48 protein-coding genes are annotated in these 56749 nt (G+C 47.1%); 25 read left to right on the top strand and 23 right to left on the bottom strand.

Features of this window, described 5'->3' with window-relative positions:
* Positions 1–124 precede the first annotated feature (124 nt).
* Complete coding sequence (locus WH95_RS16690) at positions 125–2920, bottom strand: ATP-dependent DNA helicase (RefSeq protein WP_052742107.1); 2796 nt, start codon at positions 2918–2920, stop codon at positions 125–127.
* A gap of 356 nt (positions 2921–3276) precedes the next feature.
* Here WH95_RS16690 and WH95_RS16695 point away from each other — a divergent pair, with 356 nt between their 5' ends.
* Positions 3277–4860, top strand: a complete 1584-nt coding sequence (locus WH95_RS16695; RefSeq protein WP_046509436.1) for a lysine--tRNA ligase — start codon at positions 3277–3279, stop codon at positions 4858–4860.
* A 93-nt stretch (positions 4861–4953) separates the two neighbouring features.
* On the opposite strand, the gene WH95_RS20750 is transcribed toward WH95_RS16695, so the two are convergent.
* Together WH95_RS20750 and WH95_RS16705 are read right to left on the bottom strand one after the other, a co-directional pair.
* Complete coding sequence (locus WH95_RS20750; protein WP_052742108.1) at positions 4954–5382, bottom strand: hypothetical protein; 429 nt, start codon at positions 5380–5382, stop codon at positions 4954–4956.
* A 176-nt stretch (positions 5383–5558) separates the two neighbouring features.
* A complete protein-coding gene (locus tag WH95_RS16705; protein ID WP_046509438.1) occupies positions 5559–6191 on the bottom strand; it encodes a S24 family peptidase in 633 nt (210 codons plus the stop codon).
* A 223-nt stretch (positions 6192–6414) separates the two neighbouring features.
* Between WH95_RS16705 and WH95_RS16710 the strand changes: the two genes are divergently transcribed.
* Positions 6415–7083 carry a pseudouridine synthase gene (locus tag WH95_RS16710; protein ID WP_082114206.1) on the top strand — a complete coding sequence of 223 codons (669 nt, stop codon included), beginning with the start codon at positions 6415–6417 and terminating at the stop codon, positions 7081–7083.
* Positions 7084–7223: 140 nt separating this feature from the next.
* Here the strand turns inward: WH95_RS16710 and WH95_RS16715 are convergent, their stop codons facing one another.
* Positions 7224–7433 carry a hypothetical protein gene (locus WH95_RS16715; protein ID WP_046509441.1) on the bottom strand — a complete coding sequence of 70 codons (210 nt, stop codon included), beginning with the start codon at positions 7431–7433 and terminating at the stop codon, positions 7224–7226.
* Between the two features lie 399 nt (positions 7434–7832).
* On the opposite strand from WH95_RS16715, the gene WH95_RS16720 reads away from it, so the two are divergent.
* Together WH95_RS16720 and WH95_RS16725 are read left to right on the top strand one after the other, a co-directional pair.
* Positions 7833–8183, top strand: coding sequence for a DUF952 domain-containing protein (locus WH95_RS16720; protein ID WP_046509444.1), 351 nt, complete (start codon positions 7833–7835; stop codon positions 8181–8183).
* Between the two features lie 164 nt (positions 8184–8347).
* The gene (locus WH95_RS16725; protein WP_046509446.1) at positions 8348–9412 is read left to right on the top strand and encodes a quinone-dependent dihydroorotate dehydrogenase; all 1065 of its coding nucleotides are present in this window, start codon (positions 8348–8350) and stop codon (positions 9410–9412) included.
* Positions 9413–9422: 10 nt separating this feature from the next.
* On the opposite strand, the gene arsC is transcribed toward WH95_RS16725, so the two are convergent.
* Complete coding sequence (gene arsC / locus WH95_RS16730) at positions 9423–9770, bottom strand: arsenate reductase (glutaredoxin) (RefSeq protein ID WP_046509448.1); 348 nt, start codon at positions 9768–9770, stop codon at positions 9423–9425.
* Between the two features lie 133 nt (positions 9771–9903).
* Here arsC and WH95_RS20755 point away from each other — a divergent pair, with 133 nt between their 5' ends.
* Both WH95_RS20755 and WH95_RS16740 read left to right on the top strand, forming a co-directional pair.
* Entirely contained in the window at positions 9904–11214 is a 1311-nt protein-coding gene (locus tag WH95_RS20755) for an EAL domain-containing protein (RefSeq protein WP_052742109.1), read from the top strand.
* A gap of 171 nt (positions 11215–11385) precedes the next feature.
* A complete protein-coding gene (locus WH95_RS16740; protein WP_046509450.1) occupies positions 11386–12270 on the top strand; it encodes a TIGR01459 family HAD-type hydrolase in 885 nt (294 codons plus the stop codon).
* Between the two features lie 20 nt (positions 12271–12290).
* On the opposite strand, the gene WH95_RS16745 is transcribed toward WH95_RS16740, so the two are convergent.
* Positions 12291–13241 carry a YHYH protein gene (locus WH95_RS16745; protein ID WP_082114207.1) on the bottom strand — a complete coding sequence of 317 codons (951 nt, stop codon included), beginning with the start codon at positions 13239–13241 and terminating at the stop codon, positions 12291–12293.
* Positions 13242–13537: 296 nt separating this feature from the next.
* Here WH95_RS16745 and scpA point away from each other — a divergent pair, with 296 nt between their 5' ends.
* The 5 genes from scpA (at position 13538) to rpmB (ending at position 21516) form a co-directional block, all read left to right on the top strand.
* Positions 13538–15682, top strand: a complete 2145-nt coding sequence (scpA, locus tag WH95_RS16750; RefSeq protein WP_046509452.1) for a methylmalonyl-CoA mutase — start codon at positions 13538–13540, stop codon at positions 15680–15682.
* Positions 15683–15814: 132 nt separating this feature from the next.
* The gene (locus WH95_RS16755; RefSeq protein ID WP_046509454.1) at positions 15815–18178 is read left to right on the top strand and encodes a hypothetical protein; all 2364 of its coding nucleotides are present in this window, start codon (positions 15815–15817) and stop codon (positions 18176–18178) included.
* Positions 18179–18184: 6 nt separating this feature from the next.
* The gene (locus WH95_RS16760; protein WP_046509456.1) at positions 18185–20047 is read left to right on the top strand and encodes an ABCB family ABC transporter ATP-binding protein/permease; all 1863 of its coding nucleotides are present in this window, start codon (positions 18185–18187) and stop codon (positions 20045–20047) included.
* Between the two features lie 13 nt (positions 20048–20060).
* A complete protein-coding gene (gene meaB, locus WH95_RS16765; RefSeq protein WP_046509458.1) occupies positions 20061–21050 on the top strand; it encodes a methylmalonyl Co-A mutase-associated GTPase MeaB in 990 nt (329 codons plus the stop codon).
* 169 nt (positions 21051–21219) lie between these two features.
* Positions 21220–21516, top strand: a complete 297-nt coding sequence (rpmB, locus tag WH95_RS16770; RefSeq protein ID WP_046509460.1) for a 50S ribosomal protein L28 — start codon at positions 21220–21222, stop codon at positions 21514–21516.
* Here the strand turns inward: rpmB and WH95_RS16775 are convergent.
* From WH95_RS16775 to WH95_RS16820, 10 genes are all read right to left on the bottom strand, one after another.
* Complete coding sequence (locus WH95_RS16775; protein WP_082114208.1) at positions 21483–22613, bottom strand: esterase-like activity of phytase family protein; 1131 nt, start codon at positions 22611–22613, stop codon at positions 21483–21485. The genes rpmB and WH95_RS16775 overlap by 34 nt on opposite strands.
* A gap of 177 nt (positions 22614–22790) precedes the next feature.
* Positions 22791–23582, bottom strand: coding sequence for a heme ABC transporter ATP-binding protein (locus tag WH95_RS16780; protein ID WP_046509465.1), 792 nt, complete (start codon positions 23580–23582; stop codon positions 22791–22793).
* Positions 23579–24718, bottom strand: a complete 1140-nt coding sequence (locus WH95_RS16785; protein ID WP_245622991.1) for a FecCD family ABC transporter permease — start codon at positions 24716–24718, stop codon at positions 23579–23581. The genes WH95_RS16780 and WH95_RS16785 overlap by 4 nt, the downstream gene beginning before the upstream one ends.
* Positions 24672–25553, bottom strand: a complete 882-nt coding sequence (locus tag WH95_RS16790) for a heme/hemin ABC transporter substrate-binding protein (RefSeq protein ID WP_157845993.1) — start codon at positions 25551–25553, stop codon at positions 24672–24674. The genes WH95_RS16785 and WH95_RS16790 overlap by 47 nt, the downstream gene beginning before the upstream one ends.
* A 38-nt stretch (positions 25554–25591) precedes the next feature.
* Positions 25592–26668 carry a hemin-degrading factor gene (locus WH95_RS16795; RefSeq protein ID WP_046509470.1) on the bottom strand — a complete coding sequence of 359 codons (1077 nt, stop codon included), beginning with the start codon at positions 26666–26668 and terminating at the stop codon, positions 25592–25594.
* Positions 26669–26819: 151 nt separating this feature from the next.
* Positions 26820–28889 carry a TonB-dependent hemoglobin/transferrin/lactoferrin family receptor gene (locus tag WH95_RS16800; RefSeq protein WP_046509471.1) on the bottom strand — a complete coding sequence of 690 codons (2070 nt, stop codon included), beginning with the start codon at positions 28887–28889 and terminating at the stop codon, positions 26820–26822.
* A gap of 130 nt (positions 28890–29019) precedes the next feature.
* Complete coding sequence (gene hemP, locus WH95_RS21540; RefSeq protein WP_113772044.1) at positions 29020–29205, bottom strand: hemin uptake protein HemP; 186 nt, start codon at positions 29203–29205, stop codon at positions 29020–29022.
* A 157-nt stretch (positions 29206–29362) separates the two neighbouring features.
* Positions 29363–31213, bottom strand: a complete 1851-nt coding sequence (gene cobT, locus WH95_RS16810) for a cobaltochelatase subunit CobT (protein WP_046509473.1) — start codon at positions 31211–31213, stop codon at positions 29363–29365.
* Between the two features lie 31 nt (positions 31214–31244).
* Positions 31245–32240 carry a cobaltochelatase subunit CobS gene (cobS, locus tag WH95_RS16815; protein WP_046509475.1) on the bottom strand — a complete coding sequence of 332 codons (996 nt, stop codon included), beginning with the start codon at positions 32238–32240 and terminating at the stop codon, positions 31245–31247.
* Positions 32241–32290: 50 nt separating this feature from the next.
* Positions 32291–32896 (bottom strand): J domain-containing protein, encoded by a 606-nt coding sequence (locus WH95_RS16820; RefSeq protein ID WP_046509477.1) that lies wholly within the window; start codon positions 32894–32896, stop codon positions 32291–32293.
* A gap of 271 nt (positions 32897–33167) precedes the next feature.
* On the opposite strand from WH95_RS16820, the gene WH95_RS16825 reads away from it, so the two are divergent.
* Complete coding sequence (locus WH95_RS16825) at positions 33168–33461, top strand: BolA family protein (protein WP_046509479.1); 294 nt, start codon at positions 33168–33170, stop codon at positions 33459–33461.
* Positions 33462–33821 (top strand): ribbon-helix-helix domain-containing protein, encoded by a 360-nt coding sequence (locus WH95_RS20760; RefSeq protein WP_052742111.1) that lies wholly within the window; start codon positions 33462–33464, stop codon positions 33819–33821. It abuts the gene before it with no gap.
* 21 nt (positions 33822–33842) lie between these two features.
* On the opposite strand, the gene WH95_RS16835 is transcribed toward WH95_RS20760, so the two are convergent.
* The 5 genes from WH95_RS16835 to WH95_RS16855 all read right to left on the bottom strand — a co-directional run bounded on the left by WH95_RS16835 (position 33843) and on the right by WH95_RS16855 (position 38899).
* A complete protein-coding gene (locus WH95_RS16835) occupies positions 33843–34430 on the bottom strand; it encodes a DUF2889 domain-containing protein (protein ID WP_046509481.1) in 588 nt (195 codons plus the stop codon).
* Between the two features lie 46 nt (positions 34431–34476).
* Complete coding sequence (locus tag WH95_RS16840) at positions 34477–35757, bottom strand: HlyC/CorC family transporter (protein WP_046509483.1); 1281 nt, start codon at positions 35755–35757, stop codon at positions 34477–34479.
* 38 nt (positions 35758–35795) lie between these two features.
* Positions 35796–36950, bottom strand: coding sequence for a 3-dehydroquinate synthase (gene aroB / locus WH95_RS16845; RefSeq protein WP_046509485.1), 1155 nt, complete (start codon positions 36948–36950; stop codon positions 35796–35798).
* Positions 36951–36964: 14 nt separating this feature from the next.
* Positions 36965–37510: a shikimate kinase gene (locus WH95_RS16850; RefSeq protein ID WP_046509487.1), complete on the bottom strand. Its 546-nt coding sequence runs from the start codon at positions 37508–37510 to the stop codon at positions 36965–36967.
* A 147-nt stretch (positions 37511–37657) separates the two neighbouring features.
* Positions 37658–38899 (bottom strand): ROK family transcriptional regulator, encoded by a 1242-nt coding sequence (locus WH95_RS16855; RefSeq protein ID WP_046509489.1) that lies wholly within the window; start codon positions 38897–38899, stop codon positions 37658–37660.
* Between the two features lie 181 nt (positions 38900–39080).
* Between WH95_RS16855 and WH95_RS16860 the strand changes: the two genes are divergently transcribed.
* The 10 genes from WH95_RS16860 to WH95_RS16900 all read left to right on the top strand — a co-directional run bounded on the left by WH95_RS16860 (position 39081) and on the right by WH95_RS16900 (position 50292).
* Positions 39081–40190, top strand: a complete 1110-nt coding sequence (locus WH95_RS16860) for a substrate-binding domain-containing protein (RefSeq protein WP_218044520.1) — start codon at positions 39081–39083, stop codon at positions 40188–40190.
* A gap of 164 nt (positions 40191–40354) precedes the next feature.
* Positions 40355–41320 carry an ABC transporter permease gene (locus WH95_RS16865; protein ID WP_046509526.1) on the top strand — a complete coding sequence of 322 codons (966 nt, stop codon included), beginning with the start codon at positions 40355–40357 and terminating at the stop codon, positions 41318–41320.
* Complete coding sequence (locus tag WH95_RS16870) at positions 41317–42093, top strand: ATP-binding cassette domain-containing protein (protein WP_046509492.1); 777 nt, start codon at positions 41317–41319, stop codon at positions 42091–42093. The genes WH95_RS16865 and WH95_RS16870 overlap by 4 nt, the downstream gene beginning before the upstream one ends.
* 86 nt (positions 42094–42179) lie before the next feature.
* A complete protein-coding gene (locus tag WH95_RS16875; RefSeq protein ID WP_046509494.1) occupies positions 42180–43865 on the top strand; it encodes a glycoside hydrolase family 3 protein in 1686 nt (561 codons plus the stop codon).
* Between the two features lie 165 nt (positions 43866–44030).
* Positions 44031–44828, top strand: coding sequence for an SDR family oxidoreductase (locus WH95_RS16880; protein WP_046509495.1), 798 nt, complete (start codon positions 44031–44033; stop codon positions 44826–44828).
* A 150-nt stretch (positions 44829–44978) separates the two neighbouring features.
* A complete protein-coding gene (locus WH95_RS21545) occupies positions 44979–45119 on the top strand; it encodes a hypothetical protein (protein WP_204247820.1) in 141 nt (46 codons plus the stop codon).
* Positions 45100–46929: a hypothetical protein gene (locus WH95_RS16885; RefSeq protein ID WP_157845994.1), complete on the top strand. Its 1830-nt coding sequence runs from the start codon at positions 45100–45102 to the stop codon at positions 46927–46929. The genes WH95_RS21545 and WH95_RS16885 overlap by 20 nt, the downstream gene beginning before the upstream one ends.
* 17 nt (positions 46930–46946) lie before the next feature.
* Positions 46947–47888 carry a site-specific tyrosine recombinase XerD gene (gene xerD / locus WH95_RS16890; protein WP_046509499.1) on the top strand — a complete coding sequence of 314 codons (942 nt, stop codon included), beginning with the start codon at positions 46947–46949 and terminating at the stop codon, positions 47886–47888.
* Between the two features lie 248 nt (positions 47889–48136).
* Positions 48137–49132, top strand: coding sequence for an HpcH/HpaI aldolase/citrate lyase family protein (locus WH95_RS16895; protein ID WP_046509502.1), 996 nt, complete (start codon positions 48137–48139; stop codon positions 49130–49132).
* Between the two features lie 203 nt (positions 49133–49335).
* On the top strand, positions 49336–50292 hold the full coding sequence (locus WH95_RS16900) for an acetyl-CoA carboxylase carboxyltransferase subunit alpha (protein ID WP_046509504.1): 957 nt from the start codon (positions 49336–49338) through the stop codon (positions 50290–50292).
* Positions 50293–50395: 103 nt separating this feature from the next.
* Here WH95_RS16900 and WH95_RS16905 read toward each other — a convergent pair whose 3' ends face one another.
* Together WH95_RS16905 and WH95_RS16910 are read right to left on the bottom strand one after the other, a co-directional pair.
* Positions 50396–52456, bottom strand: a complete 2061-nt coding sequence (locus tag WH95_RS16905; protein ID WP_046509507.1) for a molybdopterin-containing oxidoreductase family protein — start codon at positions 52454–52456, stop codon at positions 50396–50398.
* A gap of 149 nt (positions 52457–52605) precedes the next feature.
* On the bottom strand, positions 52606–53493 hold the full coding sequence (locus WH95_RS16910; RefSeq protein WP_046509509.1) for a LysR family transcriptional regulator: 888 nt from the start codon (positions 53491–53493) through the stop codon (positions 52606–52608).
* Positions 53494–53635: 142 nt separating this feature from the next.
* On the opposite strand from WH95_RS16910, the gene acdA reads away from it, so the two are divergent.
* On the top strand, positions 53636–54931 hold the full coding sequence (acdA, locus tag WH95_RS16915) for a 3-sulfinopropanoyl-CoA desulfinase (RefSeq protein WP_082114210.1): 1296 nt from the start codon (positions 53636–53638) through the stop codon (positions 54929–54931).
* Positions 54932–55034: 103 nt separating this feature from the next.
* Positions 55035–56648, top strand: coding sequence for a thiamine pyrophosphate-binding protein (locus WH95_RS16920; protein ID WP_046509511.1), 1614 nt, complete (start codon positions 55035–55037; stop codon positions 56646–56648).
* The last annotated feature ends 101 nt before the right edge of the window (positions 56649–56749 follow it).

Below are 56749 nucleotides of genomic sequence, written 5' to 3' on the forward strand. Positions count from 1 at the left end.
ATCCGGAGTGAGGTTTATTCTTCCTCTTTTGCTTTTGCAAGTAAAAAAAACAGAAATTTCCATACAGGAATAAAATGAAAGGCTTGGTCTCAATCTTTATAGGTCAAGATCGCATGTTTTCTGGTTATTTAGAGGTTGTATCGAAGAATTCCCGGACTTGAGCAACAGTATCTGCCAAACCCGTTTTTTGTATGGATACACCTTCGGGAAAGGCATTTTGGAGTCTCGTTGGCATCATGGGATCCAGAAGGACAAATATGCCTCGATCATTTTCACGTCTGATGAGGCGTCCATATGCCTGCTTCAGCTTTAGCCTTGTCTGGCTGTCATTGTATCGATTACCGCCAAAATGCTCTTTACGGGCACGGTGTTGAATGGTTGGCCGTGGCCAGGGAACGCGGTCAAACACAATCAGACGCAGGGAATCGCCGGGAACATCCACGCCATCACGGACAGCATCGGTTCCCAGCAGTGACGAATTTCTCTCAGCCCTGAAAATATCGATGAGGGTAGAGGTGTCGAGGTTATCGACATGTTGGCTGTAAAGGGTCAAGCCCGCACGATCAAGTTCTGGTCCCATTTTCTGATGAACAGCTTTGAGACGTGATATGGCAGTAAAAAGGCCCAAGGCCCCGCCTTGTGATGCCAGAAAAAGTTCTCGGTAGGCGGCTGAAACCTGATCCATATCGTCTTTACGGACGTCGTTGACGATAAAAACACGCGTCTGGCTTACGTAATCATAGGGTGATTTGAACCGCGCGCGTGTTGGTATGCCGGGGACAAAGGATGCACCGCTTCGTCGTTCTGCCCCAATCCAGTCCCCTTCTTCATTACCACTCCCCTCTGTGAGTGTCGCGGATGTGATGACTGTACCGTGGGCTTGAGACAACAGAGTGTTTGCCAGTGGTTTTGTTGGATCTATCCAATGTCTGTGAAGACCGACATCAAGATCTTTGCCCCCCGCACGTTCAACGGAAAACCAGTCGGTGAAATCTTCCGGGATTTCTTCTTCCAGAGCACTTAGCATGGCAATCCAGGCTTGCACCTGATTACTACCACGCTGTTCCAAACTTTTACAGGCGGCCTCAATCCGCCGTCGAGTGTCGCTGTCTAGTTCGTCCGCTTCATTATCAAGCCGTTGTTCCAGACGGCGGCGTAAGTTTTTAATGGGTTCCAGAAGTTCTTCTAGTGCAGAGCGCAGTTCAGCCGCAGATTCTATGAGACCGGGAATAGCTGGTTTGGTTTCAGCTTCCAGACTGTAGGGAGAATTTTCATGGTCAGTGCGTGCATAAACCTGTTCTCGCAGATGACAAAGAAAAGTTTCCATCGGACCTGTGGGCTGGTTGTCTTCCATGCGATTTACCCAGCCGTCTCCGGTAAGGTGTCTTGCGGCTTGCACGGTTTCATTGACCAGATCACGGGTTCTGTCATCCGTTGCAATCAAATCGTCTAGTCGTTTTTTTAGGCCTCTAGCACGACTGGCAGAACGGGTTGAGCCCGTTTCCACCCCGGAAATCCACCGGCGTAATTCCTGGCTTTCCTGTGCAGTCAGATGGGCAGAGAAGGCACTGTCTGCAGCATCAAACAGGTGATGGCCTTCGTCGAATACATAATGGCTGGGGAGAGAGCCTTCATCGCGTCCACCACCCATCGCAGCTTGGATCATGACCAGCGCATGGTTTGCGACAACGATATTGGCTCGTTTGGCTTTGCGGATATTGCGTTCGATATAACAGCGGCTGTAATGGGGGCAGCCGGAATAGATGCATTCTCCGCGCCTGTCTGTAAGGCCGAGGGTTCTATTTTTTCCAACTAGATCTGCCAACCAGCCTGGGAAGTCTCCACCGACCATATCCCCGTTTCTACTTCGTGAGGCCCATCTGGCCATCAAGCCGATGGCAACGGCATCATGGGGTTTGGTCATCAGAGCCTGAGTGGCTTCTTCAAGGTTTAGAAGGCAAAGATAATTTTCACGGCCTTTGCGTATAACCACGCGTTTCGATTTTTCACGCCGTTCCGGGAAAAGCCTGTTGAGTTCGCTATCTATTTGAGTTTGCAGGTTTCGGGTAAAGGTTGATATCCAGATCGGTGCGCCATTTTTTTCGGACCAAATACTTGCGGGTGCAATGTAACCCAGGGTTTTGCCGACACCGGTCCCGGCTTCAGCCAGGACAATATTGGGTTCTCCTGATACATCTCTGGGGGCAAAGGCACTGGAAACGGCGGCTGAATAATCAACTTGCTGTGGTCGAACTTCGGCATCGTCACCAAGCAACTCAGAGAGACGGCGTCTTGCCTCTTCTGGTTTAACAGACTGATGCCTTGGCGGGTCCTCGGGGGCGTGATCACTCCATTCTTCTAGACGTTCCCAAATACGCATCCCTCGGCCGGGTTTCAGGGTCGGTGAATGGAGGTTTTCTTCCTGCATGGCAGATAGAATCGCCGGCCCCCAAAGCCAGCCTGCCATCATCATTGTTCTGGCTATGTCAGCGGCGTACGGATCGTATTGTCTGCCTTTGGAGGCCTGTTCACGCAACAGGAGTTCGGATGTTTGATGAAGAAGTATTGCTGCTGCTTCGATAGATGTGGGCTCTGGTGCACCAATAAAAGCGGCAAGCCCCCGTGGTGTTGGGGTACAGGCAGCTGCGGGGCGTACAAAAGCGATTAGCTCAAGAACATCATAGGACTGAAAAGGATCTATTCCCAGTCTTTGTGCTGTGGATTTGGCATGGCAAACCATTGGCGGTTCAAGAGTAACACGGCGAGCTGCTTCACTATTTGGCAATCTTTCGACTTCGCCGTCGGGGCTAATCCATACGGAAAAACGTAATCCAGACAATAGCAGAGGGGCCTTGGGCATCATAATCGCATTGCCCTGGTCGTTTGTGGCCTGTTCTGCTGTTGGAAGTTCCGGTGTCATATCTTGGGTGTCATATACTCTAGTGTTTTATCTCGTCTTTTGTATTTCGTTAGATTTATAGGTCTTATAAATCGTTTGAGCCAAACACATGGCTTAGTTCTAGGCTCGCTTAGTCTTCTTATAAAAGCGGGCGTCGATTATGGCTATTGAAAAAGAACAAGCGGCGAACATTTGTTGTTATTTATAAAATATCGGTAGCTTCAATGCGTCTTCGCGCATTGAGTAGAAATTAAGTTAAGCGACTATAGTTGACGCGGGGCTTTCCTGCGCCTAATTTCCACATCACTGGCGTGTTATTGAAGAGCGTCAGAAAGACTTTCATTAAATCAACATTACACCCTTGAGGGATTAAAACGATGTCTAACCACCAGGAACTCGCTATGCAGGCAAAAGCATGGCCGTTTGAAGAAGCGCGCAAAGTATTGGCTCGTATCGGTGGGAAGACGCCCGAGAAGGGCTATGTTCTTTTCCAGACGGGCTATGGTCCATCAGGATTGCCACACATTGGAACTTTTGGTGAAGTTGCCCGTACAACAATGGTGCGGAATGCTTTTGAACAGCTAAGCGATATTCCAACCAAGCTTTTTTGCTTTTCTGATGACCTAGATGGTTTCCGTAAAGTACCAGATAATCTACCAAACAAAGAGATGTTAGCTGCAAACATCGGACAGCCGCTGTCAAAAGTCCCGGATCCTTTTGGGGAATACGAGAGCTTGGGGCACCATAATAATGCCCGTCTTAGACAGTTTTTGGACAGTTTTGGTTTTCAGTATGATTTTCTGTCCGCCACAGAAGTTTACCAGTCAGGCCAGTTTGATAAGGCGCTTTTGGAAATTCTGGCTAACTACGACAAGATCATGAATGTGATGTTGCCGACGCTGGGTAAAGAGCGTCAGGCGACTTATAGCCCTTTCATGCCCATTTGTCCGAAAACTGGAAAAGTTCTTCAGGTGCCTGTTGAGGAAACGAATGTTGATGCAGGGACAATCTCTTTCCGGGATGAAGATGGTGATCTTGTCGAAGTTCCCGTAACGGGCGGGCACTGCAAGCTTCAGTGGAAGCCAGACTGGGCAATGCGTCAGTACGCATTGGATGTCGATTATGAGATGTCGGGAAAAGACCTGATTGATTCTGTTAAGTTGGGTAAAAAGATTCAGAAAGTTTTGGGATGCAAAGGACCTGAGACTTTTACCTACGAGCTTTTCCTGGATGAGCAGGGGCAAAAAATCTCTAAATCAAAAGGTAACGGCCTTTCCATGGAAGAGTGGCTGACCTATGCGCCGCAGGAAAGTTTGGCTTTGTTTATGTATAACAAGCCACGGACGGCGAAGAAGCTCTACTTTGATGTTATTCCACGTACTGTTGATGATTATATTACATTTAAAGGAAAAGTGGGTGAGCAGGACGAAAGCAAGCTTTTTGAAAACCCTGCCTGGCATATCCACACTGGAAATGTGCCGTCTGAACAGACGTCTTTGTCGTTTGGTATTCTCTTGAATTTGGCAAGCGTTTGTAATGCGAATGACGCGGATCGCTTGTGGGGCTTTATCAAGCAGTATGCCCCTGAAGCATCACCTGAAAGTGCACCATTCCTTGATAAGTTGGTTGGTTTTGCGGTTCGCTATTATCAGGATTTTGTAAAACCAAAGCTTCAGTATCGTGCGCCGGAAGGTAAAGAAGTTGAAGCCTTGAAAGACCTTTTGTCTGTTCTTAAGGGTCTGCCAGACGGAACAAGTGCAGAAGATATTCAAACGGAAGTTTATACCATTGGTAAGAAACACGAGTTTGATAATCTGCGCGATTGGTTCAAATGTTTATACGAAGTTCTACTTGGTCAGTCCCAAGGACCTAGGATGGGGACGTTCTTTGCCCTTTATGGTTTGGGTGAAAGTATCAAGTTGATTGAAAAAGCTTTGGCCGGCGAAGATCTCTCTGCTTAACGTCTAATTGACGAAAATGGCGATAACAAGTGTGCAGATTAAAGAAAACCCCGGACATTGACCGGGGTTTTTTTTATTGGTTGTTATTAAAAGCTAGCCAGCTTTGATTTTGAAGTTGGCTGACAATTCTTCAGTGCATTTGTTGCACGCCCAGTCAGAACCTTTGGGCGGCGCAGGATGATTTTTGTTGTTTAGCTTTTTTGAGCCGCCAAAGTCGTGGAAATTTTTACATGTCTTCTGAAAGCAGGCTTCAAGTGAGTTCGCATAGCTGTATTTAAAGGCATTGATTTGGTTTTTGCCTGTTAGCTTGTCCATTAAACCGCCTTGTCCAACACGTTTTTTCAGGCAGTAGAGCAGAGTTTCCTGAACGGTTTTTTCGGCATACCCAACATACAAGACTTCAAAGCTTCGATCTGAACCAAGGTGTCCGAGCGCAAATGAACCAGGCATAGGTTGGATTATTTCCTTGAGAATAACCTTCTCTTCCAGCTTAAGGGGACCATCCATGTCCAGTTTAGCCATGCGTCAGTGCCTCTTTAATTAAATTTAATTTATGTCTTAGACGACAGGTTAGTGTGTCGTTTGTTACTTAAATATGACGCTAAAGCCTTTAAAAAGAGTAAAAATTATGATTTACACATGGTTAAGATGGGTTGTTTTGTTTGTGTGTTTCCGCAACCACGTTCTGTTAGGCAGCTTTATTGGCTGGCCCATAACACACGGGCAATCCAGATGATATCCTGTGTTTGTATCGCTATATCTTGATGCGATGGGGCCAAGCCTTTCAGTTCGGCTTTCAATGGACTGTTTCTGATGAGCTCTTTGATAATGATTTCATAATTGGTTGTCATTAAAGCAATGCGATCCCCCCTTCTCAAATCCGCATTGGGGGAGATAATTAACAGGTGCCCATCGCTGTAAACGGGTTCATAGTCATTACCCGTTATTTCTAAACCGAAGGCATTCGTATCATTTACTCGGGCAAAAAGTGCTTCATCCCAGCTATCGCCTATGGGGTGACCATTATGATCGAATTGACCAAAAGATGATGCTTGGCCGAGATCTTGAACGGGAATTCGTTTTGCCAACAAGCCAGCACTTTCTTCCCCAACAAGATTAACAAATTCGGCGAGTGTTGAATTTGTTGCGTCGAGTATTTTGGAAATTGACTCTGTGCTTGGCCATCTAGGTTTATTTTTCTGGGTTATGCGCTTGCTTTTATTAAAGGTAGTAGGATCCAGCCCGGCTTTTTTGGCTAGACCAGACGGGGATAGAGAATTTTGCGCGGCTAAACTATCTATGGCGTTCCATATATCTGCATGTTTAAGCATTGTACGGTCACCTATTCAGTTGTTGTTATGCAACGTGACACGAGTACTCTTTGGGAATGATACCTCAATTTGATAAAAAATAGGACCAAAAACTTATTGTATGTAGAAGTTGTCCATTGCATGAACGTCCCGCCAGGCGGGATAGGTCGGTAATTAGAGGGTATTTGTACGTAGCATACAGTTGAAACGTGACTGTAAGCCATTGTTGCAGTAGAAAACTGTAATGATTGAAAGAAAAGATAAAAAACCAATTAGAAAGAGGCAGGCCAACAAAACTGTCGCTAAAACCAAGGTGAAAGCGGCTGTAAGGAAGCGCGGTTTTGCTAGTGCGCCATCTCGATTATTATATGTTGCATTGTATAAGCCTTACGATGTCTTGAGCCAGTTTACGGGTGAGGCGGGGCAGCGTACCCTGGCCGAGATAGATTTACCGCTGGGCGTTTATGCTGCAGGCCGTTTAGATAAGGATAGCGAAGGGTTGTTGTTGTTAAGTAACGACGGGCCTTTTATTGATCGGTTGATACACCCTAAAAATGGGCATCCAAGAAGCTATCTTGTTCAAGTGGAAAGAGTCCCTGACGATGGTGCTTTAGATCAGCTTAGGTCGGGAGTAATAATCAAAGGGTATCAGACGAAACCATGTACTGTAGAGCTCTTGACGTCAGAGCCTGACCTTCCATCCAGGACACCGCCTATACGAGAGAGAAAAAATATCCCTACGGCATGGTTAAAGATTACCTTAAGTGAAGGGAAAAATCGCCAGGTCCGAAGGATGACGGCTGCCGTAGGCTTTCCCACTTTGCGTTTGGTGCGGGAATCAATTGGTAATTTAAAATTGGATGGTTTGCAGCCCGGTGAATGGAAAATTGTGTCCACAGACGATATTTTGTGAATCGGTTTTGTGGGAAAAGCGATATCATTGACTGCGGAGTTGAAAAAGAAATGGCGGGAAGTTACCTTCCCGCCATTAGGCTGTCTTTCACAGGCTAAAGACAGTCTTTAGCGACTTAGATGGCCGAGAACGTGAGGGGGTTACTGTTCTGTCTCAGCCATAGAAACGAAGAGTTGCCGAATATTTTCTTCGCCTAAGTCGTTTTGTGGCGATTCTACATTGAAAATCGCTGTTTCTGGAGAAGCCGATATCATTGACTGATTCGATTGACCCATGGCTGATACGGCGTCAAGAGCAGTTGCCAATGCTCTGCTGCCGATGGTGCTCGCTGTCATGTTTTGATGTGCCATGGTGTTCTCCTTTGTATTAGGTCGTCTAGCTCGCAATAGACTTCCTGAAAGGGTACTTTGCAGGGAGTGTGCCAGTTTTTATTATTTTTGTAATCATTTGCATTAAGCGACTGATATAAAACAAAAATAAAAATTGTTCCAACTCTGAAATAATTGATATTTTTGTGGAAATTTAAATAAAACTGAGTGTTTCTGCCAGTTCGCGTTCTTTTTGGTGGTGTTTCTTGTTTTGTTTGCGACTTAAGATTGATGTCAATCCCTTTGAAACTGCGGACTTGCGGCGGAGGGGAATGAAATTATAAGTTGTTATTGTTGAATGGGTGTTGCATTTTGCATCACAATAAAATGATGAATATTTGCAAATTGCAACGCATTTTGCGATTTAAGGAGTGTTTTGGGATGGCAAGTCGATTTATATACCATGTCTGTAAGCGACAAGAGTGGAACTTTGCAAAAGAAAAGGGAAGCTATGCTGGGTCCTCACAAGACCAGGCTGATGGCTTTATACATTTTTCTGGATCTGATCAGGTTCGTGGTTCGGTTGCAAAACATCGTGCTGGTCAAGATAACCTTATTTTAATCGAAGTTGATGCTGAACTCCTTGGGGACGATTTGAAATGGGAACCTTCAAAGGGGGGAGCCTTGTTTCCTCATCTATATGCTGATTTATCTCTGGCTACAGTTGTGCGAACTGCTGATTTAAATCTTGGTGAGGGTGGTAAGCACCAGTTTCCAGACTGGCTTGATTAGATTTTCACTGGTTTCGTTGCAAACTACGGAATTAAAAGAAATCCGAGGTTATGTGTTAAATTGTATCTGGATTAGCTTAGGGGTGGTGATGGGGGTATGCCTATGGTAAGTCCATCTTGATTTGCCTTTAATACCGCCTTGCTCTGACCCTCAGGAGAGTTTTTGTGAACAGTTTTGATATTATCGGCCCGTGCATCCGGCTTTTACCGGCTGAGACGGCACACAATTTTACCTTGTGGTGTCTTAAACATGGTCTTGCCACATCACAAAAAACGATTGCTGATCCTGCTCTGAAGACATCTGTTTGGGGGCTAGATTTTCCTAATCCTTTGGGGCTGGCCGCAGGTTTTGATAAGAATGCAGAAGCTGTGGAGCCGATGCTTGAGTTCGGTCTGGGTTTTACCGAGGTCGGCTCTATTACGCCTCTGGCTCAGCCGGGAAATCCTAAACCCAGAGTGTTCCGCTTAACTGATGATAAGGCTGTTATTAACCGAATGGGTTTTAATAATGGCGGAATGGAAGCTGCTGAGGACAAGCTGATCCGACTTCGTCAGAAAAAGCTTTCAGGTTTGCTTGGTGTTAATCTGGGGAAAAATAAAAACACCGAGACTGCTCTTGAGGATTACCAGAAGGGTGCAAGAAAACTCGCACGCTATGCAGACTATATGGTGATCAATGTATCGTCGCCAAATACTCCGGGCTTGCGAGCTCTACAGGGGCGTGAAGAGCTGGAGATATTGATTTCTGGCGTACAGGATGTATTGGCCACGACATTGGGCGATAAAGCACCGCCATTGGTGTTAAAGATCGCCCCGGACCTGACCGAAGAAGACAAGCGAGACATCGCAGGGGTCGCGTTGGATCTTTCGCTAGATGGTTTAACGGTAACAAACACAACAATTGAACGCCCTGAAAGCCTCAAAAGTTTACATCGTACCGAAGTTGGCGGCTTGAGTGGTGCGCCTCTTTTTGAAGCCTCAACAGAAGTTTTGAGGGATATGTACCAATTAACAGGCGGCAAAATTCCATTGATTGGTGTTGGCGGTGTCGCCAATGGTCGTCAAGCCTATGCAAAAATAAGAGCAGGAGCTTCATTGGTGCAGCTATATTCTGCGCTTGTTTATGGTGGACCGCCTCTTATTCCCCAGATTCTCAAAGAACTGATTACCTTGCTTCAGCAGGATGGTTTTAGTTCAGTTGCCGAAGCCGTGGGGGCGGATCACAAATAAATTTCCCGCCTTATAGGATTTCCAATACTGATTCTGGTGGTCTGCCAATTCTAGCACCCTTGGAGCTGATGACAATCGGACGTTCGATTAGGATCGGATGTTCTATCATGGCCTTGATAAGGTTTTCATCATTTAAGCCGGTGTCCGAGAGGTTGAGTTCTTTATAAATTTTTTCCCCTTTTCTCAGCAGATCGCGTGGGGCCATTTCTAACTGCTGTAGAATATCTTTGAGCTGGCTTTCAGTGATTGCGCCTTTTAGGTATTCTATAATTGTTACTTCGCAGCCTTGATCTTCGAGAATGTTAAGAGTTTGACGAGATTTACTACAACGAGAATTGTGAAGAATTTTAACCATCATGTCAGGCCGGCCATCTTATATAGTTGGAAAAGATAATTGAAATCTGTCAGATTATGAGTGTTTTGTTAAGTCTCTCTCAAGAACCTTGTGTCATTGATTATCTTATTCGTTAGATTTAGTCGAAATAAAATTTATGCCTCTGTTACATCATCTATTCTTTATTACAATCTATTGTGGCCTTGCGCTTATTGCCGTCCTTTTTGGGCCTAGCTACATTCCCGATCTACAGACAGGTGGTGCCATGTTGCTGGGATTGTGGATATTTCTGGCAGGTGTTGTGCTCCATGAAATTATAACGCGTCGGGCAAATGATGAAGAAACAACAGCAAAGCTTGAAACGCTTCACCATAATCAGGCTGTTTTACGCGATCGTATTTCCTGGACCCGTCGAGAGATAAAAGGGATGGCCGAAGCTTTTGAGGCGGCAGGTCAATCCAGCAAATTGAGTGAAGAACAGAATATCATTAATGATGCCTTGTCCGAGGTTAACCTGCTCAAGACACTTATGCCCAGATTGACAGACCCTTATCTTGGGTTATTCGATGATGAAGAAAGCTCTCAGTTTAAAGAACCTGAGAGACCAGAAGTTGTTGGGCAAAAGAGACAGGCGACCAAAAGTGATTTTCTGGACGATTTCAGAAATGAACGATCGTTGAGGGCCAGACAAAAGACAGTAGCTACAAACGCGACAAAAGAAGAAGTTTCGGTATTAAGTGACCTGAGCGAGACAGAAGTCCTTTCAATTGTAAGGCGTTCATTACGCGATGATCGCATTGATATGTTTTTACAGCCGGTTGTTGCTTTGCCTCAGCGTAAAAGAAAGTTTTATGAGTGCTTTTCCCGCTTGAGAACGACAAACGGACAGGTCATTGAGCCCGGACAGTATGTATCTATCGCCACACGAGCAGGATTAATAACAGCAATAGATAATATGTTGTTATTCCGTTGTGTGCAGATTATCCGAAAGATTCTCCGTTCTGGGGAAGATGTCTCTTTCTTTGTAAACTTGTCATCTCATACCTTGAAGGATCAGGACTTTTTTGATGATTTTGTCGATTTTGTCCGGGGGAATATCGAAATTGCACCCCATCTGATCATTGAAGTTGGGCAAGATGAATTTTTGGATTTAAAAGCCAGTGAACTATTAAGCCTTGAAAGGCTGATAGGTCATGGTTGTCGCTTGTCCCTTGATCGAATGAAAACCCTGGATATGGATCTGAAGGCCTTGGCAGCTGGCCGTATTAGATTTCTAAAAATAGAAGGCTGGCTCTTTTCGCAGGATAGAAACAAGACAAAGAAATTTTTACACGATGTGAGAAGTCTGCCTATAGAATTGGTCGTTGAAAAAATTGAAACAGAAGATGCCCTTGTTCAGGTTCTCGATCAGGATGTCGCCTATGGTCAAGGATACCTTTTTGGAGAACCACGACCTGCAAAGCCATAAATTGATTAAACCGTAATCAAGAGATGCCTATCTGTAAAAGATGCCTGCGTATAAAATGTGATGATATATAAGACCATTTTGACGAAGCGGTGACTAATGCTTTGCAAGTCATAGAGCTTGTGGCACAAGAAGTCTCTCTTTTTTTATCCGTTACATTTGCAGGAACTTCTTATGTCAGCCACACCTCGTACAATCCCGCTTTTATCAGGGGTTTCCGAAATCATTGATAATTACGATGGATTTGTTGTCGATTTGTGGGGGGTGATGCATGACGGGTTAGAAGCTTTTCCCGATGCAGTGACTGCACTTCAGAAAATAAGAAAAGCTGGAAAAAGGATCGTTATTCTGTCCAATGCACCCAGACGTGCTGAATCCGTCACTGTTAGAAATGAAGAGTTGGGGATTGCCCGTGATCTTGCGGATGCGGTTCTTTCATCTGGTGAAGTCACATGGCGTAATCTGAAAGAACGGACACTTCCTTTTTACCAAAAGCTTGGAAAGAATGCCTTTCTGATTGGCCCCGAAAGAGATCTTGGCATGAAAGAAGGCTTGGATTTTAATTTTGTTGATGACATTGGTGGCGCTGATTTCATTATGCTGACCGGTATTTGGGATCCCGAGGATAAGGTCGAGCGTTATGATTACTTGTTAAAGCCCGCGCTCGAACGCAAGTTACCAATGGTTTGCGCCAATCCTGATCTGGAAGTTATCCGGGGGGGCAAGCGCGAACTTTGTGCCGGTGCTGTGGCTCATCATTACGAAGATATGGGTGGGGAAGTACAGTATCACGGCAAACCCTATCAGGATATTTACAAGGAATGCATGAAGCTGGTTGGCATCAAGGACGGCTCACGTGTTCTTGCTGTGGGGGATTCATTGCGTACAGATATTACAGGTGCAAATGCGGCAGGTATCCATGGTTTGTTCATCGCCGGCGGGATTCATTCGGATGACCTCAATGGTCTAAACTCTCCGACAGATATGTTAAAGCTTGTTAGCTTATGCAATCGTTATGATCAGTACCCGGTTGCTGCCATGCCTATTTTCAAATGGTAAGATGACGAATTAATTCTTGTTCAGGGTCTGGGTGGTCTTTCGCCCGGCTTTGGTCTCGAATGATTTTTTTGGTGGTGGTTTCTGGGACCACTACCCCTTCTTTTCTGGAAGCTTTTATCGGGAATGCCGCGGAACTTGCGTGGTATAAAGGGGTATTCACTGGTGAGGAAGTATGCATATGTGCCTTCGGGGTATTCCGGTGTCACACAAAAGCGCCCGTTGCATTCGTCAAGATCTCCAAAGCCCCGTCGGTATTCATAGTCTTGAATAAAACTGCCATCATGTCGTCCACCGGGGCCTCCGTTCCGTGTGCCAGTTTTCAGTTTGTAACTGGATGCCAGTGGCATAATGGGACTCTGAGTTTGAGTCGGATCTTTGTAACCGTACAGGACATATATGGGAAAGCCATCCGCAGCATATCCGATCACAGATGAATGCTGATTGTCTGACCAGTTACGTATCAAGCCAGTGGGCAAGCCGTGATAATGATAGGCACCATTTGGCTGGACATGAGCATTATTTTTATCCAGCCCCAAATCTATTTTCCCAGACATCGCTTCATATTGCCATCCAGAGTGCCGGTCCCGTTGCCAAAACTCATTTGCAGCTGGATCGAAAGGGATACCATTTATGGCGACGCCGAAACTGTTAAACCCAACATCTGTTATGTGTGAAGCTTCTTTGGGGTGCATTGGAACCCGAAACAGATGGTTCTGTGATTGAATGGTGTTGGGATTCCTGCGATTGGGGAAGTTACCTGTACGATGATCAGGAATGCCATTTGCTGAAATGTAACGATATTTCCCGCGTATGTTAATGTCGACCTGATTGTGAACGGCCCAAGCACTTTGTGTCCTTAATCCTATAAAACCCGCGGCAGGTAAAACGCCCATCAATGTCATAAATCGTCGTCGTTCTTGCCTTTTATCTTCGGAAATATTTGTGGCAGAGCTTTTTGGGCTTTTGTACATTTTATTGTTCCTGGGGTTCGGGGCCCGTAATTACCTGTGGGTGCAAGTATAACGTTACAACACGTGATTTCTGTCGAAAATTCTTTGTAAAAAAATTCACATCTGCAATTTTGCTGAATTGGCTCTGCTTTATTAGGCTTTTCACAGAGCATAGACTCGTTTCGAAAAAGCTGGTTATATTGCGCTGCAAAAATATTCTGTTTTAGGATCGTCCATTATTTCGGGGATATCCGATAACAAGAACAGTTATAATAATAAAGCCGGGGCGAGATCCTGAAAGCTAGGAGGGACGTTGAATGTCTGATTTTCCCAAAAAAACAATCGCGGACTGGGAAGGGCTTGTTGAAAAAGAACTTCGTGGGAAGAAAAGCGATAGCCTGAATTGGGAAACTCCCGAAGGTATTGTGGTAAAGCCGATCTATACAGAAGAAGATCTTGAAGATCTGGATACCATGGGAACCTTGCCGGGCTTTGCACCGTTTTTGCGTGGTCCTCGGGGCAGTATGTATGCTGCGCGCCCCTGGACCGTACGCCAATACGCAGGTTTTTCAACAGCTGAAGAATCCAATGCTTTCTATCGCCGGAACCTTGCCGCAGGGCAAAAGGGGCTTTCAGTCGCTTTCGATCTTGCAACGCACAGAGGATATGATTCTGATCACCCGCGTGTGGTTGGGGATGTGGGTAAAGCGGGGGTTGCGATCGACTCTGTCGAGGATATGAAAGTTCTTTTTGATGGCATTCCGCTGGATCAAATGTCTGTTTCCATGACAATGAACGGTGCTGTGTTGCCTGTGCTTGCTGGCTATATTGTTGCCGCTGAAGAACAGGGGGTGAAACCAGAACAACTGTCTGGAACAATCCAGAATGATGTGCTCAAGGAGTTCATGGTGCGGAATACCTATATTTTCCCGCCAACCCCTTCGATGCGGATTGTGTCTGATATTATCGGTTATACAGCCAAAAATATGCCGCGCTTTAACTCTATTTCGATTTCGGGTTACCATATGCAGGAAGCTGGCTCTACCTGTGTGCAAGAGCTTGCATTTACCATTGCTGACGGCCTTGAATATGTACGCACCGCGATTTCTAAAGGTCTGGACGTAGATGCGTTTGCGCCACGGCTTAGTTTCTTCTTCGCAATCGGCATGAACTTTTTTATGGAAGCATCAAAGCTTCGGGCTGCACGTTTTCTGTGGTCTCATTATATGAAAAAGATGTTTGACCCGAAAGATACGAAGTCCTTGATGCTTCGGACCCATTGCCAGACATCTGGTGTTTCTTTGACCGAGCAGGACCCCTATAACAATGTCATTCGGACAACTGTAGAGGCAATGGCTGCAGCTTTGGGAGGGACCCAGTCTCTGCATACCAATGCCTTGGATGAGGCTGTGGCTTTGCCAACGGATTTTTCCGCCCGGATAGCACGGAATACACAGCTGATCTTGCAAGAAGAAACAGGTATTACAAAGGTCGTTGATCCGCTCGCCGGAAGTTATTATGTGGAAAGTCTGACCGCGAGCTTGATTGAAGAAGCGCGGAAAATAATCGATGAAGTCGAAGAAATGGGCGGCATGACCAAGGCTGTTGAATCCGGCATGCCAAAACTTAGAATTGAAGAGTCTGCGGCGAAAAAGCAGGCACGTATTGATCGCGGTGAAGAAACTGTGGTTGGCGTTAATAAATATCGTCTCGAAAAAGAAGACGACATCGAGATCCTTGATATTGATAATACTGTCGTTAGAGAACAGCAGATTGCGCGATTGAATGAAATTCGCAAGACCCGTGATAGCAAAGCCTGTGACGAAGCTCTTGCTGCTTTAACAAAGGCGGCAGAAGACGGTTCAGGTAATTTGCTTGATCTTGCTGTTCAGGCGACGCGGTTACGCGCTACGGTTGGTGAAATTTCGGATGCGCTGGAAAAGGTGTATGGTCGTCACCGTGCTGTAAACAGGAGTATTTCCGGCGTGTATGGATCTGCATATGATGGCGATGATGATTTCGCTCGCATTCAGGGAGAAGTCGAAGCTTTTGCTGAACAAGAAGGTCGCCGTCCAAGAATGCTTGTGGTGAAGTTAGGGCAGGACGGTCATGACCGCGGCGCGAAAGTCATTGCAACGGCCTTTGCTGACATCGGTTTTGATGTTGATGTCGGCCCGCTGTTCCAAACGCCGGAAGAGGGGGCGCAGCAGGCGATTGAAAATGATGTTCATGTTGTTGGCATTTCAACACAAGCCGCCGGTCACAAGACGCTGGTTCCACAGCTGATTGCAGAGCTTAAGCGTCAGAAGGCTGATGATATTCTTGTCATTTGCGGGGGGGTGATACCTGCGCAGGATTATGATGCTCTTAAAAAAGCAGGCGTTTCTGCTGTGTACGGGCCAGGGAGTAATATTCCCTTGGCGGCACAGGAAATAATCGGCCTGTTGAACAAAAGAAGCTGATTCGTAAAAAATATCTCAAAAAAATGTCCAAGAAGGCCCTGATCTTAATGGTCTTTCTTGGACTATGGGACTTTCCTGCCCTATTATCTCTCTCAGGCGATCGTAAATCGTGATTAAACAGGGAGTGAGGGGATGTCAGGTCATACCTGGATCACAAGAATTTTGGCGCTGTTCGGGGTGGCAGCATCAGGGGCATGGCTGTGGGTTTGTTACCAGTATTTAAAAAATCAGGTCGGTCTGGATGTCATTGAAAGTATGGTCCCTCAGGAACAGGGGCAATTGCTTGCCGGAATTACACTGCCGCTTGTTCTTTTGTGGGCCATATTGCTTTTCATTCTAAGAGGTGCAGCGCTTTCCAATGAAACGCGCAGGCTGCTTGTGAAACTGGACAAGCTTACCTACCCCGATGATGAAGAGAATACCCGCGTCAAAGATATTACGCGCCAGCTACAGGAACAGGCCGAAAGTCTGAATAGTGCGTCGGGTGAAGTTGAAAAGCGTCTGACGGGACTGATTAACGCCTTCAAAGAACAAACAAAGCAGCTCACCGGTGCTGCTATTCGGGCATCTTCGCAAACAGAACAGATTCAGGAAACACTGGCCACCCAACAAAGTTCACTCGAAGACGTTCATAATTCAATCCATTCCAGTCTGGAAAACGCACGTGAAGCGGTTAAGGAGCAGGTGACGGCGCTTGAAAGCTCTGGCGTGCGCAGTGAGGTTATGGCCGAGACGATTAGCAAGACATTGCGAGATTCTGTCGATGTTCTGGACGAGGCCGTGGAACGCACAATTGGGCGAACCGAAGATGCCAGCGAAATGTTGAAGCAGCAGGCCGAGGACATGGCTGCGGCTGGTACGACAGCAGAAGTGTGCAGTGAAACCATGCGCGAGAGTCTCAAGCAAGACCTCGAAACTTTGAAGTTGGTTCAGGATACGATTGATGCCGAGGGCGAAAAATTCAAGGGCTTGATAAAAGATCGTATCGGGGATGTAGAACAGCTTCTTGAAGGGGCGGGTGCTAAGGTTTCAGAACTTGGCGAAAGACTGTCCGGCGAAAATCAGGCGATGGAGCAACTGGTTGCTGAAATAGGGTACAAAGCCGTTTCACTGTCTGATGCGATGCGGAAAGATGCGGAAGAAGTTCGAGAGCTTTTTGCCGATGTGGCCTTGCGTGCGGGGGAAATGAACGAACGTTTCCGAGTACAGGCGGGTGAGTTGGATAAAAGCGGCAAGGAAGTTGCTGATAATCTGGCACAGGTAACCAAAGATCTGGGCGAAGCTGTTTCAATGGCTGGCCGGGAAGAAGCGTCTCGATTGACGGAAGCGACGGCACAGGCACAGGATACTTTGATTGCAGCCGCAGAAAAAATTCGTCCGGGGATTACCAGTCTGGAAGAATCATCTGAACGGCTCAGCGATCTTGCCGATGTTGTTATGGGCGGCTTGAGCGAGCATACCCGGGAGATTGGGCAAGTCAGCAAAAGTGCTCAGGAGAATGTCGAAGAGGCATCCAGAGCACTTAAAGACCAAACACGGCTTATGGAACTTGCCGCAGATAAGGCCGTGCGCCACACAACAGAAGTCGCCAAGGTGTTCCAGCTTCAGACACTGGCACTTGCTGATGGATCAAGTGCCGCTAATCAGGCTGTGCAGGACCTTCGCCACGGTGTACACGAAGAATTGGATGCCTTTAAAACACTTTCTGATGATTTTAGTACTCTTTTGGAAGACGTTCGGACATCACTTGATGCCCGTACCGAAGCATTGAGCAAGGCATCGGATGAATCCCGTCAAACAGCTGATACCTTGAAGGATCATGTTGATCAGCAAAGGGAGAAGCTTGCTGCTCTGGCAGAAGAATCCCTGAAACAGGTTGAGGATATTGGTGCTCGTGCCGAAAAGGCTGCATCAAGCTTGAAAGGTTCAGCGGACGGTGCTCTTAGAAGTGCGGAAAAACTGAGTGAGACCTTTGCGAAAGATAGCAATAAAGTCACGGAATTGCATGGCAAGGTATCATCCCTTGCGGATGCCTTTGGGCAACAGGCACGTGATTTGGCCCATGCGTCAGAGGAAGCCACACGCCAGGCCTTGAAATTAAGGGAAGACCGCTCGGCAAATAAACGCGATGCTTTCTTGCGCGGGGCAACGATACTTATTGATGATCTCAATTCTTCGGCCATTGATTTAAATAAAATTTTGGACGAGGACTTGCCTGAAGAATATTGGAAACGATATCACAAGGGGGACCGCTCGATTTTTGCGCGGTCCATTCTAAAGAAAAAAGACCTTTACGATACACGTGAAGTGAAACGTTATTTTGAGACAAATCAGACCTTCAGAAATCAGGTGAACCGTTATCTTGATCAGTTTGATAACCTGATGTCTCAGGCCCGTGAATGTGATAGCGAAGATGTTCTTTCTGCAACCTTTATGACTGCAGATGTTGGAAAGCTCTATGTCTTGCTCGCACGTTCTATTGGCCGCATGGAGTGATGATATATGCGCCGGATGCGTGAAGATGTGCCCAAACCAGAAGGCGAAAATAGCCAGCTGGATACTTTAAAGACACTGCTCCCTTATTTCTGGCCAGAAGGTCGCTTTGATCTAAAGGCGCGGATTATCTTTTGTTTTGCTCTTCTTATTTTTGCAAAGCTCACAAACGTATCCGTGCCTTATATTCTAAAGGGGGCGGTTGATGCCCTGAGTATCGACGATCCAACGTTGTTGGTTGTTCCGCTTGGCCTATTGATTGCCTATGGAGTGGCCAGAGTTGGGGCGATTGCCTTTGATAACATTCGCGAGGGTCTGTTTGCCAAGGTTGTGCAGAATGCCATTCGAAGTGTGGCGCTGGTTACCTTCCGACATTTACATTCGCTTTCGCTGCGGTTTCATATCGAACGAAGAACGGGGGGCGTAACCCGCGCCATTGATCGGGGAACCAAGGGGATTGAGTTTATGCTCACCTTCTTGATGTTCAATGTCATCCCGACCCTTATTGAGATCACAGTCGTCTGTATTTTGTTGTGGGTTTTGTTTGATTGGCGCTTTGCGGTTGTCCCGCTTGTGACAATCCTTGCCTATATTTTCCTGACGCTTCGAATTACTGAATGGCGCATAACACTGCGCCGCGATATGAATGCGGCTGATAATGATGCCAACACCAAAGCTGTTGATAGTCTCTTGAATTTTGAAACAGTGAAATATTTTGGCAATGAAGAACACGAAGCCAAGCGATATGACCGTGGTCTGGCCGCCTATGAACAGGCCGCCATTCGCAGTCGGACAAGCCTTTCAAGCCTGAATATTGTTCAGTCCGGGGTTATTTCCCTTGGGGCCAGCTTGATGATGATTATGTCTGCCTACGGTGTTGTTGAGGGAACAATGACCGTCGGTGACTTTGTCATGGTGAACGCTTATCTGCTTCAGCTTGCAATGCCGTTGAACTTTCTGGGATTTGTCTATCGGGAAATTCGTCAGGCACTTATTGATATGCACACCATGTTCGAATTGCTCCATAAGGATCTGGAAATCAAAGATGAACCAGGAGCCAAAGATCTAACCGTCAGTGGCGCAAAAATTGAATTTAAGGATTGTCAGTTTGGCTACGACGAACGACGTCCTATTCTCAAAGGTGTCAGCTTTACAGTTCCTGCGGGTAAGAAGCTTGCCATTGTGGGAGCAAGTGGTGCAGGCAAATCAACAATTAGCCGACTGCTTTTCCGTTTTTACGATCTGGATGCAGGCGAAGTCCTGATCGATGGACAAAATATCGCCAAGGTCAAACAGGGATCTCTTCGTCAGGCCATTGGTATTGTTCCGCAAGACACGGTGCTATTTAACGATACAATTCTCTACAATATTGCCTATGGTCGGCCTGATGCGACACGTGAAGAGGTCGAAGCAGCGGCCAAGTTGGCCAAAATTCATGACTTTGTTCTGTCCTTGCCGGATGGGTACGATTCCGTCGTGGGCGAGCGTGGATTGAAACTGTCTGGTGGTGAAAAACAGCGCGTTGCCATTGCCAGAACAGTTCTCAAAAATCCGTCAATTATGCTGTTTGATGAGGCAACATCTGCATTGGACAGTCGTACAGAGCAGGAAATTCAGGCAAGCCTCAATGATGTATCGAAAGATAGAACCACGTTGGTTATTGCCCACCGTCTTTCGACGGTTGTTGATGCCGACGAGATCATCGTCCTTGAACAGGGTCGGATTGAAGAGCGTGGCACGCATCGTGAGCTGCTCGAAAAAGAAGGTCACTATGCTGAAATGTGGCGACGTCAATTGGAAGTCGCCCAGAAGGTTGCCGAGGTTGAAAAGGCAGCTGGGCAAGATGATATCGTTGGCGAGAGAGACGAGTAGGTAAAACGGCATTATGACGAAAGATAAGGGTAAGATCGATAAGCTGGTTGAGGGTATCGCTGATGGACAACGGCGTGCTTTGGCACAGGCAATCACCCTTATTGAATCAACACGGTCAGATCATCGGGAAGACGCTGATCGTTTGCTGGAACAAATCCTGCCGATGAGCGGAAAATCTATCCGGATTGGTATTTCCGGTGTTCCGGGGGTTGGTAAATCGACCTTTATTGAATCTTTTGGCATGCATCTGATCGGTAAAGGTTTTCGGGTTGCTGTCTTGGCTATTGATCCGTCGTCACAGCGGACTGGTGGTTCGATCCTTGGTGATAAGACCCGGATGGAGATCCTGTCCAGGCAAGAGGCCGCTTTTATACGCCCTTCTCCGGCCGGAACAACGCTTGGCGGGGTTGCCCGGCGAACCCGGGAAGCGATGCTGCTATGCGAAGCATCGGGTTTTGATGTCATTCTGATTGAGACCGTGGGGGTTGGCCAGTCGGAAACGGCTGTTGCAGAGATGGTCGATATGTTCTTGCTCTTATTACTGCCAAGCGGCGGTGACGAGCTGCAAGGGATTAAAAAAGGGATCATGGAACTGGCGGATATGGTCGTGGTGAATAAGGCCGATGGCGACCTTGCGCCAGCAGCAAATCGTGCTGCTGCTGAATATCATGCGGCTTTGGGGTTGATGCGACCTTCTAGCCCCAATTGGAAGCCCAGGGTTAAAAAGTGCTCTGCCCTGAACAATGAAGGCATTGATGAGATCTGGTCTGCAATAGAAGAATTCAGAACCAAGCTTTGGGAAAGTAACGAAATACCAGACAAGCGGGTGAAACAGGCCGTCTCATGGATGTGGAGTGAGATTAAAGAATCTCTTCTGCTTGCTTTTAAAGATAAGCCAGAGATTGATAAGGCGCTTGAAAAGGTGGAATCCGAAGTGATTTCTGGTAAGATTGCACCCGCGACGGCGGCGAGAAAGCTGCTGAACATCTTTCTCAAGCCCTGAGGTGGGGTAATAAATCGCTGTAAACGCGGCGTTTTTACAGATTCGTTACGAATCTTTGAATGAATCGTGCTTTTATCTTGACCCTTGGGCCACTGTGTCCTAAAACTCGCGCCGAGCCGACGTATCGGCATTAGATTTTTATTTTCATCGAGTTTACGGGATTAAAACCATGGCACGCCGTTGTGACTTTACCGGCAAAGAGGTACAGACTGGCAACAATGTGAGCCACGCTAAGAATAGAACACGGCGTCGCTTCCTGCCAAATCTTCAGAAGACTTCGATGTTGAGCGATGCTCTAGGTCAGACTGTTCAGTTCCGTCTGAGCACTGCAGCTATCCGCACCATCGAAAAGCGCGGTGGTCTTGACGCATTCTTGCTGTCAACACCATCTGAAAAACTGGGCAAAAAAGCTCGGGAAATGAAAAAGCGCGTTCAGAAAGCTTTGGTTTCCAAAGCAGCTGAATAAGCAGTCTTATTCTTAGAACAGCCCGCTGTGCTTTGGCCAGCGGGCTTTCTTTGTTTCTGTAATTCAAACATCAATAACAATGTATCTTGCGCGAAGCTAAGATTGTCATCTGATAAAAGATAGATCAGGGTTTCGCCGTTTTCGCCGATCCGGCTACTGATCCCTTCCATATTATCAATGGATTCTGCGCCTTCAAACGTGGCGAGTACATCCCCCCGCATTACATAGCCCTGTAGGGATAGAGCAGTTTGAATTTCAGATGCAGGAAAGAACCGCAAGCTGGTCTTGAAGCCTTCCAGAAAAGAAAACTCTCTCTCCAGAAGTAATAAATCACCTTGAGGGGTACTGCTTAACCCTGTGGGGAGGTAGTTTTTATGAGACTCAAGATAAAGTTTATCCCAATTTTGTTGGTGCCATAGATAAGCTTCTATGACGCTCTCTTGTTTAGATGTTTTCGCCGAAACTGTGGTGCGTTCCGGGATGGCGAGAAGGCAGTTACCGGAAAGCCAGGTCAGGGCCTCTATGCCGCGATTGTTTGATGCAATATCTGTGAAGTCCTGTGGTAAAGCAATTGCACCTGTGGTCATTGTCAGAGGCGCTGCATATTCAAGAATACGATGGTCGCGTTCAAAGCTGACATAGACAGCTCCATTATCTGCCAGCGCAATTGACTCACTGTCCCGGTCTTTTTTACGGACCAAATTCTGGCCTTTGGATCCCTGCATTGTGGACAGTAAACCGTTTGTAAGGGATAGAAGGTTGCCGTTTAAACCGTAATTCAAGCGTCCGGTAAGCCAGAGGCCTTTGTCACCGATAGCCAAAAGAGAACGCCCATCGGAAGAAACCTCCAATCCGGACAAGCCACCGAAGCGTTTATGAGGTGAAGTGATCTTGATGCCCCCGCGCCAAAGAAGAGTGGGGGCTTGATTAAGCTCTGTGGTTTTGTTGACGAACTCTTGGCTTGGCGCAGGAACTGCCTTGATGGTGAGGGGGATTTTAGCGGCTTCTATGACTTCGAGATTTCTGTCCAGATAGGCAGTATAGCCCATTAAACTGGTAGCTATAACGGCTATAGTGCATAGGACTCTGGTGATCATGTTTGCCTCTGCCCCATTTATTTTCGGTACGCCTACTTATTCTTGGATAGTTATTATGAGGCATTCTTTATGAACTTATGGTGAATAGGCTGTGACTTTTGTAAGGCAAATTATTTTGGTCACTCTGAAACAAGCTTTGTAAAACTGCTAGAACAGATCCAAAGACGTTCTCTAGGTTCAGATTGAAGAAAGAAAGACAGGCGTTTCAGATGCAACGTTCAAAGACCTTGATATGGTGCAACTGAAAATATCAGACAACAGTTCCGGTTTCATAACCTCTAGGGTTGGCCCGTTGGATATTAATGTGCCATTTGAAATAATGGCAATTGAATCACAATATTGAGCCGCCTGATTGAGGTCGTGGAGAATGGCAAGACCCGCGGTATTTCGTTCTTTACACTGCTTCCTTGCTGCGGCCAGAACAGCATGTTGATGTGCAATATCCAGCCCTGCGGTTGGTTCATCCAGTAACAGACATTTTGTTTCTGTATCGTCTGTCAGACCGATGCTCTGGGTTAAGGCCCTGGCAAGTTGTACGCGTTGTTTTTCCCCGCCTGACAGGACGGGGTAGAGGCGATCAGCAAGGTGTTTGACATCAGCAAGGATCATGGCTTTTTCTACCGCGAGTCTGTTGATGAAGGGCGAACACAGTTTTTCGTAGGGCCATCGTCCCATGGAAACGACATCACGTGCAGAAAAAGGAAAAGCCAGCTGCGATGCTTGGGGCATGACGGCACGTCGTTTGGCGAGATCTATGCTTTGCCAATTGTGAAGAGGAATATCGTCAAGAGTAACTGTTCCCCCTGATGGGGCCAGATCACCAGATAGTACTTTTAGAAGCGTTGATTTGCCAGCACCGTTGGGCCCCAAGACCCCTAGAAGTTTGCCCGGGGTAAGCTCTAGGGAAACATTGTGTAGTAATTTTGCAGAATTAATCTCTACATCAATTGCGGTTGCTTTGAGAGTCACATGCGCCTCTTTTTGAATTCACGGAACAGAAGGGCGAAGAAGAAGGGACCGCCGATAAAGCTTGTGACCAGCCCGATAGGGAGTTCGGCAGGCAACACAATTATCCGAGAAATCGTATCGGCAATAACAATAAGGTTCGCCCCAATAAGGGCTGCGGCGGGCAGAACAAAGCGGTTATCAGCACCACCAATCAAGCGGGAAAGGTGCGGGGCGATCAATCCAATAAAGCCAATCATGCCCGCTGCGGCAACGGCAGCACCTGTCGCGCAAGCAGCTGCAATTGCGGCCTGTTGCTTGACGCGTTCTGTTGGAATGCCAAGATGATGGGCTTCGGCTTCACCAAGAAGGAATAGGTTGAGAGGACTTGAAAGCTTTAGGAGAAAGAGTGACGCGATAACCATAATAGCTATAGAAGGCCATGCCGTTTGGCCCGCGCCTGCAAGGCTTCCCATCGACCAAAAGGTTAGGGATCTTAGTTCTGTATCATCGGCCAGGTAAGTCAGTAGACCGATAAGAGAGCCAACAATCGCATTCACCGCAATGCCCATCAGGACCATCATGGCGACATCTGTCAGGCCGTCACGTCTGGATAGGTGATAAATTAGGGCAGTTGTTAGCAAGCTGCCTGCAAAGGCGGCAACGGGAAGTGCAAAACTGCGGGTTAATTCTAAAAAGGCGGTAAAGTAAGTGTCGCCCAGTACGATTATACAAACTACGGCCAAGGCTGCACCCGAGGAAACACCAATGAGTCCAGGATCGGCCAAGGGATTTCGGAAAAGGCTTTGCAAAACGGCCCCGGAAAGCCCCAGGGATGCACCAATAACAAGCCCCAGAACAATTCGGGGAAGACGAATTGATTCGATAACCAGTTGCTGATGCAATTCCAACGTACTTTCGCTAAGGCCTAGGTAGGAAGCGAAATGTTCAATGTTGGACAGGGGCGAAATTGCGACCCCTCCAATCCCCAATGATATGACCGACGATAGAACAAGAAGCAAAAAAAGCCCCCCCAAAATGTAGTAAGGCTTTTTCAGGTGAGCTTGTTGGCGACGTGTTGAGGTCGCGGTCAGGGTCTGGGTCATGGCTGCTTCAAGGCTTTTGTTTTTTAATTTGGGAAGACAAGGTCTCGACGGCATCAATAGTTCGCGGCCCCAACCCAAATAAAAGCGTGCCATCCAAAGTTACAATGCGTCCATTCTGTACAGCTGACAGTTTTCCCAACAACGGGTCTTTGGCCAAAGCTTTCAACCCTCCGCTATTTGCGAGAAACCGATCAGACATCAAGATATAATCCGGGTTATTGCCGAGAATGTATTCACTGGCTAAGGGTTTGAAACTTTCCAAATCCGAGGCAATATTTTTACCTCCTGAATAGGTAATAATTGTATCTATTGCGGTGTTTTTTCCTGCCGTCATGGGACCTCCGTGACCTGTATTGAGAAGGAAAAGAACAGACGGTTTTTCGGGCAGGTCCTTGATTTTTGTATGCTGCTTCTGAAGCTGTGTTGATATGGCTGTGCTGAGGGATTTACCCAAGGCCTGTTTGTTCGTTTGGGCTGCGATCAGATCAATGCCTGTAACAATTGACTTGGTATTGACCAGCTCCGGTATCTCAACAACCTTAATGCCTGCGGCCTGAATGGTTTCCAGAACATGTGAGGGCCCTGATCCTTCTAATGCAAGAATCAAGTCAGGTTTTAGACTCAAGAGACCTTCTGCGGAAAGTTGCCTCATATAACCCACTTTAGGCAAGCCAAGTACTTCTGCGGGATACTTACTTGTGGTGTCTGTGGCGACAATTTTATCACCTGCCTCAAGTGCATAGACAATTTCTGTTACCGGACCTCCAAGCGTAATGATTCGCTTTGCATCTGCGTTTGCTTGTTTACTGATCATGGCGATCAAAAGACAGGCTACAAATGCGACAATCGCTTTATAGAATTTTGGTAGATGGGCTGGGTTGAAGGACATGGGGGTATCTTTATCCATTTTGTTACGTTTTCTGGCAACTATTCTGCGGCTTCTGAAGCAGCTGCATGTCGTTCAAGATTTTCCACCATGTTTTGCCAGGCAGTGTTTTCTGGTTGACCCATTTCGCGTTCCCCGCACAGCAGGGCGAAATTTTCCTGTTTGTCATTGAAAATTTCGAGGGTCGTGATAACGCCATCTTTGGTAGGTTTTCTAACCAACCAGATCTCGGCAATGTGATCTTGTCTGAGGTGTAGATTGAATCCGGGGTCAAGAATGTTGATCCAAGGCCCCATTTCTTTAACTTTTTCAATATGACCTGTGTGAATTTGAATGCAGCCTTTGTTGCCAACAAAAACCATAATGGAAATATTGTCGGTGACGGATTGTTCCAAGACGTTCTTTAAGGCTGTCGGTGTTAGCTTCTCGGCAAATTCTTTGCCAATAAGTCTGAAACTTTGGTGGCGATCACAATTATGTTTTCTTAAAAGTCCGTGGAACTGATGAACATCCTTGAGTGCCGCCCATTCACTTTTCAGGGCTTCAAGATCAATCGTGTTATCAGCAACAGGAGCGCTGGCAGGATCATAACTTTCCATCAGAAGTTCTGAAGACTGTTCAGTTGCTTTATAGCGATCAATAAGTGTCTGATAAGCATCTTCGTGAGAGTCTTCAGTCAGGAAGATTTTGTGAATAGCAGTGCCTTCGTGGTCAAAAAACTGAAAGCTTTTTCTTGTTCCATTGTTTGTTTTTGTTGTGACGGCAAAGCCAAACGCCCATTTTGTGAGGAATAGCCTTAGGTCAATCTCGCGGTTAAGGACGATCCCCATGGGGCCTTTTGCACTGATTTTATCAAAGAGACCGACCTTTTCATGAACAGCATGTTCGTTACGTGTAATGATTTTAACATTACCAAGAGAACCAAGTTCCTGTACAAGCTGCCCCCAGTCAGCCTCTAGACGGATGACGTTATCACCCACACCCGCTGCAACAAGCTGCGCCTCTGTGATATTCATCGCCCGGGCGATATCACGCGCATAACCTTTTGCTGTTCCAGCGCTTAGATCGGTCCAGGCATTTGATGGCGATTTGTATTCAACAGAGAGTGTGGTGTTCATGATAAAGCTCCTGATTGCTTACCCTTTAAGGGGTGAATTTTGTTGTGCCTGTTATTTTGTCGTTTCAGGCCTGACAGCTTTTTTCTTGGCTGGATTAAGGGTGATCATTGTGATTTATGGTCCGGGTGTTTCATGGTTAGGGATTCCAAGCTTAGAATTTTAAACTGGCTGTTACTTTGAAGTTACGCCCGGGTTCATCCAGAACAGCCGCGCCACGTCTGTAATTTTTATCGAGAATATTATCGATACCGGCGTTGATTTTCAGGCCGGGAACGTAATCATCGGCATCCCAAGAGGTGAAGACATCAAATGTGGCGTAGCCGTCGATTTCGTCATTACCGTTTGGAACGCGCTTTTGTTCCCGCACAGCAAGGGCACGCCCACCGACATCAAGGTTGATGCTTTGAAAGTGGTAGCCCAACATTAAGGCTGCTTTGTCCCCTGCTATCCCTGATAGAGCTTCAGAGGTATCTGTGTTTTTACCACGAATTCTTGAACCACTTAGAGAGCCATAAACGGTAGGCGTGTCATAATGAATTTCAGCTTCGAAGCCTTGAATTCGGGCTTTTGTGACATTGCTGCTTGTCGTTGTGCCGCCAGATACATCTACGTCCAGTTCAATGAAATCATCGACGTTGTTTCTGAAGTATGAAACCTTTGCACGCAGCGAGTCATCTTCCATAAACAGGCCATCTTGTTTGATGTTTGTACCTATTTCCCATGTTTTGGCCGTTTCCGGTTTCAAATCAGGGTTCGCGACAAAGAAGTTATTTGGGATGGGGCCGCCGCCGGGAAAATGAAGGCCGGATGCGTATGTTTCACCGAGTGATGGTGCTCTGAAAGCTTCTGCATAACTTACATAGGGTTGCAAGAACGGCAGTACTTGATAGCTGACGGCAAAACGGGGAGAGGTTGATGTCTCTTCAGAATCTTCCTGTCCATCAGCTTCTAGTGAATAGGAATCATAGCGAATACCAGCTGTGAGTTCCAAGTCTTCAAAAAGCGTCAAAGTGTTATCTAGGTAAACACCATAGATGTTACGTTCTGCATCTGGATAACCGCCAATTGGGGCACCATTACTTTCCCCTTCTTGGGTGTCCTGGAAAATTTCACCGCCGATGGTTACGGCAAGTTCGGCATTTTCATGCAGGCTCAGATAAGATGTGTTGAAGCCTTCCAGGCCCAACGTTTCCAATGTTCTTTCCTGATGACGACGATCAGAAATTCTCACTTCATCGATATCTGTCGTGTCATAATAGGCTTTGATTGATGTATCAAACCACTGATTGTCGGGGTTGTCATAGCTATAATCGAAAACAAAGCTATCTTCTTTGCTTTTGCGTTCAACTATAGACGATGTGCTTAACCCGTCGGGCGTGGCTGGCAGGTTATGGTCATCGCGATATAGTCTATAGGAAAGCCCTATACGGTGGAAATCGGCGATGTCGATGCCGCCTTTTATAAGACCAGAAACGAGATCGTCGTCGGTGTAGGCTCTTTTTTTGCCGTCTCCTGCATTGTAATCATCGGTTTTGCGGCGTGTAACACTTGCCATCAAATCAATGTTATCCATGGGGCGGGCATAGCCAGTGATATTTCCATGGACACCGTTGTCAACGGTACTGAATCCTGTTGAGATTTGTGCTCCGTATTTCTCGTCAGCTTCCAGATAGTCATCAGCACTTTTGGTTTCAAAGGCAACAACGCCCCCCAAAGCACCTGTACCATGAATGGTAGAGGCTGGGCCCCTGAGAACTTCAACCTGTTTCAATAGGGTTGGATCAACAAACAAGCCACCTTTGTGTCCGGCGTTGAAGTTTTGACGTGCGCCGTCAATTCGGGTGACAACACGTTGCCCACCTAATCCACGGATCGAAGGTTTTATAACAGTATGCCGGGTACCACCTTCGAGCTCTACACTGGGTAAGTCTTTTAACAGATCATGAACTGTTTCGGCTTGTCTGCGTTCAATTTCTTGTTCGGTTACGATAGAAATAGATGCAGGGCTATCAATAGCTAATTTTTCTGTTCGTGATGCTGTTACAGAAATCGCATCCAGAGTCTGTATTTTAGGCCCAGCCAGTTTTTGGGCCGATTGTTGAGGTGGCTTTTCTGTCTCTGTACCGGTTTCCGTTGTATTATCCTGCGCCTTCAAGGGCGTGGAGAGAAGAGTTAGGGCAGCGCTTGCAAGCAAAAGCCCTTTGAAAGATTTATATTGCACAGGTCAGACACCTTATCGAAAAGCAAACCAATTAATGTTGTTTTATAAACATTGCTGGCTGGCTGGCTTGAGGTGTCTTCGTTCGACAATTGGCGAGCTGGCTGGCGTTCTCTATTGCACCCAAGAGAATTTATTTTGTGAGTATCAGTTTATTATTGGACGTAATACGAAGGCGGTAATCACTACCTTGATATTCGATGACAATTTCTCTGGTATTTTGCATCAAAGCTTCTGCTGAAACCCGAGGCATTGGGGCAGAGCCAATGCTGGTATCGCCCATGCGGCCTTGTGTATTCTTGAGGTTGTCAGACGCCATCTTTGAAACCGATACTGAAAATCATTCGCAACTAATAGTTCTGCGATTGATAAGTGTCAAGTGTATTTGCGAATGATTCTTAAAATTAACCCCACAAGCGATATGTCAGCTTGTGGGGAAAAAGGGAGGTAATTTACAGTAACTGGTTATTTGCTATTTAACGTTTCATGCTCTCAAGAGAGCTATCGTTTCCTCTTGGGCTTTCGGCAAAAAGCTCGGCCAGTTTTTCCATCATGATGCCCCCGAGTTGTTCTGCATCACTGATCGTTACGGCCCGTTTATAATAGCGGGTGACATCGTGTCCAATGCCGATGGCAAGAAGTTCAACAGGGGAACGTTTTTCAATGAGATCAATGGCTTCGCGTAAATGATCTTCCAAATAGCTGCCACTGTTTACGGATAGTGTCGAATCATCCACTGGGGCCCCATCAGAAATAACCATGAGGATACGTCTGTGCTCTGTTCTTGCGAGCAAGCGGTTATGTGCCCACAATAAAGCTTCACCATCAATGTTTTCTTTCAGGATGCCTTCGCGCAGCATCAGGCCTAGGTTTTTTCTGGACCGGCGCATCGGTGCATCGGCTTTTTTGTAAATGATGTGTCGAAGATCATTCAGGCGTCCCGGATTTCCAGGTTTCCCTTGTTCAATCCAGCGTTCACGAGACTGCCCGCCTTTCCACATTTTTGTGGTAAAGCCGAGAATTTCAACTTTAACCCCGCACCGTTCCAAGGTTCTAGCAAGAATATCTGCACTCATCGCGGCAATGGTAATCGGACGGCCACGCATAGAACCGGAATTATCAATCAAGAGCGTTACAACGGTATCCTTGAACTCGGTATCGCTTTCTTGCTTGAAGCTGAGCGAATGCAAGGGATTCGTTACAACACGAGTCAGGCGTGCAGTATCAAGTAATCCTTCCTCCAGATTGAATTCCCAGTTTCGAGTCTGCTGGGCCATCAGACGCCGTTGCAAGCGGTTCGCCAGTTTGGATATGACGCCCTGTAAATGAGAAAGCTGTTTGTCCAACAGTTCTCTTAATCGGGATAGTTCTTCGTCTTCACAAAGATCCTGTGCTTCGATTATTTCGTCAAACTGTGTGGTGAAAGATGTATAGCCGTGAACAGCCGAAAAGTTGTGATTAGGATCAAAATCTGGCTGTTGGTCAGGAGAACCCGCTGATTCTTGTCCCTGTCCATCCATTTGCTGCCCGTCACTTTCCCCGCCGTCATCAGGGGCACCTTCGGCATCACCTTGGTCACTGCTTTCTGCTTCCATAGGGGCAGATTGCTCGGACGTTTGCTGCTGATCCTGATCTTCAGATGTATCGTCCAGCTGGTCCTGATCGTCCTGTTCTTCTGTCTCGGATTCTTCGCTGTCTTCGACATCAAAATCCAATTGGCCGAGAAGATCTTGCAACGCCCGCGCAAACTCTGCCTGATCCGTGACGTGTTCCCCCAGGCCTTCCAGAGTCTCGAAAATTTCCTGACTGAGATTGGGGCGCCAGATTTCGGCAATCTTGGCGGATGTTTTTTCCAGACGTCTTCCGGTCAGGGCTTCGCGGGCCAAAACGGCCATCGCCTCGTTCAAGGGAACATCATCCGAGGTAACAGCATTGCCGTACCCCATTTGATCAAGGGTGTCTTCGTGAAGAGCTTCTAAGTTTTGAGCAACCCCTTCCATACGAGACATACCAAGGGCTTCGCATCTGGCCTGTTCAACCGAATCAAAGATAGCTGCGGCTTGGCTGTCGGCAGGTTTTAGCTTTTGATGTGTTTTTGAATCGTGGTACCGCAGACGAAGTGATGTTGAATCTGCCCGTCCGCGAATACGTTGGACGTCCTCTGCAGGTAAATCCTTTGCAGGTATGGGCAATCTGAGCTCATCACCACTCAAACCGCGACCATTGGCCGAGAAAACGACGCTGAGTTCGCTTTTCTTTGCCATGGCGCGGACTGTGGATGATGTTGCGCGTTTAAACTGTTCTAAAGGCGTTTCAGCTTTACTCATACCTGCTACTTACCGTCTTGCTCTTCGTCGTTTATGACGAAGGTTTTTCACTGCCGTCTACCAGCTCGCGTCCAAAGCATCTTTGGAAGTATTCAGCCACGAGTGGTCGTTCCATTTCATCACACTTGTTCAGGAAGGTGAGGCGGAAAGCAAAATCAATGTTATTAAAGATTTTGGCATTCTCGGCCCATGACAGAACAGTTCGCGGGCTCATAAGTGTCGAGATATCACCGTTAATAAAGCCGCTTCGGGTTAGATCGGCCAAAGAAACCATATTGGCAATGAGATCGCGATCTTCTTCGGTATCGTACTCTGGATGTTTGGCCAGAACGATATTCATTTCGTCTTTGTGTGGCAGGTAGTTCAAGGTGGAAACAATGTTCCATCTGTCCATCTGGCCCTGGTTCAGCTGTTGCGTGCCGTGGTAAAGACCCGTGGTGTCCCCCAAACCAACAGTATTCGCTGTTGAAAACAGTCTGAAAGATGGATGTGGTGTAATCACCCGGTTCTGGTCAAGCAGGGTCAGGCGCCCTTCGACTTCCAGAATACGCTGAATAACAAACATGACATCAGGACGGCCTGCATCATATTCATCAAAAACCAGAGCAACAGGGCGTTGTAGCGCCCAAGGCATCAGGCCTTCGCGGAATTCAGTAACCTGTTTGCCTTCTTTCAGGACGATGGCGTCTTTACCGACAAGATCAATACGGCTGATGTGACTATCCAGATTGACACGAATACACGGCCAGTTCAGACGGGATGCAACCTGTTCAATATGGGTTGATTTACCCGTTCCGTGATAGCCTTGAATCATCACGCGGCGATTAAAGGCAAAACCGGCGAGTAGTGCCAGTGTCGTATCATGATCAAACTGATAGGTTGGATCTTCTTCCGGAACATATTCGTTGCGTGTACTGAATGCAGGTACCTGCATATCACTGTCTATACCAAAAGCTTCACGTGCAGAAACTGTTGTATCCGGGCCGCCCATGATCATTTCGCCATGGCCAATTACTTTAGAGGACATCGTCACATCCATACTTGCTGTTAGGGTGTTATTATTTCTCGGACGCTACACTAGGACGTCAGGTCGGTTTCTTGAAGTGTTTCTTTTATAAAAATGCTGTTTTTTAAAAGGCTATAGGCCTGATTGACCTTTTTTAGCCGATCTTCTGCTCCTTTTGCGCCACCATTAGTATCCGGGTGTAGTTCTTTTGCCAGTGCCAGATAGCGCTTTTTGATCTCTTTTAAGGATTCTATGGTTTCGAGTCCCAACACACGGAGAGCTTTTCGTTCTTCTTCGGGCATAAATTTCCGGGTTTGTTCTGATTGCTTGTTGTCATATCCCGCAAAAGACCGCCATGCTTTTCCCAGATCATCAAGTTTTTTGGTGTAAATTTCTTTACCGCCGCCATTCAGGGGCCAGGTAGGTTTGCCCCAGACGGCGTCTTGCCGACGTAACTTATCGACGTCAGCGACATCCATATCTTTGCAATAGTTCCAGGCTGTATTGTATTCACGAACGTGATCAAGACAGAACCAATAATAACTGTTTAACTTTACTCTGGATTTTGGTGCGCGATACTCACCCTCTTTCGTGCAGCCTTCGGCTTCACAGCAGTTTTTAACTCTGGCTGGGTCCCAAGGCGTTTGTAATGAGGCATCGTGCGTTGATCTTTTCATTCTCGAATTATGGTGTTTCTTAACTCTGGATACAAGTCCCCGCACTGTAAAAGAATTACCTGTAAAGGCTTTGTATGCTTACATTTTACTCTAATTTTCAGTAACCGTCATGACAGCTTTTTGTCGGGGGTGCCTTCTTTGTCCGTGAATTTTACGTGAATTAACGGCATTTTAAGGGAAATTTCCTAATTTACATTGAAAGCGGGGCATATTGGTCGGTACTATGCTGCCTTAATCAAGCGAATATCTATGGATAGTAGGGTGTAGTGCCATGGGGATGACAGAAACGATAGACGCGCGTTTGCGCGAAGGTTTATCACCTTCTCATTTGGTGGTAACAGATGATTCTCATCATCATATTGGCCATGCTGGGTATCGCGAAGGCGGTGAAAGCCACTTTTCTGTCGAGATTGTTTCCGAAAAATTTGCGGGTGTTAACCGGGTTAATAGACAACGAATGATACATGAACTGTTGAAAGAAGAGCTGGTTTCCAAGATTCATGCCTTGCAAATTAAGGCGAACACACCTGATGAAATAAGCACTATGAAAACAGGCAGTTTTTGAATGACGAAAGAGAGTGATAATATTTCATTTCTTTCGCAAAGTCGGCGAGATCTTCAAAAAGAGATGAAGCGGCTTACAGGAAAAAACGGCCTGGTTTTAAAAAATGTCACTGTGCGCGGGCACCGTACTTCGTTGAGATTAGAGCCAATGATGTGGCGTGGCCTGAACGAAATTTGTGAACGCGAAGGTCTTGCTTTGAACGAGGTTTGTAATCTGGTCGAAGGGCGCCGTGTTCAATCAAGCCTTACCGCCGCAATCAGGGTTTTTACTCTTTCTTATTTTCGAACCGCTGCCCAAGAAAAAAGAGGCTGGAAGCCAATACCCAGGTCGCAATATCCGACAATTTCAAAGAACAAATAATAGCACGCTTTAAGCTGCTTGTTATGAATTTCCTGTATAAAAATCGGGCCATTCCTGTCTAACGATTTCTCCGTCAGCGCTGTAGGCATGGCAAGTGTCTATGATGCCTGGGCGTTTCTTTTTATTTTCGCTATCCTGTTTTTCACCCTTTTGGCTTTCTTTCAGCTTGGCCTGATATTTTATCATGGCTGGATAAAGTGTCTGAAAGGTAACTGTAGCCATAGCACCAAGCATTTCGACAAGATGGGTACACCCTTTGGTGCCGCCTACGGCTCGTCGAATTGCAGCTCTCCATCCCGGGCCAACTTTGAGGCCAATAACCTTTTTAAAGTTCGGGGTAATTGATGGACAAACAGAATAGGGACTGTCATCAATGCAGGCTTCTATATCTTGTACGACAAAGTTTATATCTACCGTCAGGCGTATCCACATATCATGTAAGGCTTCGCCAGCTTCAATTGTTCCCCTGAACTGATTATCAAAGGGGTATGATTTGACGTCTGTAATGCGACCCTCAATATCCCACAGCCGATCTTCGCGTTCGTAGCCTTGAAAATCGTAGCGCCTTTGGTGAAGATTTTTTCGAGGAGCAGCCGGGGGTAAGGGCATATCTAGTCCTTGAGCTGTTTCGGTCTGGAAGCTGTTTTTATCAGGATCATGAAGGGATCTGCTCTGCTATAGGAGAAACACGTACCGATGTAATCTGATGTCGCTTTCGTTCCAGGATTTCGAATCGCATATCATGAAAGACAAAGGCTTGTCCGACTTTTGGAATCTGTCTTGCTTCGTGAAGGATAAGGCCCGCGATTGTCGAAGCTTCGTCATCAGGAAGCCTCCATTCAAACTGGCGGTTCAAATCCCGGATGGTCACAGTTCCGTTGATGATAAACTCGCTTTCGGTAACGGTTTGAACTCCCTCGATATCAATGTCGTGTTCGTCGGTAATATCACCTACGATTTCTTCGAGAATGTCCTCCAGAGTTACAATTCCCTGCATTTCCCCATATTCATCGACAACGATGGCAAAGTGTGCATGACGATCACGAAAAGCATGTAGCTGAGCAAGGAGGCTTGTTGATTCTGGAATAAACCAAGGAGTACTGGCAATTGAGATCAGGGTTTCACGATCAAGTTCGCCATCGTGGGTGCGAATAGCCCGTAAAAGCGCTTTTGCATGTAAAACCCCAACGATGTTGTCGGGCTTGTCCTGCCACAAGGGAATACGGGTGTAGGAGCTGGAAAGAACGTCTTCGATAACCTGAGCAGGTGATTGATCAATATCACTGGAATTGACATCCTGGCGATGGGTCATGATTTCATCAACTTCTACATCATCCAGATCCAGAATTGATTTGAGCATCTCGCGTTCATGACGTACTTCTTCGCCTTCTCCTTCGTGGAGATCGATCGCACCGCGTAGTTCTTCTTCGGCAAATTCGTTCATTTCATCGGCTGTGTCAGAACGGGTGAAGATTGCCAGAATGACTTTAACAATGCTTTCTACAGCAAGGGCGACCGGGCCGAAAATAAAAACAATCGGGCGCAAAATTGGCGCAGATGCCAATGCAGCTTTGTCAGAATGCCTCAGCGCATAGGTTTTGGGAAGAACCTCTGCAAATACAAGGACAAGCGCAGTCATGGTCAGGGTTGCATAGATAACACCAGTTTCCCCGAATAATTTGAGGAATACCGATGTCGCCAATGCAGAGGCCAGAATGTTTACGAGGTTGTTACCCAGCAGGATAGATCCAATCAGGTGCTCTTTTGCCGACCACAGTTTATTGACGATCTGCGCCTTTTTGTCTCCGCTTTGCTCAAGCGTGTGCATGCGTGGCTTTGAAGACGCTGTCATAGATGTCTCGGCACCAGAAAAGAAGGCTGAGATTGCGAGTAGTACCACAATGGCACTGATAGAGAGAATTAACTCTGTTTCCATGGCCCTTTCAGGGGTTGTGAATAAGACAGCTCGATTATCTAGGCAATAAAGCGTTTCATAAAGTCTGAAACCACTGCCATATCTACTGCGTTATCCAGATAAGCCTGACCAATGCCTTTTGTCATAACAAAGGTCAGGCGTCCGTTACTTACTTTTTTATCCCTGCTCATGTGATCCATCAGGCGAGAAACTTCAAGCTTTTTTCCGCCCAGAGCATTAGAGGATACATAGTCTGTCGATGTTGGAAGGCCGATACTCTCAAAATGTGCGCGAACTGTTTTGGCATCTTCGTCAGAACATAATCCCAGTTCTGCTGATAGATCATGTGCCATAACCATACCAATAGAAATGGCTTCGCCGTGAAGTAAAGACCCATTGTATCCGGCCTCCGCTTCCAAAGCATGGCCAAAGGTATGCCCCAGATTGAGCAGGCCGCGTGCGCCAGATTCTTTTTCATCCATGGCAACGATTTTTGCTTTTGCTGCACAGGAGACCAGAACAGCATGTGTTCGTGCAGATACGTTGCCGGCAATGACCTTGTGTGCCTTGTTCTCTAACCATTCGAAGAACGTTGGATCGTTAATCAGTCCATACTTTACGACCTCTGCATAGCCAGCGAGAAGCTCTCTGTTGGGCAGCGTTTCAAGCAAACCAGTATCGGCAAGAACGAGTTTGGGTTGATGAAAGCTGCCGACAAGGTTTTTTCCCCGTGCCGTGTTGATACCGGTTTTACCGCCAACAGAGCTATCGACCTGTGATAACAGGGTTGTTGGAATTTGAATAAAATCGATACCACGCATTACAACTGCAGCGGCAAACCCGGCCAAATCACCTATGACACCGCCGCCAAAGGCTATCAGTGTGGATTTGCGATCAACGTTATGTTCCAGAAGAAAGTCAATTACTCTATCTAGCTGGGCGAAGCTTTTTGTCTGTTCCCCACTGGGTAGGACCAGGGAATAGCTTTCTATGCCTTCTGATTCAAGTGCTGCTTCCAGTGTGGGTAGATGGTGCCGGGCCACGTTTTCATCTGTAATGATAAAAGTGCGGTTCTGTTTGATAAATGGGTGAACGAGCGGACCTGCATTCGCGACCAAATTTTCGCCAACGAGAATGTCGTAACTGCGTTCTCCTAAATCAAGGGTAAGACGCTCGACCGATTGTTCGTTTATCTGATTTGTTTTATTATGCATCTGTCTCATTCGGGTTACAGAGTACCACAATAATCCTTAAGCCCTTCAAGGGCATTACGGGTGGTAAGGTCTGCCGAGCCTTCTTCGGATTGGGTTGTAATATTTGCCCGTTCATAAATCGGATAACGTTCTTCAATCAATCGGGATAAAATTTCACGATGGTTGCCGTTACGAAGAAGGGGGCGATGGTTTCTGCGTGATGTTCGTTCGACAAGGACATCTAGATCTGCCTTTAACCAGAGCGAAATACCCTTTTCCGCGATTGTTTCACGGGTGCGTTCATCCATAAAGGCACCACCACCTGTGGATAAAATTTGAACTGGTCCGTCCAAAAGTCGCTGTATCACAAGCCGTTCTCTGTCTCGGAAATAGGTTTCTCCATGCTCTTCGAATATTTCAGAAATGGTGCAACCCGCAGCTTTTTCTATTTCGACGTCAGCATCTACGAAAGGTAGCTTGAGAGAAAGTGCCAGCTTCTTTCCTATACATGTTTTTCCTGCGCCCATTAAGCCAACGAGAACAACAGTTTTTGGGGGAGTAAAGTTCCCGTTTGATGACATCGTACCTTTTACCGATTCATATTAATCATTTGAGCCTAGCCTATAGAAAGGATTTCCCTGAAACAAAAAGAAAAGAACGCTCTCGGCAAAGAATTAGCCGTAATAATGAATCTCTATGATGCTCGATCGCCATTCTGGGCCGACAGGTTACTTTTCGTTTATGTAGTGCCCCAGCAATTCGGAAAGTCGTTTATAGGATGTGCCGAACTGAGCCTGGGATTTATAAGCGGCATTTTCTTCGCCAAGGGCAGCGTGTATGGGAAGGGTTGCCGCGCCTTTTTGAACCATCTGGTCTGCGTGGGGTGATTTGATGACCCGGGGAAGATCGCGCTCTCCGCGTTCACTGATAGATCGCATAAAGGGCCGGGAGACGCGAATAATTGTTTCCAGAAACCAATCGGGACAGTCACCGCCGAGAATAATCGTTTCGGGATCATATAGATTTTCGAGTGAGTTTATGCCGATTCTAAAATATTCGGCATGTTGCTCTAGCCAGGAAATCACTTTGGGATCATTTGGTACGATATCCAAAAATACATCATAGGGGTCGCGGGCTTTCTTATCTTGTTTTTGCAGGTGAACAGCCAGTGATTCCAAAGATATATATCCATTTAGACACCCAGGATTCCCACAGGTACAGATAGGGCCATTTATATTTACGACAAGGTGTCCTATTGATCCTGCACGCGCTGACCTGCCACCATAAATTTTGCCATCAACCATCAAGCCTGCTGATAAGTCGGGACCGATAAAAAGATAAATAAAGTTTCTGAAATTACGGGCGCTACCCTGTAGGAATTCCGCTAAAGCCGCTGCTGCAGCGGCGGTTTCTAAAAAGGTTGGGATATCCAGTTCTTTATAGAGAAGTTCAGCGATGTTTTTGGGATCTGTTGTGAAGACACTATTGGCGTGCCGCTGATTTCGATCATCCTTTTCTGCCATGATGATGCCAATACCCAATACGCGCTTAATGTCCGTATCTGTCTTTCTTAGGACATCAAGGCACAGAGGTTCAATCAGCCTGATGACATCTTCGTCCGTCACATAAGTTACGTTTATTTGTGTTGAATTGATCAGGTTGCCAGATAAATCGACAAGGCTGATGACAATCTTGTTTAGCTCAATTCGAATACCAATGCTAAAAGCTGCTGTCGGGGATATCTGTAGTATGCGTGAGGGCTTCCCCGTGCCCCCCTTTTTGTATTTTCCTTCTGCCAACATGCCCGAATGCAGGAGGTTTTCAACCAAATTGGAAATCGTCTGGCGGGTTAGCCCTGTACGCTTGGCGATGTCTGCACGTGAAATTTCATCGTTGGATAGAACCTCACTTAGAACCAGGCGCAGGTTGTGGGCTTTTGTTTGTTCTAGATTGGTCCCTTTAGGGGGCATGGAGCTAAACGCCTTATCAGTAAAACAGATGTTTTAATCTACTCAGTAAATCAATAATTGCAAAATTTAATAATTAACTAATTGAAATGTAAATAATAAAATGCATTTGTCAAAATAATTGACAAATGCATAATTTCAAATACCATTAAGCGAATAAATAAAAATAAATGGGAGTCTTAACGTGCTTGGTATCAATAAATTCAAAAAAATAATGGTGTCGACGGCGATTACAGCTGGATTTTCAGGGGCCATTTTCTCGTCAGTTCTGGCGGGTCCTCTTGAAACGATTGATTTAAGTAAATCACCTGTAGGACCTAACGGTAATGCGGCCCAGTCAGCTGATGAAATTTCTCTTACTTCAGATGAGGTCGCTGCAGTTAAGGAAAAGAAATATAAAGCAGCCCTTGTTTGGCATGCTTCGGGTGATTGGGTAAATGCGGTTACTGAAGGTGCAAAAACAAAATTTGAAGAATTGGACATTGAAGTTGTTGCGACAACGGATGCACAGTTTGATTCAGCCAGACAAGCAAGTGATGTTGAAAACGTACTGGCATTGAATCCAGATATTATTCTGACCTTGGTTGTTGATCCCGTCAGTGGTGGAGCTGCGTTTAAACCTGCTGTTGATAAGGGGACAGAGCTTGTTTTGCTTTCAAACCCTATCGCAGGTTACAAACCCAACAGTGAATATACAGGCATTGTCACGGACGACATGTACGGTATGGGGGTTGCGGCCGCCGAAATGATGAGTGACGGAATTGGTGGCGAGGGCGAGATTGGTTTTATTTACCATGATGCGAGCTATTTTATTACGAATAATCGTGACAATGCCTTTCGCACAGCCATTCAGGAAAAGCATGGCGACATAAAAATCGTTTCTGAAAAGGGCTTCACAGAAGAGGGCCAAACCTTTGAATTGGCTTCTGCCATGGTACTTCAGAACCCGGGGTTGAAGGGTATCTATGTCGCTTGGGATGTTGCTGCCGAAGGTGTGATAGAAGCATTGCGTGCTCAGGGACGGGGTGATGTAAAGGTAATCACGCATGATCTGGGGCAAAACAATGCACTGGATATGATAAAACAGGGTAATATGTACGGTACTGTTGCGGACAGGCCTTATGAGATTGGTCAAGCCATGGCGATGCTTGGTGTCTATGGCCTTCTGGACAAGGAATCTCCCGCCTTCTCTGTGGTCGGATATGATAAAGTGACCAAAGAAAACTTGGCAACGACCTGGGAAAAGTCCTTGCGTCGGCCCATCCCGAAAAAGCTGAGTGAAGCCCTTAAGTAGTTAGTCGTTATACTTCTGCTTAACGATTACTTATCCTGACTTATCCTCTGGGGAATGGGGGATGGAAACATTACCCATTCCTCTCTTTTTGTTCTCAAATGATCTGCTCTGCTGGTTATATGATAAACAAACAGAGACCTTTCGGAATTTACCAAGGTGTTGCCATGACTTTGCTGTCTGAAACCCGATCGACGGTGTTTCATAAAATTCTTAACCGCGAGTATTTTGTTTATTATGCGCTTATACTTGTGATTGCTTTTTTTGCCGTGGTACTTGCTGATACGGCCTTTTTATCAACACCAAACTTTATGAATATCATTCGGCAAACGACACCCATCACTGTTATGGCCGTGGGGATGACATTTGCCTTGGCTGTTGGACACATTGATCTTTCTGTTGGATCTGTCGTGGCTCTATCGGCGCTGGTATGTAGTTTGTTGGTTGATGTTGTTCCGTGGCCCGTTGCCGTTTTTGCGGGCCTGTGTGCAGGCATGTTAGTGGGCCTGATAAACGGTGTTTTAACTGAATGGCTTAAAGTGTCTTCTTTGTTGATTACGCTTGGTTCTATGGGGGTTATTTCGGGTATTGCACGTGTTATAACCAATCTGGAATCTATTCCGGTTACCAATGATACCTTCACATTTGTCTTTGGCTCTGGAAGTTTGGGGCCAATATCTGTGATGTTTATATGGACGTTGTTGGCCCTTGTCTTGGGGTGGGTTTTCCTTTCAAAGACACGGTTTGGCAGCCATCTCTTGGCGGTGGGGGGGAATCCGACAGCGTCTCGTGCCCTTGGTATCAATGTTATCAAAGTAAAAATTACAGCAATGGTTATTGCTGGCGGGGCGGCTGCAATTGCCGGGATGCTTTATGCCGGGCGTTTACACGGTGCAAGGTATAGCCTTGGTGAGGCGGATCTTTTGACGGTTATCGCCGCTGTCGCTATTGGCGGGACAAGCCTGTTCGGGGGGCGCGCATCAGTTGCGGGGGCCGTCGTCGGATCATGGTTGATGGGTGTTATTAATAACGGTTTGATTTTATGGGGGTTCTCGACAAATGAGCAAATCATTGCAAGGGGACTTATTCTTATCGTTGCCGTAGCTATTGGTGTTAAGGAGGACAGAAAATGACCGCTGAATATCATGTGCCGGACACCGCGTTGGAAGTCAGGGAAATCCATAAATCCTTTGGAGGGGTCCAGGCCCTGAAGGGCGTCAGTTTCTCCATCTTGAAAGGCGAAGTCGTGGGCCTTTTGGGGGATAATGGTGCAGGAAAATCAACGCTGGTTCGTTGTATCTCTGGGGTGCATCCTCAGGACGACGGCGAGATAGTGATTAATGGTCAGGTTGTTGATATCAAATCTCCGCAGGATGCAAGGGATCAGGGGATTGAAACAGTATTTCAGGACTTGGCTGTTATACCCAACTTTGACGTTTCCAAGAATCTTTTTTTAAACCGCGAGATCCTTTCCTCGAATCCTATTTTGAAATTCTTTGGGTGGCTAAATCATAAGGAAATGAACCGTCAGAGTGAAATTGCTCTGAAGCGTCTTAATTCCCGTATTCCATCTTTCAGTGAAGAGATCAAGAATCTGTCGGGTGGGCAGCGCCAAGCTGTTTCCATTGCCCGAGCTGTGAATTGGGGGGCAGACATTGTTATTATGGATGAACCCACCGCAGCGTTGGGGGTGGAACAGGCCGCACAGGTGAATAATCTTATTAAGCTCATTAGCTCGCAAGGTATCTCAGTGCTTTTGATAAGCCACAATATACAACACGTTATGGAAGTATGTCATCGCGCAGTGGTCCTACGACATGGGCGTGCTGCGGCAAATGTTTTGATTGAGGATATTACGCCTGATGATCTTGTTGGGATTATCACCGGTGCAAAACGGGCGGCGTGATCTCGGCGTATAGCTAAGGCAATGTTCTGTGTGCCTTTTGGGCAGGTCTTGGCTTCCTCTAAAAGCAAAAGTTAAAGGAAAGAATAATGGGTGTATTGGAAAGTGCCCGTGCGGATGCACGCGGGCTAATAGCGAAGCTTACGCTGGAACAAAAAGTTGGTCAGCTTTTTATGTTGGCCTTCGGGGGCAAAGATCTCACCTATGCCAAAGAGCTTGTTCAGGAACGCTTTATATCTGGATTTTATATTTCTCAGGATAATGCTGACACTGTATCCGAAGCCCAAAAACTAACTCAATCTCTACAAGATGCCGCGGGTTCGGCAAACCACGATTTGCCTTTGATTTTTGGGGTGGATCAGGAAGGTGCATGGGGCGTTGCTGTTTCCGAGACAACAACTGGCCCGGGAAACCTGGCCTTGGGGGCGGCGGATGATACGTCTTTAACGCGTGAAATCTACGGTATCTATGCGCGGGAAATGATGGCCTGTGGTTATAATGTTATTTTATCCCCTTGTTCTGATATCAATATCAACCCGGATAACCCAATTATTGGAACGCGATCATTCGGGGAAGATCGCGACAGAGTTGCCAGGCATGTAAAGGCTGCGGTAGAGGGCGCTTTGAACAACAATATTGTGTGTTGCGGCAAACATTTTCCGGGGCATGGCGATACCAGTGAAGATAGCCATCGCTTGCTGCCAACGGTTGATAGAAGCTTGCCCTATTTGTTGGATCAGGATCTGGTTCCATTTCAGGCGGCGATTGATGCAGGATTGCCTATGATCATGACATCACATATTAATTTTCCACAGATTGACCCTGATTTTCCTGCTACCCTTTCTTCTAAAATTATGCGTGATTTGCTACGCAAAAAAATGGGTTTTCAGGGCGTAGTTGTGACCGACAGTATGAACATGTGGGGCATGCGCAAGAATTATGATCCTGCTGAATCTGCCATTCTTGCGCTCAAAGCTGGCTGCGACATTGTTATGCTATCGGAAGAGCATTATGAACACGATGCAACCAATTATGCCGCCAAACAAAAGGCGACTATCGATGGTGTGATCAAAGCCGTTGAAACAGGTGATCTAGCATTAAATGTCATTGAAGATGCGCTAGAGAGGATTTTTTGTCTTAGAATTCAGTTAACAATCAATGCAGAGCGTAGCGAACAAGGCGTTCAGGACATTGCAACAGAAAAACACCGTAATATTGCTGATCTTGCATCAGAAAAAGCTATTCGCGTTGTTAGAGATCGTGACAATCTTCTCTCACTCAAAGGAAAAGTTAACGTCGTTGGGCTAAGTGGTGCAGATGCTCATGAAATGGTTGTGAATACACGTGGTATTGGCCCAAATGATCCCCGCGCAGCATTTGATGTTCTTTGTGACGAGCTCCTAAAGTCTTCGGAATGTTCTGGGTCGGGGGTGGCGACAGATGCTGGGCAAGATATACAAATTTTGTCAGAGCTTGAGCTGCAACATTATTTGGCTGGGGAAAGCTGTTTTAGTGCAGAAGATATTGTCGTCGCTGTTACAGAGGACTATCCACTACCTGGTATGGATTATGACGTTGATTTTCAAAAAGAACGGTTGGATCGGCTTGTTCAAATAACCAAAGGAAAGATGGTGGTGTGTGCGCTTAGAAGCGATTATGAACTTCGATCTCACCCTGATCTAAGTACCTATGTTGCGGCCTATTCAAGCCGCGCTTGTGCTGCACAGGCCATGGCCAGATTTATTATTAAGGCGATACGGGGGGAGGCGAGCTAAGTACAGTATTCGGGTCGTGTACAAAGTATGAGGTTCCTTGGACAGCAATCTGTATGACGTGTTTTGTATCTAAATTCTGAAAATCTGTATGGTAGATTTCCTCTGGCCCTCTAGGATGATGCTCTGAAAAAGACCCCAGAAGAATCAGAGGGAAGAATCAGAAGGATGGATCTAAATCTTCGAGGATACCGTGTTCTTGTTACGGCAGGGGCCGCAGGACTGGGGAGAGCAACAGCAGAAGCTTTTCTTCGTGAAGGGGCAAAGGTTCATGTTTGTGATATTGATTCCAAGGCGCTGGATGATTTTTCATTTCAAGGTGATACTCAAAAGTCAGGTGAGCTGACCAAAAGTCTGCTGGATGTGACTGATGAAAAGGCCGTTAAGGCTTTGTTTTCTGACCTTGAAGCCAACTTTAACGGGCTGGACGTATTGGTGAACAATGCGGGGACGGCGGGTCCGACAGGGGAATTGGAGACGCTGGATTATACTGCATGGCGGAAATGTATCTCTGTCAACATTGATTCGCAGTTCCTTTTTTCCAAACAAGCAATTCCGCTAATGAAAAAGCAGAAAAGTGGCGCAATTTTTAACCTTTCTTCTACGGCAGGGTTGTTCGGATTTCCCAATCGGGCGCCCTATGCTGCTGCGAAATGGGCCGTGATTGGTATTACGAAAACAATGGCGATGGAACTCGGTCCCTATGGTATTCGTGTTAACGCGGTGGCTCCTGGATCTGTGTCTGGCTCACGGATGGACCGTGTCATAGAGTCATCTGCATTGGCGCAAGATATTTCACCTGAGCTGGTGCGCGAACAATTTGAAAAACAGACATCAATGAGGACCTTTGTTTTGCCCGAAGACATCGCAAACACGATCCTCTTTGCTGCCTCACCAAAGGGAAGCAAGATATCGGGGCAGGTTCTGACCGTGGATGGGCATACAGAAGGTTTGTCCATTAGTTGAAGCTCAAATAAAAAGCTTCTTATCTCAACAGGTTGTTTACAGATACAAAACCGGGTTTTAGACTGTCCCAATCTTGCCATACTCTGCTGTTAGGTATATGGCGAATTGATTAGTTTATTGACCAAACAGATAGAGTGAAGCTTACGCTCCATGAAGAAATTCGGCCTTTTTGTCTTTGTTATCCTGATCGGTGCTTTGCTCGCTGGGGGAGTTTTCCTTTTAACGTGGGATATTCCTGCACCCTCTACAAACGTGGAAAAGGTCATTCCCAATGATCGTCTCACAAAATAAGATGCCCTTTACATTGTCTAAGTTCGGGAAATGGGCAAAATCCGGCAAGTTTTGCAAAGCTGCCTTGCGGTTTTCCGTAGCCGCATTGGCTGTCGGTATTGGTGGATCTGCCTATGCGCAGACGCAATTGATTCCACAACAACCCGCGCCTAGTCCATCAGTAACGGAATCCCCTGTTCCCTCAACGATAGAGAGTAATCCGATCAGCTCGGGCGGGATACAGGTTGATAGCCTTGGCGGCCTTGATTTGGATAGTATTGGAACGCTCAGCCCGGGACAGGGCGGGCTTGGTTACGATATGTGGCGACAAAGCTCTCTTCAGGATGTTTTTTCGCTGATCACGCAGATGCCAGTGAGCTACAATTCTGCTGTCGGAAACAATCTTGCCAAGCGTCTTTTGTTATCAAGTGCCGGGCGACCATTGGATGATAAACCCCTGCAGAGTGCACAAAGTCTTCTATCTCTTCGGTTGGAAAAACTTGCTGAATTAGGGGCCTATACAGACCTTGATAATCTTTTCCAACGTATCCCGACCCGTTCAGATAACGAGCAGCAGGCCCGATATCGAAGTGATAGTTTGTTGATGACGGGAAAAAACGGCGATGCGTGCCAGGTTATCCGGGGAATGTCTGCGACTGGTAAAGATAGTTACTGGATACGTGGCATGGTCTATTGCCACTTTCTGCAAAAGCAAGTTGACCAAGCGCTTTTGAGTTTGGATTTACTGAGAGAAACAGGCGAAGACGCTGATCCATTATTTGAAGAGCTTGCCCTCGCTGCGTCTGGGGCAAACATCAAGATTTCCGGGAAAAGCGCCGGACGGGTTGAACCTATTCACTGGGCACTGGCCGCCCTTTCCGGGGCGCAACTTTCAGAAGATCTGGACAATTTTCTTAATCCGGGTGTGCGGAATGCTTTGATCCAATCTGAAAATTATCCTTTGGAACGACGGGTTTATGCTGCTGAAGCTGCTGTCACAAGTGGGGTTTTATCACCTGATGTTCTTATTGATTTGTATAGTGGTTATGCCTTTGAACCTGAAGAGATTGATGCAGCGGTTGGCGGCCAGATAAAACGAGAAGGACCAGCTCTGCGCGCTCTGTTTTTACAGGCAGCCCAGCTACAGGCTGTTCCCGCTGCGAGGGCCGAAATTGTAAAAGCTGCGCTGGACCAGGCGGCAGAAGATGGAACCGGTTTCTTGATGTCTCGGGTTATCGCAGATTTAGTGACGGAAATTCCACACTCTTCTGATTTGACTTGGTTTGCGTTACCTGCCGGGCGAACTCTTTATTTGGCGGGACAGCGTGAACGGGCTGATGCCTGGTTACTTCTGGCGCGCCAGTATATGTTGAGCGAAGAAACCGCCGCTGCAAATTTGACTTCCCTTTGGCCCTATGCACGTCTTTCCGGTATGGAAGGCGGGGAACGATACGGTACTTTAAAGGGATGGGCATCCGCACAAAGTGGTATTGGCCCGGAAGTATTGAACCAACAATTGGTGATGTTACGTTCTTGTATGCAGGCCCTTGGTGAAAATACACGTCTGAGCTGGGGCGAGCTTGCTTCGTTGGAAATCGCATCACCCGGTTTGGCTCCGTCGGCTGCTCTGCTGTATGGACTGAAAGATGCCCAAAACGGCGGACGTTTGGCAGAGGTTGTTCTTTTAAGCCTGATTATTTTGGGTGAAGAGGGCCCAAGTGATACACATAGCCTAGCCTTGGGCGGTGTTGTGGAAGCACTTTATTCTGTTGGTTTGCAAGACGAAGCACGTTCGTTGGCAATTGAAGCCGCTGTTCTCAGTGGTATCTAGTTGATGGCTGGTGTTTGATGTCTTCTGCATCCAGAATCTCCATTTTTCTGGAGATGATGTCAGCAGAACGCGGTGCTAGCCAGAACACGCTAGAAGCCTATGAACGGGATCTGGTCAGGTTTGACGAATTTTTGTCGGGTGGGCGCAAGGATCTTGCCAGCGTTGAAGTCTCTGATATTCGCAACTATCTGGCTGATCTGACTTCTGAGGGATTAAGCGCTCGAACACAGGCCCGGCATCTTTCTTCTTTGAAACAGTTTTACCTGTTCCTTATGGAAGAAGGCATCCGGCAAGATAACCCTGTTGCAGAAATTGGCACGCCACGTATGGCGCAATCCCTACCAAAATTTCTTTCTGTGAAAGATACAGATGCCCTTCTTCAAACTGCGCAGAAAGATCAGACAGACGAAGGTTTGCGTCTTTGCGCGTTGATTGAGTTGCTCTATGCAACAGGGATGCGGGTGAGTGAGCTGGTCTCTTTGAAAGTATCCCAAACACAGCGAGATCCCCGTATTCTAACGGTGATGGGTAAGGGGAATAAAGAGCGGCTTGTGCCTCTTAGTCCTCAGGCACGTGAGGCACTGGATCGGTATCTTCTGATCCGGGGCAACTTTCTACCCAATCTGGAACGGGATCATTCTAAAGGTACGGAATGGGCTAACGATACGGGATGGGTTTTTCCTTCTCGCGGGAAGAGTGGCTACTTGACGCGTCATCGCGTCGGTCAGCTTCTAAAAGAGTTGGCCATAAAGAGTGGCATCATGCCATCCAAAGTATCCCCACATGTTTTGCGTCACGCTTTTGCGACCCATTTGTTGGAAAATGGCGCTGATTTGAGATCTGTCCAAAAGATGTTGGGGCATTCTGATATTTCAACAACCCAGATCTATACACATGTTTTACAAGAACGTCTGCAAAAGCTGGTGTTTGAAAAACATCCCTTGTCCTCAAAGTCCTGATCTCTTGCAGATTATGGAGTTGTCATAGAGTTATGGCCGCGCCTTAGGTCTGGATGAGGCAACTCCTTTGAGTGGGTTCTGGACGAACACTGACGACATTCCATTTACAAAGTTTCTTACAATTTTTGTTTCTTACAAATTTTCGGTGAGCTTGACAGAATTCGTTTGTCAGGTCACAGTTTATGTTGCGGTGCACAATAAGAGTCAGCTGTCATAGAAAAGTTGACCGGAACCCCAGGGAGTAAGACATGAGCTTTACGATTCCAGAAGAAACCACTTCACGTCTCAATCGCAGTGAACTGGCTGTACCGGGAAGTAATCCCGTTTTGTTTGAAAAAGCGGCAGCATCCAAAGCCGATGTGATTTTTTTGGATTTGGAAGATGCGGTTGCGCCGGATGATAAAGAGCAGGCGCGCAAAAATGTTATTGAGGCAATAAACGATATCGACTGGGGGAATAAAACACTGTCGGTTCGTGTGAATGGTCTGGATACGCCATATATGTATCGGGATGTGATTGATGTGCTTGAGCAGGCTGGTGACAGGCTTGATCTGTTTATGATCCCAAAGGTAGGGACAGCGGCGGATATCTATGCTTTGGATATGCTTTGCACCCAGGTTGAAACCGCGAAAGGTCGCAAGAAAGCCGTCGGTTTTGAAATGATCATCGAAACGGCTCTTGGTATGCAAAATATCAATGAAATCGCAGCTGCTTCGAAGCGAAATGAAAGTCTGCATTTTGGTGTTGCAGACTATGCGGCATCAACAAAAGCCAGAACGACAGGTATCGGCGGACCAAACCCGATGTATGGTGTTTTAACGGATGTTGATGGTGATTCACCTAGAGATTTCCACTGGGGTGATATGTGGCACTATGCGATTGCGCGTATGGTCGTTGCTGCACGTGCGAACGGTCTTCGAGCTATAGATGGTCCTTTTGGTGATTTTTCCGATCCAGAAGGGTATCGCGCCCAGGCTAACAGAGCGACAATTCTGGGCTGTGAAGGAAAGTGGGCCATCCACCCAAATCAGATTGGCATTGCGAATGAAGTAAACAGCCCGTCAGAAGCCGAAGTGAACAAAGCCAATCGCATTCTTGAAGCCATGGAACAGGCCCAGCGTGAAGGTAAAGGTGCCGTTTCGTTGGATGGGCGGCTTATTGATATCGCCTCTATTCGACAGGCGAGCGTAATGGTCGAAAAAGCCAAAGAGATTGCCTTGGCGGATGCCGCCTCTGAGACTTGAGGCCTGACAACAGAGGTTCATTTTTCGACAAAGGTCGGTTTTTTAAAGAACTGGCCTTTGCTCTTTATGGCTCTTTGCTATGTTGAACAGAGAACACTTTAGGTCATCATAATAAAGCTAAAACTTGAAATTGTGCGCTTGAAAGGTACTATGCGACGACTATATTTGTTGACTGATTTTCACGATGTGATAGACAACGCCCTATGCAAAATTTCCTAGATTTCGAAAAACCGATTGCTGAGCTTGCTGGTAAGATTGAAGGCCTGCGGCATCTGTCTGACAGCAGCAGTGATGTGAACATTGCCGAAGAAGTTTCCAAGCTGGAAGCAAAGGCTGACAAGCTGTTGCGCCAAACTTACGCAAAGCTGAGTCCGTGGCAAAAAACACTTGTTGCACGCCATCCTGACCGTCCTCATTGCAAGGACTATATCGAGGCGCTGATCGAAGACTATACACCGTTGGCCGGGGATCGGGCGTTCGCCGAAGATTTCGCCATTTTGGGGGGCTTGGGGCGCTTTCGTGGTCAATCCGTTGTTGTGATTGGTCAGGAAAAAGGCGCAGACATGCACAGTCGTGTGAAGCACAACTTCGGCATGGCGCGTCCCGAAGGTTACCGTAAGGCACAGCGGTTGATGGATATGGCAGAACGCTTTGATCTGCCTGTTATTACTTTGGTTGATACGGCTGGTGCTTACCCGGGTGTTGGGGCCGAAGAACGCGGTCAATCCGAAGCGATTGCTCGAAGCATTGAAAAGTGCCTTGCGATCAAGGTTCCGCTTGTTTCTGCTGTTATTGGTGAGGGTGGATCTGGTGGTGCTATTGCCTTGGCGGCTGCAAATACCGTGTTGATGCTAGAACATTCAATCTATTCTGTGATTTCTCCCGAAGGCTGTGCCTCTATCCTCTGGCGTTCTGGTGATCAGGCCAAAGAGGCTGCGGAAGCTCTGAAGCTGACAGCGCAGGATCTGGAAACGCTGGGTGTTATCGATGAAGTGATCGCAGAGCCAATGGGTGGTGCGCATCGGGCCAAAGATGTTTGTATTGCTGCTTTGGGCGATAGCATCGAAAAGCACTTACAAGAATTGTCCCAGTTCGGTGGGGCAGAGCTTCGTCAGAAACGCCGGGACAAGTTCCTGGAGATGGGGCAAAAAGGTCTCTGACTTTTGTCATGAGTTATGTGAAAGGCCGCTTTTCAGCGGCCTTTTTTATGCGTGGTTAAAATCTGCAGATTAAGAGCTTTTAAGCTGGGGCAATATTAACATTTTAAGCTGGGGCAATATCAACAAATGTATCATTGTAACAGGCCCCGGACATGATATCTGTTCTGGTTTCTGAATTGATCAGAGCATTCACCGTTTGACCGGAAGCACTCGATTTTAGCCATGTACCCTTTGGTGAATAAAGTACGCCGGGTTTTACCTTGTTGGTCACTTTAGCCAGTAGAATAACTTCCCCCAAGGTATTCCATATTTTGACCTTTGAGTTGTCCGTAATACCCTTTGCCTGAGCATCTTGTGGATGAATTTCAATTTGCTCTATGGATATTGAATCTTCGTGTCCGCCAAAGGTTGCGTTTGTCCGTTTGCTGGATGATGGGGAGATCAAGGCAAAGGGAAGATCCTGTGGCACCTCTTCATAGCGCGGAAGACCATATCCGAACTGCTGTTCCAGGTGTTCCGAGTAAAGCTCTATCTTGCCCGTTTTTGTGGCCGGAAAGACCGTTTTACACATGATAAGTTCCTGATCGTTTTTTGCCAGCATAGGCAAAGACCGATCCAGAGGAACTTCACTGGGGCGAACTCCTTTCATCTGGGGCGCTGTCGGATCGTAAGCCTCATCCATCAGCTGGTAATCGTCCGCTTTAAAGAGATCATCGCTAAATCCAAATCGTGCAGCGAGACGGCGGAAAATTTCTGTATTAGGGAGAGAATGCCCCACGGTAGGGATAACAGGTTCAGCTCTTTGCAGATGGGCCTGACCATAGGCGGCATAGATATCCGGAAATTCAAAATGGCTTGATGCGGGTAGAACAACATCAGCATAAGCCATGCTGTCGTTCATCTCTACATCACAACCGACGATAAAGATATCTTCCCGACTAAGAGCCCGACGCATCCTGTTTTGGTCAGGGTGGGTACAAACCGGATTGTGGTTATAGATAAAAACCGCTTTGATCGGTGGTGCCAGACGATCGTCGAGTATGTGTTTCGCAACATCGACGATGTTGAGCATTCGGGTTCCTTCGGGTACTAGATCCGGGCGTCTTAGTTTGCTGGTTGTGGCTGGGAATGCGAGACCTTGTTTGGCAATAACACCAGCCCCGGCCCTTCCCATGTTACCCGTTATGACCTGAAGCGCCATTGCGGCACGAATAGACGATCCGCCGGAATGGCCACGTTCTGCGCCGTTACCAACCGACATGGAAACATTCTTCGCCGCTGTATAGATGTGCAGGAATTCTTGAATCTGTTCCATGGGGATTTCGCAAATCCTGGCGGCATCGTCCAGAGAATATTCTTTTGCTGCCTCTAGATATGCTTCAATTCCATGAACCCAATGGTTAATAAAATCAGTGTCGAGTGCAGAACGCTTTTCCAGTTCAGCGGCCAGTGCCAAGAAGAGAACGATATCAGTGCCGGGTTTGATCTGAATATAGAGGTCAGCCTGCTCGGCAATTTTCACTTTCTTGGGGTCAATGACGATCAGCTTAGCCCCATTCTTTTTGGCCGCTTTAATGATCCGTGCTAGATGCAAGTTTGAAACAGTGACGTTATTGCTGGCGACAACAATCAGATCTGATTTAACCGCCTGTTCCGGTTCCATGCCGGGGGCATTCCCAAACAGGCTGGTGTAGGCAGTTCCTCGCACAGCACCACAAAGGGGGCCTCTGTCGAGTTGGCTTGCGCCTAGTTTATGGAAAAAGCGAAAATCCATAGAACCGCCAGCAAGCTGTCCGTGAGGGCCTGCGTAGTTTAGGGGGAGCACGGATTCAGGACCATACTTTTCAATAGCAGCATTTAAGCCGTTATATATACGATCAAGGGCTTCATCCCAGCTGATGGGTGTATATTCCAATGATCCTTTTGGACCCGTCCGCAAAAGTGGCTGCGTTAAACGGCGTTCGCCATGAATGAAGTCTGGATAGTAGTCCGAGACCTTTTTGCATATAGCACCAGCAGTGTAGGGATTGGCATCAGAACCACGGACCTGAATGATGTGCTTTCCATCCGTTAGGACGGACAAACTACAGGTGTCTGGGCAATCAAGAGGACAAACACTGGGTTTGTTTTGTAGGGGTGTTGTGGACGCTGTATCCAAGGGCATTTCTGTTGGCTCCGTACGCGTAGGTCGCGCTTTATCTCATCTTTCCTGATGTAATCTCTTTGAACTCATGATTACATCTTGCAGGATAGGGCCAATTTGTAGTTCCAGTAGGTCCATTTATTAGAATCGCATGGTACTGCTTTACAGAATTAACTATTCAATACTTCTTTAAGTGTTGTCGCCAGAACACTTGTCAGGTCCGGGCGTTGTCCACGGTGTTTTTCAACAAGTGAAACTGTTCGTGTCGTGCTCGGTTTGCCAAAGGGACGAACCAATAGATTGGTTCTATCTTCCAGACTTGTTTCAGGGACAATTGCAGCGCCCAAGCCTTTGGCCACCATGCGCTGGATTGCTTCGAGAGAATCAAGTTCCATGACTTCTCTCAGGTTTGCACCTCTGTTTTTGAGGCTCTGTTCGATAACGCGTCCAACCCCGGTTAAATGGTTGAAGCGAACAAAAGGCAGTTGGCTCAAGAGAGCGATGTCGCCGTCTCTGCTTTTGGCGATTCTTTCATTCTCGGTATTTTTCTGGGCAATAACAACAAGGCGCTCTTCGCGAAGCTTTGTTGATTTCAGGGCGTCGTCCAGACGCTGGGCCTCGGTGATGATAATGCAGTCCAGCTTCCCCTGTATCAGTTCACGGGTTAGCTCCGTACTCAACCCACTTTCGAGCCGAACATGCAAACGTGGATGTTCTTGTCCCAGTCGGGCAAGAACCTCTGGTAAAAAGGATGATGTTGCACTGGGAATAGCCCCCAGTCGCAAGAGGCCGGATAGGTCCCCGGCTTTGGATCCGGCTTCTGGCAAGGAATCATACAGGTTGATAATGTCCTGCGCCTTGCACAGTAGCCGAATGCCTGTTGGGTTGAGGTCGGGTGGGCGTCGGGTACGATCAAACAACTCAGTTTGTAGTTCATCTTCCAAAGATTTGATCTGCATGCTGATTGCGGAATGCGTTAAGCCCAGCTTTTCTGCGGCTGCCTGAAAACTACCCGTTTCAGCAATTTCAATTAACGTGCGAAGCTGGCGAATACCCATAAATTAACATCAAAATAATTGAAGTAAGAAGTTATTTTAATTCGTTTGATTTGAAGAAAGCAAGCGCGAGATAATAGAGCCAGTGAATACAAGGGTGAACATAAGCGCCCTGTTGCCCGGAGAAACCGTATGGAGAGTCCAAATGCTTGCAGATCTTGATCGACTAGATGCCTCGGAAGCTTCTGATAAGGCAGAAAAATCTCGTTTATTTGCGCTTGAAGATATTCGCCAACGCGCCCGCAGTTTGGCGCTGGATGTTTTTGCCCCTCGGGCCGCATCGATTGATTCTGCTGAGATGTATCCTTGGGAAAACTGCTTTGCTCTGAGGGATGCCGGCTTTATGGGGATGACAATTCCGAAGGCTTACGGGGGTGCCGGGGCAGGATATCAGGAAGCTGTCGTGTTGGTTGAGGAAGTTGCCAAGGCCTGTGGTGTGACCGGGCGTATTGCTGTCGAGGCCAATATGGGGGCCATCGGCGCCATCATGGCCTATGGCACTGAAAAGCAGAAGAATCTTGCTGCTGAGCTGGTTCTGGATGGTGACAAGCCAGCTATATGTATTACGGAGCCTGAGAGTGGTTCCGCGGCCACAGAAATGAAGACCCGTGCCGATAAAGTTGGGAATGGCTATGTCCTGAACGGTACAAAACACTGGATCACCGGTGGCGGCGTTTCACGATTACACCTTATTTTTGCACGGGTTTATGAAAATGATGAGCCGCAGGGAATTGCCGGGTTCCTTGTTGTTCGCGGCGAGCCGGGCGCAGAAGGGCTTTCCATTGGACGGCGTGAACCAACCATGGGCCTTAGGGGAATCCCGGAAACCGAAGTCCATCTGAAAAATTTACACGTACCGTCCGATATGATGCTGCAACCTCCATCAGGCCTTAGAAAGGGCTTTGGTGATTTGATGACAGCCTATAATGGACAGCGTGTGGGGGCAGCAGCCGTTGCGCTTGGCATTGCAGTCGGGGCCTATGAGCAGGCGGAAAGCTTTATTCAAAAGCGAGAGCAGTTTGGTCGCCCGATTTGTGAGTTTCAGGGGCTTCAGTGGATGTTGGCTGATATGTCCGTACAAATCAGTGCGGCAAGGGCTTTGATAAATGAGGCTGTGTCAGGAGAAGGCTTCCCGGATAAAACAAAGGCTGCCCAAGCCAAGCTCTTTACATCAGAAATGGCCGTTACAGTCACAAATAACGCATTACAGATGCATGGTGCAGCGGGGTATTCCAGAAATAACCCGGTCGAGCGCATGGTGCGGGATGCACGTATGTTCACCATTGGTGGTGGTACGGCACAGGTTCTCAGAAATGTGATCGCGTCTGATTTGCTAAATCGCAAATTTCCGCAGACAAGGGATGGTTATCTGACTGGTTCGTCTGATAAATCTTCTATGGAAGACCTGCGATCTGTTGTTGAGCGTAATCCTGAGTGTTAAAGCACTAAGTGATAAGACCTTACTAAACAACCGATTTTAGATGGCGCGCTCTTAAGGGCGCGTAGCCAGTATTGTGTGATTGATTAATTTGAGAGAAGCCGAGATGAGCTTGACGACAGCCGATATCCTTGCCCAACGCCTTTTTGATGCGGGATGCCGCCATGCCTTTGGTATTCCAGGGGGGGAAGTTCTGAGTGTGATGCACGCACTGGATCGGGCAGGGCTAGAAATTGTGCTGACCAAGCATGAAAACGGTGCGGGCTTTATGGCCGAAGGGACTTATCATCGCACGGGTGCACCGGGTGTTCTCTTCGCAACGCTTGGCCCGGGCATGGCGAATGCTTTTAACGTTATCGCCAATGCACATCAGGATCGTGTCCCGTTGGTGTTTCTGACTGGACGGGTCGATGATTATGACATGGCAAGCTATACGCATCAGGTTTTTGATCATTGCAAGGCGCTGGAACCCGTCGTGAAGGGCAGCTTCACCCTCGTGGATGGTGCCGTTGATCGCATCGTTGACAGGGCTTTGTCTCTGGCGCAATCAGGTCGCCCCGGGCCTGTACACATTGATGTTCCGATTTCCCTCGCGGCAAAGGTGCAGGAAGCTGCGCCCAAACAATGGCAACCAACCTATTTGCCCTCGGCACCTGTGGACAATGCCAACTTTTCTGAAGTGAGAGATCGCTTGTCCCGTTCAGAAAGACCTCTGGCCATTCTGGGGTTGGAAATTCTCAGCGAGGGTTGTGAAGTTGAGGTAAGGAACTTCCTTCTGAAACATGGAATTCCATCCGTTGCTACCTATAAAGCGAAAGGGGTAATCCCCGATGATCATCCGCTTTCCCTCGGCGGTGCAGGACTTTCCCCGAAAGCCGATAAAACAGTTCTTCCCTTGATTGAGAAAAGTGACTGTCTGTTGTTGATTGGCTATGATCCAATTGAAATGCGCCATGGTTGGCAGGATGTATGGGAACCTGAGACGCAGTTTGTTGCAGAATTTACCCTTGAGCCGAATTTGCACGGCATGCATCGGGCCAGCTGTACCTTTGTTGGTTCTTTAGCGCCTGCATTAGCCGTTTTGGATCAAGGGTTGGATCTTGGCTCTGTTTGGGAGAATGGCGATTTTACCAAAGCCAAGTCAGAGCTATCTGCTGCATTCCCTCGGGATGAAGATTGGGGGCCATCCGCGATTGTTGATGAAGTGCGCAAGGCCTTGCCTGACCATGGTCTTGCCTCTGTTGATTCCGGGGCGCACAGAATCTTGCAAAGCCAACAGTGGGTCTGTCGGGAACCTCACACCCTTATTCAATCCAGTGGGTTGTGCACGATGGGCTGTGCCCTGCCATTGGCTATGGGGGCCAAAGTTGCCTCGCCTGACCTGCCCGTAGTTGCCTTTACCGGAGACGCGGGACTAGAGATGATCTTGGGCGAATTATCGACACTCAGAGATTTGAATCTACCTGTTGTTGTTGTCGTTTTTGTTGATGCATCGCTTGCCTTGATTGAATTGAAACAGCGTGGAAGTGGCAGGGAGAATCTTGCGGTTGATTTTGGGGGGACAGATTTTGCTGCGCTGGCTGACGCTATGGGAGGGATTGGTATCAACGCCCGAAGCCGTAAAGAGCTGCAAACAGCATTGAGTTCTGCATTTGAAGGCGACAAGTTTACCTTGATCGCAGCTCATATTGAACGTGAATCCTATGACGGGAAGTTTTAACTCTGGGATACGTCTGATGTTCGAGAGGCGCTAAACTTTAACTGAAAAATAAAGGCGGCCAGAGAGGCCGCTTCAGACCGTTGACAAACCCCGTCGATTTT

It is taken from the genome of Kiloniella litopenaei (assembly GCF_000982415.1).
GTDB lineage: Bacteria > Pseudomonadota > Alphaproteobacteria > Kiloniellales > Kiloniellaceae > Kiloniella > Kiloniella litopenaei.

Coding starts and splice junctions, on each gene's coding strand:
- WH95_RS16690 (WP_052742107.1), bottom strand. CDS start 2,920: ATGACACCGGAACTTCCAACAGCAGAACAGGCCACAAACGACCAGGGC.
- WH95_RS16695 (WP_046509436.1), top strand. CDS start 3,277: ATGTCTAACCACCAGGAACTCGCTATGCAGGCAAAAGCATGGCCGTTT.
- WH95_RS20750 (WP_052742108.1), bottom strand. CDS start 5,382: ATGGCTAAACTGGACATGGATGGTCCCCTTAAGCTGGAAGAGAAGGTT.
- WH95_RS16705 (WP_046509438.1), bottom strand. CDS start 6,191: ATGCTTAAACATGCAGATATATGGAACGCCATAGATAGTTTAGCCGCG.
- WH95_RS16710 (WP_082114206.1), top strand. CDS start 6,415: ATGATTGAAAGAAAAGATAAAAAACCAATTAGAAAGAGGCAGGCCAAC.
- WH95_RS16715 (WP_046509441.1), bottom strand. CDS start 7,433: ATGGCACATCAAAACATGACAGCGAGCACCATCGGCAGCAGAGCATTG.
- WH95_RS16720 (WP_046509444.1), top strand. CDS start 7,833: ATGGCAAGTCGATTTATATACCATGTCTGTAAGCGACAAGAGTGGAAC.
- arsC (WP_046509448.1), bottom strand. CDS start 9,770: ATGATGGTTAAAATTCTTCACAATTCTCGTTGTAGTAAATCTCGTCAA.
- WH95_RS20755 (WP_052742109.1), top strand. CDS start 9,904: ATGCCTCTGTTACATCATCTATTCTTTATTACAATCTATTGTGGCCTT.
- WH95_RS16740 (WP_046509450.1), top strand. CDS start 11,386: ATGTCAGCCACACCTCGTACAATCCCGCTTTTATCAGGGGTTTCCGAA.
- WH95_RS16745 (WP_082114207.1), bottom strand. CDS start 13,241: ATGTACAAAAGCCCAAAAAGCTCTGCCACAAATATTTCCGAAGATAAA.
- scpA (WP_046509452.1), top strand. CDS start 13,538: ATGTCTGATTTTCCCAAAAAAACAATCGCGGACTGGGAAGGGCTTGTT.
- WH95_RS16755 (WP_046509454.1), top strand. CDS start 15,815: ATGTCAGGTCATACCTGGATCACAAGAATTTTGGCGCTGTTCGGGGTG.
- WH95_RS16760 (WP_046509456.1), top strand. CDS start 18,185: ATGCGCCGGATGCGTGAAGATGTGCCCAAACCAGAAGGCGAAAATAGC.
- meaB (WP_046509458.1), top strand. CDS start 20,061: ATGACGAAAGATAAGGGTAAGATCGATAAGCTGGTTGAGGGTATCGCT.
- rpmB (WP_046509460.1), top strand. CDS start 21,220: ATGGCACGCCGTTGTGACTTTACCGGCAAAGAGGTACAGACTGGCAAC.
- WH95_RS16775 (WP_082114208.1), bottom strand. CDS start 22,613: ATGATCACCAGAGTCCTATGCACTATAGCCGTTATAGCTACCAGTTTA.
- WH95_RS16785 (WP_245622991.1), bottom strand. CDS start 24,718: ATGCCGTCGAGACCTTGTCTTCCCAAATTAAAAAACAAAAGCCTTGAA.
- WH95_RS16790 (WP_157845993.1), bottom strand. CDS start 25,553: ATGTCCTTCAACCCAGCCCATCTACCAAAATTCTATAAAGCGATTGTC.
- WH95_RS16795 (WP_046509470.1), bottom strand. CDS start 26,668: ATGAACACCACACTCTCTGTTGAATACAAATCGCCATCAAATGCCTGG.
- hemP (WP_113772044.1), bottom strand. CDS start 29,205: ATGGCGTCTGACAACCTCAAGAATACACAAGGCCGCATGGGCGATACC.
- cobT (WP_046509473.1), bottom strand. CDS start 31,213: ATGAGTAAAGCTGAAACGCCTTTAGAACAGTTTAAACGCGCAACATCA.
- cobS (WP_046509475.1), bottom strand. CDS start 32,240: ATGTCCTCTAAAGTAATTGGCCATGGCGAAATGATCATGGGCGGCCCG.
- WH95_RS16820 (WP_046509477.1), bottom strand. CDS start 32,896: ATGAAAAGATCAACGCACGATGCCTCATTACAAACGCCTTGGGACCCA.
- WH95_RS16825 (WP_046509479.1), top strand. CDS start 33,168: ATGGGGATGACAGAAACGATAGACGCGCGTTTGCGCGAAGGTTTATCA.
- WH95_RS20760 (WP_052742111.1), top strand. CDS start 33,462: ATGACGAAAGAGAGTGATAATATTTCATTTCTTTCGCAAAGTCGGCGA.
- WH95_RS16835 (WP_046509481.1), bottom strand. CDS start 34,430: ATGCCCTTACCCCCGGCTGCTCCTCGAAAAAATCTTCACCAAAGGCGC.
- WH95_RS16840 (WP_046509483.1), bottom strand. CDS start 35,757: ATGGAAACAGAGTTAATTCTCTCTATCAGTGCCATTGTGGTACTACTC.
- aroB (WP_046509485.1), bottom strand. CDS start 36,950: ATGCATAATAAAACAAATCAGATAAACGAACAATCGGTCGAGCGTCTT.
- WH95_RS16850 (WP_046509487.1), bottom strand. CDS start 37,510: ATGTCATCAAACGGGAACTTTACTCCCCCAAAAACTGTTGTTCTCGTT.
- WH95_RS16855 (WP_046509489.1), bottom strand. CDS start 38,899: ATGCCCCCTAAAGGGACCAATCTAGAACAAACAAAAGCCCACAACCTG.
- WH95_RS16865 (WP_046509526.1), top strand. CDS start 40,355: ATGACTTTGCTGTCTGAAACCCGATCGACGGTGTTTCATAAAATTCTT.
- WH95_RS16870 (WP_046509492.1), top strand. CDS start 41,317: ATGACCGCTGAATATCATGTGCCGGACACCGCGTTGGAAGTCAGGGAA.
- WH95_RS16875 (WP_046509494.1), top strand. CDS start 42,180: ATGGGTGTATTGGAAAGTGCCCGTGCGGATGCACGCGGGCTAATAGCG.
- WH95_RS16880 (WP_046509495.1), top strand. CDS start 44,031: ATGGATCTAAATCTTCGAGGATACCGTGTTCTTGTTACGGCAGGGGCC.
- WH95_RS21545 (WP_204247820.1), top strand. CDS start 44,979: ATGAAGAAATTCGGCCTTTTTGTCTTTGTTATCCTGATCGGTGCTTTG.
- WH95_RS16885 (WP_157845994.1), top strand. CDS start 45,100: ATGATCGTCTCACAAAATAAGATGCCCTTTACATTGTCTAAGTTCGGG.
- xerD (WP_046509499.1), top strand. CDS start 46,947: ATGTCTTCTGCATCCAGAATCTCCATTTTTCTGGAGATGATGTCAGCA.
- WH95_RS16895 (WP_046509502.1), top strand. CDS start 48,137: ATGAGCTTTACGATTCCAGAAGAAACCACTTCACGTCTCAATCGCAGT.
- WH95_RS16900 (WP_046509504.1), top strand. CDS start 49,336: ATGCAAAATTTCCTAGATTTCGAAAAACCGATTGCTGAGCTTGCTGGT.
- WH95_RS16905 (WP_046509507.1), bottom strand. CDS start 52,456: ATGCCCTTGGATACAGCGTCCACAACACCCCTACAAAACAAACCCAGT.
- WH95_RS16910 (WP_046509509.1), bottom strand. CDS start 53,493: ATGGGTATTCGCCAGCTTCGCACGTTAATTGAAATTGCTGAAACGGGT.
- acdA (WP_082114210.1), top strand. CDS start 53,636: ATGCTTGCAGATCTTGATCGACTAGATGCCTCGGAAGCTTCTGATAAG.
- WH95_RS16920 (WP_046509511.1), top strand. CDS start 55,035: ATGAGCTTGACGACAGCCGATATCCTTGCCCAACGCCTTTTTGATGCG.